Here is a 57,671-nt window from a genome sequence, read left to right on the forward strand (position 1 = left end):
ATCCCAGGAACGGTAGGAGGGCTGGCCCCCCAGTTGAGCGCGCGGGATCCTGCGCGCGGCACACTCTCGGCAGTGACACGGTGAGGAGCAGTGCCGCTAACCCGCGACTACTCGAACCGTCACAGTGCGCCTCTCTTAGGGAGCTGCGGCATAACTCGAATTAGAAACTTCCCCTCAATCACCGAATTACCGCGCCCAGGCTGCTTGGGTGCGTCGACTCGCACGCTAACGCGATCCGGTGAGTCGGTCCAGAGTTGTCGCATCCGCGCCACAGGGCATCACTTAGGGCGTCTGAAGCTCGAACGAGCTTCGCCGAGTTCGGATGCATCGAATGACAGCGTAAGTAGTCGCATCGGCCGAGCGGAGTGGGTAGGGAGAGAGGGCCGAGCGTGAGGTTGGGGGCCGCGGGGCGGATCGGGGGCGGCGATGAAGCTGAGGGCTCAGGCTGAGCCGCGCCCGACTACGCGCCCGACAGTGCATCCAAGGGGCTGCGCACCCCGGGCCCCTTATCCAGCACGTGCAGGTAGATCATCGTGGTCGACACGTCACGGTGCCCCAGCAGCTCCTGCACGGTGCGGATGTCGTAGCCGGCTCGAAGCAGATGCGTGGCGAACGAGTGTCGGAAGGTGTGCGCCGAAACGCGCTTGTTGATGCCGCTCGCGGCAGCGGCCGCGGTGATCGCACGCTGGACGGTCGTGGGATACAGGTGATACCGCATCCGCAGCCGGCTCACGCGGTCGCGATACTCCCTGGTCGCGGGAAAGACCCAACTCCAACGCCAGTCGCGCGCCAGTCCGGGATACTTCCGCTCCAAGGCGTCGGGGAGCGGCACGTAGCCGCCGCCGCGCGCGCAGTCGAGAAGGTGCCGCCGTCGTCCCTTCTCGATCCGCTCGCCCAGGAGGTCCACGAGGCGAGCCGGGAGGACGGTGCGCCGGTCCTTGTTCCCCTTGGCGGCGTGGATGGAAAGGACGCAGCGCTTCAGGTCCACATCCTTCACGCGCAGCGTGAGGGCTTCCATCAGCCGCAGCCCGGCGCCATACAGCAGCATCACGACGAGGCGCGAATCGCCGTTCAGGTGCGACAGCACCTGGCGGACCTCGTCCGGCTCCAGGACGTTGGGAACGCGCGCACCGGCCTTGGCGCGCGCCACGGCTGGAGTCTCCCCGATGGGGAGCTGCAGGACGGCTCGGTACAGAAAGACGATCGCGGCGCGCGCCTGGTTCTGCGTGGACGCAGACACCCTCCGCTCCGACGCCAGATGCTCCAGGAATCGCCGAACGTCGTCCTCCCGTCGCCCCCCGTACCCAATCTTCACGCCTGTCGCGGAGCTTTGAGGCAGGTGTGCAAGTCGGCGCCGGTGGCGACGTCTCCTGATCAGACCCACTTCAGGATGCCGCCATGCCCGCCCTCCATCGCCACCTCAGCAGCGCCCTCCGCCTCCTCTCCGCCGCCACCCTCACCGTGGCCGCCTCGGCGGCGCTCCCGGCAACCGTCGATGCCCAGGGGCGACTCATCACCCGCCCCTGCACCCCGCCTCCCCCGCCACGCTGCCCCCCGGATTCCCGCTGCGCCATCCCTCTCCCGGCCCCCTGCGGCCCGACACTCGTCCGCCTCACCAGCGACGCGAAGATCGCCCTCGCCGACCGCGTCCTTCGCTACGAAGTGACCGAGGTCTTCAAGAACACCGGGCGGACGGTCGCCGAGGCGGATTACATCTTCCCGCTCCCACCGGGCGCCGCCTTCGAGGACCTCAAGCTCTCGATCAACGGCGAGCTCGTCTCCGGCGAGACGCTGCCGGCCGACAAGGCGCGCGGCATCTATGAGGAGATCGTGCGCCGTCAGCGCGACCCGGCGCTCGTGGAATGGATGGGGAGCGGGATGCTCCGCACGCGCATCTTCCCGATCAACCCCGGTGAGGAGAAGAAGATCGTGGTGCGCTACCAGAGCGTCGCCGAGCGCGAGGGCGACGCGCTGCGCATCGACTACCGCCGCGGTACGGACCCGAACGGGACGGGGGGGCAGGGGCTCGCAGGACTGGCGGGCGCTCGCGGCGAACCGTCGCGCGATGCCCGCGACGCGCACGGCACTCGCGGTGCGCGCGACGCTCGCGACGACGAACGGGGCGAATGGTCGCACGTCCGCTTTCTCTACCAGCCAGGCCCAAACTACGGGGAGCCCTACTCGCCGACGCACACGCTCCGCACGCGCGACGATGGGCGCTACCGCCAGGTCGACGCCCGCGGCAGCGCCGCCGACGTCACGATCCTCCTCCCGCTCCGCCGCGCCAACTCGGCGGCGCTGAGCGTCCTCGCCCACGCCCCGACCCGAGACGAGCGCGGCTTCGCCCTCATCACGGTCACGCCGCCTTCCACCTCACGCCGCACGGTCCCGCGCGACCTCACCTTCGTGGTCGACGTCTCGGGCTCCATGGCCGGGCGCAAGCTCGAGCAGGCCAAGGCGGCGGGGCGCGCCCTTCTCGAATCGCTGCGCCCCGACGACCGATTCCGCATCATCGACTTCTCCACCGACGTGCGCAACTTCCGCGATGAATGGACGACCGCGTCGCGCGACAACCTCGACGACGCCCGGCGCTACCTCGACGCCCTGCGCGCCGAGGGGTCGACCAACATCTCGGGGGCGCTCGAAGAGGCGCTCGACGATATGGGCGACGAGGGTCGCCGCTCGGATGGTTGGCGCGGCAGGCCGGCGCGCGCGCTCGACCGCCTCCCGCTCGTCGTCTTCATCACCGACGGTCAGCCGACGGTGGGCGAGCGCAACGCGGACCGCATCGCCGAGATGGCGGCGCGCCTTCGCGGCGAGCGCCGCGTCTTCTCGGTGGGGATCAGCGCCGACGTCAACGCCACCCTCGTCGAGCAGCTGGCGGTCGAAGGTCACGGAACGGCGCACTTCGTCCGGGACAACGAATCGGTCGAACGCACGGTCTCGCTCCTGGCCCGCCGCCTCTCGACGCCGGTCCTCACCAACGTGCGGCTCCGCGCCAGCGGCGTGCGGCTCTCGCAGCTCCTCCCGGCCGGGGCGCTCGACGTCTTCGCCGGACAGGACCTGGTGATCCTGGCCCGCTACGAGGGCGACGGGATGGCGACGCTGAGCCTGGAAGGCGAGTCGCCGGACGGCCCGGTGACCTGGTCGACGCGCGCCAACTTCCCCGAGCGCACGCGCGACAATCCGTTCGTCGCCCGCCTGTGGGCCGCCCAGCGCGTCGGATGGCTGGCCGCCGAGAAGCGCAAGCGCGGCGGCACCACCGAGATGGACGCCGAGATCAAGTCGTTAGGCGAGCGGTACGGGATCCCGACCGAGTTCTCGTCGTACCTGGTCGTGGAACCCGGGATGAACGTCGCCAACCGCCAGCTCGGCGCCGGACAGCCGCTGCGGCTGGAGAGTGTCGTCACCACCGGTGCGGCGATGTCGATTCAGGACTCTGGCTCGCGCCGCACGATGACCCGCGAGAAGGGAGCGGCCGGCGGCAATGCGGCCCCGGCGCCGTCGGCACAACGCCCCCGGAGCGACAACGAGGCGCGTTTCGAGGCGGCCAAGGCGGCCGCGGCCCAGCGCGAGGCCAAGTCGGTCGCCGAACTGGACGCGGTGCTCGTCCCGGACGCCGCCGGCACGCAGAAGCGGATCGCCAACCGGCTCTTTACCCTCGTCAACGGGGTATGGACGGATGCACGTTACACCCCGTCCATGCGCACGGTGACCGTGAAACCCTTCTCTCCCGCCTACTTCGCCCTGCTGCAACGCCTCGACGACCTCGCCGCCCCGTTCGCGCTCGGCGACCGGGTGATCGTGGCCGGGCGCGCGGTGGCGGTGGCGCTGGCGGCCGACGGGGCGGAACGGCTCGACGCCGCGGCGATGGATTCGCTGGCCCGGGACTGGTAGCCACGCACCGCACCGCCATGCGCGACGACGAGCTGGAGCGACTGTTCAAGCTGTACCACGTGCCGCTGGTGCGTTACCTCACCCGGCGCCTGGGCGACCGCGACTGGGCCGAGGAGGTCGCGCAGGAGACGTTCCTGCGCGCCCTCCGCCAGGACGCACTCACCAGCGAACGCTCCTGGCTCTTCGCGGTGGCCACCAACCTGGTGCGCGACGAAGCGCGCAAGGACGAGCGACGGCGCCGCCACCTGCAACTCCTGGCGGCCGAGGAGCGCGAACGCGTGACCGAACCGCTCGAAACGTCGCTGGAACGCGCGCAGGAAGGGGCGATGGCGCGCAAGGCGGTCGATGCGCTGGCCGAGCGCGACCGGCTGGCCCTCCTGATGCGCGAGGAAGGACTCGACTACAACGAGATTGCCGACGCCCTCGGGCTCTCGGTGGGATCGATCGGCACGACGTTGGCGCGCGCACGGCGGCGCCTGGCGGAAACGTACGAGGCGCTGCAGGACGAGGCACGGCGGCGTGCCGGAGGGGATCAATGACGCACATCGACGAAGGGACGATCCACGCCTGGCTCGACAGCGCCCTCCCGCCCGACGAGGCGGCGCGCGTGGAGGCGCACGTGCGCGGCTGCGAGCAGTGCTCGGCGGCGGTGGCCGAGGCGCGGGGCTTCATCGCGGCGTCGTCACGAATCCTGTCGGCGCTGGACGACGTGCCGGGAGGGGTGATCCCGCGGGAGCGTGCCGGCGCCTCGCCTGGCACCGCGAGCGTGCCGGGGCGGAGCGACGCACCGGTGGGCTCCAGCGCCACGAGCGGTGGTGTCGCCCCGGCACCGTTGCGTGGACGCAGGGCGTGGTGGCAGCGCCCGCACTTCGCGGCGGCGGCGGGGATCGCGTTCATCGCGGTGGCGGTCAGCGTGGTCGCACGCCGCGGGGGAGTGAAGAGCGTGGCGGACTACTCGATGGAACGCGCGCCGGCGACGGAGTCGCCCTCGGTGGCGGCGCCGCCCCAGTCCCCTGCCGTTGCGCCCGCGCCGACACAGGCACCCACCGCCGCGTCGGCCGCCCCGGCCGAGCAGAAGGTGGCGGCCGCGCGCGCCAAGGCGCCCGCGTCGCGTGAGGAGTCGGCCGATGCCACCTCGCGCGGGCGAGGTGCCGTCGAGAATCGCGCCGCGCCACCGCCTGCGGCTCGGGAGTCCACCGTTGCCGACGTTGCCGCGCGCGGTGTGGCCCCGACGGCACAGGGCGCCGTGGCCGGGGGGACCGCCCGCCCCGCCGATTCCACTGCCGCCAAGCGCACGCTGGCCGTGAGCCCCGACTCCATCACCCGCACCGAGAAGGCGCGCGTGCTGGGGGAGCGCACACTGCAGCTGGAAGCGGTGGTCACCACCGGCGCCGCCGAGGCGCGGATCGACGCGCGCCCCGGCGTCACGGCGGTGCAGGCGATCGTCGGGTGCTATCGGCTGCAACGCCGGGTCCCGGCACTCGACGCCGGCGTCACCGAGATCATCGCCCTCGAGGGGACGGAGACGGGGACATTCGAGGGTGAGGTGCTGCGATCGGCCCGCCTCATCGGGGCCCGCCCCGAGGCGAACACGCAGTGGCACTGGACGCTTTCCCCCAAGGGCGACGTGGCGCTGGTGCGGGCGCAGGCGGGGGCCTACGCCCGCTTCCCGCTGGCACTGCGCATGGCCGCGCAGACGGGAGAGACGTCGGTCGCCACCCGCATCACCTGTCCGGCGCGTTAGGCGCCGGCGGTCAGTCGGCGCGCAGCATCGTCACCGGGTCCACCCGCGCCGCCCGCCACGCCGGGACCAGCCCGGCGACGAGCGCGGCGATGGCGAAGAGCGTCGCCGCCCCGAGATAGGCCAGCGGGTCGGTGGACGTCACCCCCACCAGCTGGCTGCGCAACAGCTGCGTCCACCCCAGCGCCACCACGCTCCCCAGCGCCACGCCGATCATCGCCAGGCGCACGGCGTGCCACAGGACCCAGCGCGACACCGACGCCGGTGAGGCGCCGAGGGCGAGGCGCAGCCCGATCTCGCGCGAGCGCTGGGCCACCAGGTAGGCCATGACGCCGAAGATCCCGACGGCCGCCAGGAGCAACGCGGCCGCGCTGAACGCGGTGAGCGACCAGGCGCCCACCCGCCGGCTCTCGAGCATCCCGTCCAGGTAGAAGGCGAGGGGGCGAAACTCGACCTGCGGGCTCGTCCCGGCGATCGGGATGGCCGGCTCCACGGACAGGACGGCGCGATCGAGGAGCGGCCTGAGTGCGTCGGCCGGGAGCGACGACCGCACCGCAACGTACGTGTTGGGCCAAGCATTCCACGTGTAGGGGACGTAGACCATGGGCGGTGGCGGCACGGCGGCGCCGAACAAGCGCTCGTCGGCCATCACGCCGACGATGGGGGCGACGATGCGCGTCCCCATGTCGGCCCGTCCCTGCGCCATGCGAAAGACGGTCACCACCGTCCCCAGCGCCTCGCCCCCGGCCGCGAATCGCCGCACGAAGGCCTCGTTCACCACGAGCCCGCTCCCCACCGACGCCAGGTCGGCCTCGGCGATGAAGCGCCCCTTTCGGAGCGTCCCGCCGAACGTCTCCAGGTAGCCGGGCGAGACGGTGCGGTACACCGCCACGTCGCTCCCGTCGGTGGCCGGGGGGGCATCGGTGAGGACGCGCGTGAGCACCATTCCCCCGGTGAAGGGGGCGTGGTTCACGAGGGCGGCGCGCTGTACGCCGGGGACGGCGGCCACCGATTCCTCCAGCCGGCGATACAGCGAGAGCGCCCCCTCGGGGGTGTCGTGCCGGCCGGGGGGCGGGAAGACGCGCAGCAGCGTCACCCCGTCAGGGGCAACGCCGAGCGGGATGTCGCCGAGGCGGACGAGCGAGCGCGTCACCAGCCCCGCGCTCACCGCCACCACCACGGCCACCGCGACCTGTCCCACCACCAGCGCGCCGCGCAGCCGCCCGCTGGCGCGCCCCTCGCCGCTCCCCGCCGTCCCGTCACGCAGGGCGCCCGTCAGCTGCAGGCGGACCGCCGAGCGTGCCGGGAGGAGCCCGATGACCACGGTCACGACCGCCACCACCAGCGCCACGAAGCCAAGCGCCCGGGCGTCGAACGAGACCTCGGCCAGGCGCGGGAAGGTGCGGGGGGCGAGGCGGTTGATGGCCGAGAGGAGGAGCGAGGCCACCGCGACGCCCCCCACGCCGCCGGCGACCGCCAGCACCAGGCTCTCCGAGAGTGCCTGCCTCACGAGCCGCGTCGCGCGCGCGCCCAGCGCGACGCGCACGGCCAGCTCGCGCCGCCGCCCCGCCTGGCGCGCCACCAGGAGCCCGGCGGCGTTGAGGCAGGTCACGAGGAGGACGAGCGCGACGACCAGCGCCAGCACCTGCAGCCGCGTGGCCGCGTCGCCCAGCAACGTGTCGCGCAGCGGGTTGAACGACACCTTCGTCCACTCGGCGGCGTCGTCGGGGAACTGCCGCGCGATCGTCGACGCGAGCGCCGCCATCTGCGCCTCGCCCTGCGCCCGGGTGACCCCGGGGGCCAGGCGCCCGGTCACCTGCGCGTCCACGTGCAGCGAGCGCTGCGTCAGCACGAACCGCGACCGCGGCGGGAGGAGGTCGAGGGGGACCCACACATCGGCCCACGCCGGCTCCGCGAACTCGCGCGGCATCACGCCGACGACGGTGTACGCGCCGTCGGCGCTGGACAGCGTGCTCCCCACCGCCGCCGGGTCGCCGCCGAAGCGCTTCTGCCAGAAATCCCATGAGATGACCATGGGACGCTCGGCGCCCCCCGAGGCCGTGAACGTCCGTCCGAGCTGCGCCCCGACACCGAGTGCCGGGAAGAAGTCCTCGCTGACGAAGGCGCCGAGGATGCGACGTGCCCCTTCCGGCTCCTGCATCGTGATGTCCTCGCCGCGGGCGAAGGCGAGGCGGTCGAACGCGGTAGCCCGCGCCTTCCAGTCGAGAAAGGTGGGGTAGGAGGTCGGGCGCTCACCGCCGTTCTGCGATTGCTCGCGCAGGGTGAAGAGTCGGTCGGCATCGCGATAGACCAGGGGGCGCAAGACGACGCCGTCGACCAGGGCCCAGACCGCGGTCGCGGCGCCGATCCCGAGGGAGAGCGTGGTGACGACGAGGGCGGCGAAGAGGGGGGCGCGCCACATGGAGCGCAGCGCGACGCGGACGTCGCCGCGGAGTTCGTCGAACCAGGCGGGCATGGAGCTGCGGGGAAGGGCGGGAAGGAAGGTTTAGCGGCGCTTGCCGCGCGGGGCCGACTTCGCGGGCGCACCGCCCTTTCGCGCCTTGGCCGGCGGCGCGCTGCGCACCCCCCGCAGCGCCAGCGCCACCCACTCGGCCAGCTCGGGGTCGTCGGCGACGACGTCGGCGCTCACCACCACCCAGGTGCTCATGGGGCGTTCGCCGTCAGGCGCAAAGGCGACGACGCCGGCGCGCTGCAGCGCCTCCTCGTACGCCTCGGGGGGCATCTTGGCGATGATCGAGTCGTCCCAGGCGATGACGAAGGTGCTCTTCCCCTCGAGGAAGCCGCGCCCGCTGAAGACGCCCTTCTCGCGCATCCCGCGCTCGCCAAGGCGGACGAGGGCATCGCGGATGCGCTCCACCAGGCCGGGGTCGAAGGGCATGTCGGGCTCCTGTGGCGCCGGGCGGCGCGGTCAGGCCGCCGGCTGGTCGGGATGGCTGGTGGGGACCTGCTGTGCGCAACGCACGAGGGCGGTCACCGCACGCGCGTGCATCATGAGGGCGACCATGTTCCCGGTCAAGCGCACCTTGCCGTTCATGACCGCCGCCACCGGGTCCAGGGTGCCGTCCATGATCTCCCGCCAGGTGGGGTAGTCGGCACGGAAGACAAACGGCGCCGTGCAGGCGTCGGGCGACATGATGCGGGCGGTGTTGCACAGCCCGCGGTCGAGGTTGAGCTCGAGTGCGACCGGGCCGATGAGCCCGACGGGAGCGCCGTCGTCGAGGACGAAGGCGACCGGCGACTGCCACTGCAGCCCCGCCTGGCGATACGACACGTCGCTATTGACGGCGTCGCGGAAGGCGTCGGCCCAGCCTTGCGTGAATGGAGGGGATGCCACGGGTGGTGCGACCGCTCGACGGTTTCCTGCCTCCCACTCGGCCGCCGCACGATGAACGTTCGTTCATGGTGGAGCGCGGGCCGCTCGTGGTCGGCGGGTCCGACCTTCTAGTGATGCCTCCGTGCGCGCCTCAGGGCCCGCATCACGGTGCGTCCGGCCGCGAAGGCCCCGGTCACCGTGTAGAGATAGAAGGTGTAGACCCGCCACCATATGAGAGATGCTCCCAACAGCCGTGCAGGGAGCGTGCCGCCGAGGGCGACCTTGAACGCGACCTCGACGACCCCACCCCCGCCGGGGGCCGGCGCGACGGCGGCGCCATACAATAGAACGAGGGGCCAGAGGAGGATCGGCCCCAGCGGCACCTGTTCCCCGTACGACCAGACGATGATGGGGAGGACGAGGAGGCGGGCGCAGACGTGCAGGATGGAAAAGAGGAGGGCGAGCGCCATGGTCCCGCGATGGGCGGCCCTGAGCGATGCGACGCTCCCCCGCAGCTGCCGCAGCCCCCGCTGCACGCGCCGCCAGATGAGGGCGTTGACCCCGATGGCGCGCACCCACGCGGGGCGCGGCCCCTTGGCGTTCCGGTGCGACAGCGTGTAGGCAAAGGCCCCCGCCCCCAGTACCCCGGCCGAATAGAGCAGCACGGTTCCCAGCATCCCCTTCACCAGCGGCCCCGACTCGCCGAGCAGGACGGCGAGCCCGAGGGTGACGGCAAAGAGCGAGAGGACTTCGAGGAAGACCTCGAGGAAGAGCACCACGACGACCCCGCCCAGGGGGGTCCCCGACTCGCTCAGGATGAGGAAGCGCGCGGGCTCGGCGCCGGAGCGCGAGGGGGTGATGGCGGCGGCGAAGTCACCGCCGAGGGTGGTGCGGAGGATCGCCCCGAAGGAGACCGGGACGCCGATGGCGTCGGCGCTGAACCGGATCTTGATGACCCGGAAGGCGATGTCGAGCGCGAACGCACCCAGGCACAACAGGTGTCCCCACCATGGGAGTCCAAGCGGCGCTCCCTCGGCGGGCCAGGCGGACGCGATGACATAGACCGAGACCCCGATCGTGACCAGGAACGAGATGGCGGTCAGGAACCAGCGGAACGGGGTCAAGGCGTCGGCGAGGGGGGAGTGAAGGGGAGGGGGTGAAGTAAGCGGCTAATCTATCGGAAGCCGAGGGTCGCGCTAAACACTTGGGGGGTCTGAAGCATCCCATCCTTCGAATGACGGTCCCTCATCGCGAGCCCGAGCACGAGCCCGAGCCCGAGCCCGAGCTCGAGCCGGGCATGTCGCCTCCTTCGCCCCCTCCGTCCGGCGCCGTCGATCTCCCGGCGCTGGCCGAGCGCGCGCGCGCCGGCGACGTGGCTGCCTTCGAGGGGCTGTACCGGGCACTGGCCGGTCGGGTCTACGCCCTCTGCGTGCGGATGTCGGGCGATCGGCAGCGGGCGCGGGAGCTGACCCACGAGGTGTTCGTGCGGGCGTGGGAGAAAGTCGCGACGTTTCGTGGCGAGGCGGCGTTCAGCACGTGGTTGCATCGCCTGGCGGTGAACGTGGTGTTGGAGCGGGAGCGTGGGGAGCGGCGCCGCGAGGCGCACGAGGTGGGAGGGTTGACCGGGGAGGACGAGGATTCGCCGACGATGTTGCGGGTGGTGCGGGGCGACGAGGGCGATCGGCTGGACCTCGAGGCGGCGATCGGGCGCCTCCCGCCTAACGCGCGCGCGGTCTTCGTGCTGCGCGAGGTGGAGGGGTACCGGAACGACGAGATCGCGCAGGCGATGGGGATTGCCGAGGGGACGGTGCGGGCCCACCTGCACCGCGCCCGGCGGCTCTTGATGGAGTACCTGTCATGACGATGCACGAGCGGGACGAGGGGATTTCCGCAGGGATTGGTGCCCACGTGTCGTGGGAGCGCCTGAACGACTTCGCCGACGGGCAGCTGGCTGCGGCAGAGGCGGAGGCAGTGGCGCGGCACGTCGCCGCATGTTCCTCCTGCCTGGCGATTGCGGAGCGGATTCGCGCCCTCGCCGAGCGGGCGCGACACCTCCCCGCGGCGATCGAACCCGACGGCAGGCTCTGGGGCGATGTCGCGGCCGCGCTTGCGGTTGGCGGCTCGGGCACCCGGAGGGAGCGTGCCCCGCGTGGCGAGGCGGAGCCGTCGCGCCGTCCCCGGCGGTGGGTGGCGTCACCGCGCTGGCTGGCGGCCGCGGCGGTCGTGCTGATGGCGGGGTCGTCGGCGGCGACGGCTTACCTGATGCGCGGCGGCTCGCCGTCAGCCGCAATGACCGGCGGAGCCGCTGCCCTGCCGGCGGGCTTCACCGCCACCGAGGCGGCCTTCCAGCGTGACGTCGCCGGGCTCGAGGCGCTCCTGACCGCACAGCGTGCCGCGCTCACGCCGGAGACGATCGCCATCGTCGACCGGTCGCTGGCGACGATCGATGGGGCCATCGCCGAGGCGCGGGAAGCGCTGCTGGCCGACCCCGCCAACCACGCGCTGGCCGAGCTGCTGGCCGCGTCGTACCGACAGAAGGTGGAGCTGATGCGGCGCGCCGCCGAGTTCCCGAACACCCTATGACCCACCGTCGCGTCACCCCGTCCCGGCGCCCGCTGGCGCCCGTCGTTCGTGCCGCGCTGGCGCTCGCCTGCGGCGTTGCGCTGGCCGCTCCCGCAACCGCCCGGGCCCAGCGCCGCATCGACGAGCGTCACGCCGCCGCCCCCGACCTCTACTTCCGCATCAGCGGGAGCGTGGGGACGCTGCGGGTGATCGGGTGGGAGAAGGACTCGCTGGTCATCACCGGCACCCTCCCCGCCGGGGTGCGCGCGGAACTGGGGATCGGCGAGCCGGGAGGGGTACCGGCGCGCGGGGCCAAGATGTACATCGAGTCGCCTAACGATGCGGTGGCGGCTGGCGGGTCGCTGGAAGTCCGGGTGCCGGCGCGGGCGCGCGTGTGGATCAAGAGCGGGACGGCCAACGTCGATGCCCGCGACGTGACGGGGGGGCTCGACCTGAACGTGATCGGGGGGAGCGTGCGGATCGCCGCCTCGCCTCGCGAGCTGCAGGTGGAGGCGATGGACGCCGGTGTCGAGATCACCGGAACCCCCAGGTGGCTGCGCGCCAAGACGGCGTCGGGCGACATCACCGTGCGCGGCGGCGCCGCCGACGTGGCGCTCACCTCGGTCAGCGGGAGCATCCGCATGATCGACGGGTCGGTCGAGCGCGGCCGCGTGGAGACGGTGACGGGCGGCATCTCCTTCAGCGCGACCGCGGCGCGCGGCGCCGACCTGACCTTCGATACCCATAGCGGCCCGATCGACCTCCGTCTCCCGGGCGCCGGGCAGTTCACGCTCACGGCGTCGTCGGTGACCGGGGCTGTGGAGAACCACTTCGACAAGTCACGCCCCACTCCCGGGCGCGAGGGGCGTGGCGCCGAGCTCGCCATTGCGCGCGGCAACGAGTCGGCGCGCATCACCATCCGCTCGTTCAAGGGGACCATCACGCTGCGCCCCTGAACGGGGGCGCGGCGACGAACTAAACGTCCGGAGCATGAGCGGCATCCCATCCGTACACCCCAACGATGAGAGGATGTCATGATGCCCAGACTGCAGGCAGTCGCCCTCCTGTTCCCGCTCGCCATCGCCCCCGAGGCCCTTCCGGCGCCGGCCGCCACGAGCTTCCCCACGAGCGCGGCCAGCGCCGGTCCGCCGTGGATCTCGATCGAGCACCCGGTGAACCCGTACGACGCCGCGACGAGGGGGGCGTTCCTCGTGGTCCACGCCTACCACCATGGGACGCCCACGCAGTTCCCGGTCTCGGGGACGGCGGAGGGGTTGGTGAACGGGGAGCGGAAGTCGGTGCGGCTCTCGTTCACGCGCACGTCACGCCCCGGCGCCTTCGCCCTGGCGAAGCAGTGGCCCGGCGAGGGGACGTGGACGCTCCTCGTCTCGATCACGCAGGGGCCACGCGATTCGGTGACGGCGGTCGTGGAGCTGGGGGCGGGGGGCGAGGTGGCGTCGGTTCGCGTCCCCACCGCGCGACGGGACGGGTGGGTGGTGCCGGCGGCGGTGGCGATGTCGGAGGTCGACGCCTCGTTGCGGCTGCGCGCCGCGCGCCAGTCGGCCGGCCGGTAGCGGACACGACGGCGGGGGCGACCGGCCTCGTGCGGTCGCCCCCGTGGGATGCCGCCTGGCGCCGCCCCGATGCTGCCTAACGCGCCAGCCGCAGCCCCACGGTGGCGGTGCGCCCCTGCGTGATCTGCAGGTTGTCGCGCTCGTTGCGCTGCACGTTGGTGAGGTTGTCGACGCGCAGGTACCACTCGGCGCCCCGGGCGATCGCGTACCCCACGCCCACGAACGGCTTGGTGATCGACGGATAGTCGATCCAGTAGTTGCGCAGCTCGGGGCGCGACGCCTCGGTCCCCATCTCGCCGCCGTAGAAGGCGAGCCAGTCGTAGCCCACCCAGCTCCCGATGTAGTTCGTGCCGACGGTGGTGCGCACGCGGCGCGTCTCCCAGGTGAGCGAGGCCATTCCCGACGACGACGGGACCTCGGGGACGCGGTCGCCCAGGCGCAGGTCGCCGGTGTAGCTGGGCGAGAGCGCGCGCACCCGCGAGTCGGTGAGCGCGAAGGCCACGTCGGCGCGCAGCCCCCCGCGCCGCACGTTCCCCTCCAGCTCGACGCCGCGGTTGTGGATGCGGCCGACGTTCTGGAACTGCACGGTGCGCGCGTTCATCCGCTGGTTGGCCACCACCTGCTGGATGAGCCCGTCGGCGGTCTGGCTGTAGGTGGTGAGCGAGAGGTTGGCGCGGTCGCCGACGTACAGCTCGATCCCCGCCTCGGTCCCCGACTGCACCTCGGGCCTGAGCTCGGGGTTGGCGACCTGGCGGAAGCCGAGCGTCTGGATGGCGCGTCTCGCGTTAGGCTGCGGGGGGCGGATCCCCTTGCCGTAGGCGGCGCGGAGCTTCACGGTGGCCGTCCCCAGGTCGCGGGTGAAGGCGGCTCCCATCATCGGCGCCCAGGCGGTGCCGTAGTTCTCGCCGAAGCTGGAGTTGCGCTCGCCGCGCAACCCGGCGGTGAGGAAGAGGGCGTCGTTCAGCTCCAGCTTCACCTGCGTGAACAGGCCGGTGTTGTCCACCTGGTCGTCGTACAGCGAGGCGAGCCCGGTCCCCGTCCCCGACAGGTCGGAGCGGAAGCCGAGGCGTTCGCGCAGGAGCGCACTCCGCTCGGCGCCTAACGTGGTGCCGAGGCTGAGCCCGGGGCGGTCGACGAGGCGGAGCGCCATCGCGTAGCGCAGCGAGGACTTGCTGACGTTCTCCTTGGTGGCGCCGAGGAGGGCGTCGGCCACGGTGGCGGGCTCGCGCTGCGGGGCGATGGCCCCCGCGTGGCGGTCGAGGCCGAGCACCAGCGTCTGCCGCCACCAGCTGCGCGGCTGGAAGTCGGCGGTGAGGCCGTAGGTCTCGTTCTCGATGCGCTGCGACTCGAGGAGCGGGCGGATGGTGCCGATGGAGGGATTGCTCCCGAGCAGCGGGTTGGACGGGGCGATGAAGCGCACGTCGGCGTAGCGCATGGTCGCGTCCAGGCGGAGGGGGCCGAGCATGGTGCGCGCCCCGCCGAAGGTACCGCGATACCCCGACGAGCCGCCGGGGACGATGGCCCCCACGTCCTCGAACGTCCCCCCCAGGCCTAACGACGTCCGCGCCCCCCCAGCCGAGAGCATGGCCGAGTGGTGCTGCATGGCGCTGGCGTTCTCGGTGAAGCGGCTCTCCATCATCCCGCCGCTCAGGGCCGCGTCGAACTGCGGATGCCACGCCGTGGAGGGGGTCCCCTTGCGGGTGACGACCTGCACGACGCCGCTGATGGCGTCCGAGCCGTAGAGCGCCGACCCCTGCGGGCCGCGGATGACCTCGATGCGCTCCACCGAATAGGGATCGATGGCGAAGAGGAGGTACGGCGAAGCCAGCTCCACGCCGTCGACGTACGTCTTGAGATAGTTGGCGCTGAACGAGCTGGAGCCGCGCACCGACCCGATCTGCGCGAAGGGTCCGGAGATCCCGAGGTCCCACGACACGACGCCGGGGATCCCGCTGCGGAAGAGCTGCTCCATGCTCGTCGCCCCGCTCTGCGCGATCTGGCTCCCCGTAAGGACCGAGACCGCGCTGGCGAGCGAGCGCTCGGGGGCGCCGGTGGCCGGGGTCCCCATCACGAGGATCCGGTCCATCACCTGCGGGCGGTGGTGTGACGACCGCACGCGGAGCGGCGAGCCGAGGCGGGCCGCGGAGTCGGAGAAGAGCGAGGCGACGCTGGGGAGGAGGCGCCCGGGGGTGCGCACGAGGATGACGTAGCCGGACGGGCTCACGACGACGTCGAGGTCGGTCCCCTGCAGGACTTCGGCGATCACGTCGCCGGCTGCAACGTCGGCACGCGAGACGCTCACGCGCCGCGCGGCGGGGATGATGTCGGAGCTGTAGGAGAGGCGAAGCCCGGCGCGTGAGGCGATCTCGCGCAGCGCCTGCTCGATGGGGACGGCGACCAGCGACAGGGAGACACGGCGGGACAGGAGCTCGCTGCGCGCGGCGCCCCGCAGGGCGACCACGCTATCCGAGCGCGCGAGGAGCCGCTCCTGCCCCAGCGCCGGGGTGGCGCAGACGGCGGCGAGCGCGACGGTCGCGAGCGCGCGCGCCGCCCGTGACGCGGCCGCGCCCCGGGGGGGTGTCACGCACCCGCCTCCGCCAGCACGGTCGTCGCGGCGGGCGACGGGAGCGCCGACGTGTCGCCTTGCTTCATGAAGTCGATCCGGTTGCCGTTGCGCACGTACCGCACGTCGAGCGTCATGCCGATCACCCGCAACACCTCGTCCAGCGACTCGCCCTCGAACGCCGAGGTCAGGTGGCGATCGAGGATGGCGCCGTCGATGACGCGGACCTCGACACCGTACCATCGCTCCAGCTCCACGACGACGTCGGTGAACGGCGCGTCGGTGAAGATGAGACGTCCGGACGCGAACGCCGTGAAGGGGGTGAGGTCGACGTTGCGGGCCACGGTGACCGCCCCCGCGTCTCCGAGCGTGGCCACGTCGCGCGGCACGAGGACGACGGCGGTGTCGGCGCTGGTACCCCGGCGCACGGCGACCGATCCGGATGCGACGGCGACTCGCAGCGGGGTCCCCTGGCCGTAGCCACGCACCGCGAACTCGGTCCCCAGGTCCTCGACCACGGTCCCGTTCACGTGGACCCGGAAGGGACGGGCGGCGTCGTGATCGACGGTGAAGAGCGCCTCGCCCGAGAGCTCCACCTCGCGGGCGCCGGCGCCATAGCCGTCGCGAAGTCGCAGGGTGGACGAGACGCCGAGGACCACGGTGCTCCCGTCGGGGAGGTTGACGGTGCGATGCTCGCCCGACCGGGTGGAGAACTCGGAGGCGGAGGCTAGCGCGCGCGGGGCCGAGTCGCTGGTGGAGCGCAGCCGGGGGAGGATCAAGGCACCGCCGACGATGACGACGACGGCTGCCGCCACGCGCATGATACGAGCACTATCGCGCCACCAACGCCGCCGTACGCCGATGTCGACGACATTCGAGTCATTTCTCACATCGGTCGACGAGACTTCGATGCGCCTGGCTAGCGTCTGCCACGCGCGATCGACATCCCATGCCGGCTCGGCGATCGGAGTCCCCCAGGCCAGCCGCAAGGCGGCGAGTGCTTCGCGCCGCTCGGCGATCTCCTGGGCCCAGCGCTCCGTTTCGGCGCGCTCGGCGGCCGTCCCCTCACCCGCGACGAAGCGGGCGAGACGATCGTAGTCGTCGTCGGGGAGGGAGCCGCTGGGCATGAAATCGGGATGAGCGTCGTTCACGACAAGGAGACACGTCAGGGGAGAAGCCCCCCTTACTGGTCGAGAACGGGGCATGTTAACGTCCCCCGAGCCCCCGGCGCGATAGGGAGGGGGCGCTCCCGGCCCCCGGCCTCTCGCCTCGCACGTTCCAGGATGACCGCACCCGCCGACGACGAAGATCGCGACTCGCTGCCGGAGGAAGTGGCGTCATCCCCCGCGCCGCCGGGCGACGCGGAGCTGGTGCGGCGAATCCGCGCGGGCGACGAGCGGGCCCTGGAACAGCTGTTCCGCAGCTACTACAGCGGGATGTGCACCTTCGTCCGGCGCTACGTGCACGCGCCGGACATCGCCGAGGAGCTGGTGCAGGACGTCTTCTTCAAGCTGTGGTCCAAGCGGGAGACGCTCTCGGAGATCGATGCGCTGCGGACGTACCTCTTCCGTGCCGCGCGAAACACGGCGCTCAACCACTTGCGGCGCAAGAAGTTGGAGAACGCATGGGAGGAGCAGGAAGCCGCCCGCGGCGAGCCGATGACCACCTCGGCCACCGACGACGACGCGTCCACCGGTGAGGTGGCGCGGGCGGTGAACGAGGCCGTGGCGCGGCTCCCCATGCGCTGCCGCGAGATCTTCCTCATGAGCCGGCAGGGGGGGCTGACGTACGTCGAGATCGCCACCCGGCTCGGAATCAGCGTCAAGACCGTCGAGACCCAGATGGGGCGGGCGCTCAAGTCGCTCCGCCTGTCGCTGGCGAGCTTCCGTGGGGGGTAGGGGGGAGCCGGGTGTCCATATGATGATGGGGAACGAAGGAGGAAAGCCGCGATGAACCGGATGCGACCGATCCATGTGATGACTGCCGCGATGCTGCTGGCGGCGGCCGCTGCCTGCGTGGACGCGCCGAGCGTGTCGGGGCCGGAGGCGCAGTCCGAGCCGCTGGCCGAGACGTTCGACGCGATGTCGAGGGTTGCGGCGGAGAATGGCGACCTGGCGCGGAGCGAGGGATTTGCCTTCGCGGCGTTGTCGGTGCGCGGCGGCGTTGCCCCCTCGCGCCTGGAAGTGCAGTCGGGGAACGCGACCGAGGTGTACGACGCCTTCGTGAACTCGGTGGAGTGGGACCCGTCGATCGCAGCGACCATGCGCCCGCCGGCGCGTCGTGCGCTGGTGGCGTGGCGGCGCACGGCGTACGGGACCACGAAGGTGCTCTCGATGCACACCCCGAGCGACTCCGCGCCGATCCTGAACCCGCTGTCGTTGGGGATGGGGATGTCGACGGCCGCCGTCTTTGCCGGGGCGTCGGCGATGCAGAACGAGGGGGGGAACACGGCGCAGGGGAAGCCCGACCTGAGCGGCGCCTGGTTCGCGACCGGCGGGTGGGTGAAGCTCAAGGAGGTCGCGGTGATTGGCGCGTGCCCGGAGTCGCAGCTGTCGGGGAAGGGGGTGGCGGTTTCGCGCTGCGAGCAGGCGCGCTACCTGGTGCGTTTCGACCTCGCGATGCAGCACCTGGCGGGGCGTCCGCCGCAGGTGGTGGGTGGGAGCCCGGTGCGCCGCGTGTCGTCCGTCGGCGAGCCGGTGGTGGGCGGGCTCAAGCTCGGCTTCGCCTGCCTTGCGCCGACCAGCATGCACGGGTGCCAGTAGCGATTCGGGCGGAATCGCCGCGCCATGATGCCGGAGCGTGGGAAAGCGAAGCGGCCGCCCGAGGGCGGCCGCTCCTGTTTCAGCTGACGGAAGCGCGGGCCGTAGCTTCGGACTCCCGTCTCCCGTCTCCCGGCTCCCGGCTCCCGTCTCCCGTCAGCCCTTCGGCTCGAGGATCTTCTTGATCTGCGTCCGGGCATCGTCCAGGTGGGCGCGGGTGGTGCGGTCGCTGGTGCGTCCGAGCGCGGCGGCGAGCTGCCCGTCGAGCGCCTTCAACTCGGCGCGGAAGACCGCCTTGATGTCGCTGGTGGCGCGCGCCCCGGCAAACTGGGCGGCGAACTGCGGCGGGAGGCCGGGAGGGAGTTGCACCGGGCGGGGGTTGACCTTCCCGTCGACCGCCGAGAGGTAGCTGCGTTGCAGCTCGCGACGGTAGGCGTCAACGCGCACGTTGCCTGACGAGAGCTCGCTCCAGATCCCGTTGCGCACGTCGGCCGCCATCTCGGCGAGGGCGTACGCCTCGCCCGGCCTGGCCATGGCGTCGAACTCGATGAGCCGCTCCAGCCGCCGGTCGTTGAAGAGCTGGTTGAGGACACGTCCCTGCGCCTGGTTGATGCGCCGGATCGCCCCTTCCACCTCGATCTTCCGCAGGATGTCGTCGACCAGGAAGTAGCTCGGCGTGGCGAAGGCGTTGTCGTTCAGGAACCTGACGGCCTCCTTCTGGCGCTGCCGCGAGTTGGGGACGTAGCGGGGCCCGGGCTGCCCGGCGTACTTCTCCTGGGCCTGCGTCCCGCCCACCACGTCGGCCACGTGCGAGAGCTCGGTGGCCCACTGGCCGATGAGGCGCCCGTACATCTCGGAGAGGTCGTCGTAGTTCTCGCCATCGCGCACGGTGGCGGGGACGAGGAGCGGGACGATCTGCTTGATCGACCTGATCCCCCACCCCGTCGCCTTCACCGCGTCGGCATCACCGACCGCCTCGCTGTGGTCGCCCGGGTCGGCGCCGCGCGAGTCGGACATGTTGAAGCGGTACCACGGGATGGAGTCCTGCTCGCGCGACCACTTGTCGAGGGTGGCCCACTCTTCGTCCGGGGTCCTGGCCGCCGGGATGGGGGTGTAGCCCCAGCGCGCGATGTACTTGTCCCAGGGGCCGATGCGCGGGATGAGGTCCTCGAGGGCGATCCCGTCTTCGGGCTGGGCGGTGTAGTTGAAGCGCGAGTAGTCCATGATGGAGGGGGAGTGCCCCATCTTCGCCACCCACGTCTTCGACCGCACCGAGTCGACCGGATAGGTCGACGAGCCCTTCTGGTCGTGCTGGAAGCCCAACGTGTGCCCGACCTCGTGGGCGACGACGAATTCCACCAGGCGCCCCATGAGCGAGTCGGGGAAGGGCCACTGGCGTGCGCGCGGGTCGAGGTGCCCCACCTGGGTGAAGTACCACGACCGCTGCAGGTTCATGATGTTGTGGTACATGTAGATGTCCGACTCGATGATCTCGCCGGAGCGCGGGTCGTTCACGTTGGGCCCGGTGGCGTTCTCGATCGTCGAGGGGAACCAGCGCACCACCGAGTAGCGCGCGTCCTCCGGCGACCAGTCGGGGTCGTTCTTCGGCGCGTCGGCGGCGACGATCCCCCTGATGAAGCCGGCCTCCTCGAAGGCGGGCTGCCAGGCCTCGATCCCCTTCTTCACGTAGGGCTTGAGCCAGTCGGGGGTGGCTGGGTCGACGTAGTACGTGATGGGCTTCACCGGCTCCGACTTTATAGCGTTAGGGTCCTTCTTCTCCAGGCGCCAGCGCACGATGTACTCGCGCTCCTGCGCACGCTGCTCGGGGCGCGAGTAGTCGAGGTTGCGCACCGAGAAGAAGCCGATGCGCTTGTCGGCGAGGCGCGGCATCATCGGCTTGTCCGGGAGCTTGACCATGCTCCAGTGCAGCACGACCGACGACGTCCCGGTGGCCGCCGGCTGGAACGGGTTGGCGGGGGCCGCGGAGAAGGTCGGCGGAGGGGTGATGGTCAGCACCGCCTCGACCTCGACGTTGGTGGGGAATGAGAGGACCTGCTCCACGAACGAGCGGTTGGGGTCCGGGTTGCCGCGGAACTGGTTCCCGGGGCCTATCTCGGCGGGGGGCGCGGTGTAGAGGCGCGTGACGTCGATGACCGCGGCGCTGTCGGGGCCGTAGGCGTCGACATTGAAGGCGGCGATGATGAGGTCGTAGTTGGAGTTGCGCACCGCCTGGGCGATGGGGCTCGCGGAGTCGGCGACGATCTCGAACGAGACGTTGCGCAGGAGGATGCGGTTGTTGCGACGCTCCCACTTCACCACGCGGCGCGGCCCGATCTGCTGGCCACCGTAGCCCGCGTTGACCGGGACGCGCGCGGCGCGGGTGACGAGAAGGAGGTCCTTGTCGAGGGCGCTCCTGGGGATCTCGAAGAGGACGCGGCTCCCGATGCGGTGCGTCTTGAACAGGCCGTCACGGGTGATGGCGCCGGCCGTCACCACGCGGTTGTACGGACGCGGTGCGGGCTCGGCACCCGGGGCGCCGGGCGCCTGAGGGCGGACCGAATCGCCCTGCTGGCCGGCCATGGCGGAAGGGGGGGCGCCGGGGCGGGGGGCATTGGCGCCGGCGGTGTTCGGAGTCCGCGGCGCCGGAGCGGTCGTGGGAGCGGGGGCGCGGCACGCCGAGAACAGGGTGAGTGCCGCCACAGTGGCGATGGTGGATCGCGAGAACGTCGAACGCGACATCTGGGCGTCCTGTGTGGGAGTGGGACGTGCTTCCGTCGCCCTGCGGCGAGGGGCACGAGGTGCGCTGAAGACTACGCCTCGCCCAGCGCCCGTGCTGGACGAGGAGAACGCGGGGTATTGCGGCTGGCTACCTGGCCGGGATGGCCACGTACGTCACGCGGCCGGCGTTGAAGAGGGGGACGGCGACGCGCGAGCGCCGGGTGTCGACGCCGATGTCGGCCGGGGCCTCGAGCCCGCCGGCGAGGCGCGTCAGCGTCCCGTTGCTCACGATGTTTAGGGACGAGTCGGCCCAGCTGGTCACGAGGATGCGACCGTCGGCGAGTGCCTCGACGCCGTCGTAGGTCCCCGGACCGGTGGCGACGCTGCTGACGGTCTTCTCTCCCACCTTCCAGGCGCTGATGGCGTTGCCGCCGAAGGGGGCGAGGATGAAGCGGGCGCCGGCGGCGTCCCACGCGATCCCGTTGGGGCGGGTGAGGAGGCTGTCGCCCTCGAGGGCGGCCGTCGCCTTGCCGCCGCTGATGGCAAAGATGCGGTCCTTCCCCGGGTGGGTGATCTCTCCCTTGGCGTTGATGCGGATCCCGGTGTCGGTGACGTAGACGACGCCGTCGGGCCCGAGGGCGACGTCGTTGAGGAAGGTGGCGCCGAGGGGGGCCAGGTCGATGGTGGCGAGAGTGGCGCCGGTGTTCTTGTCGAAGGCCCGGACGGCGTCGATGTCGGCGACCCAGAGGGTGTCGCCGGCGATGGCTATTCCCTTGGGGGCGTTGAGGGTGGCGCCATTGGCCCCACCCTGCACGACGATGGTCGAGGTGGCGGGGTTGGCGGCATCGAGGCGCGCGATGTAGCCGTTCCCATCCTTGTCGGAGGGGACGCCGTTGATGTTGCTGACGAAGTACGCGTCGAGGGCGGGGTCGTAGCGCACGCTCTCGGGGGTCTTGAACCCCTCGGTGGGGGCGGGGAGGACGCTGTCGGCGCCGCTGGCGAGCGGGGCGACGGCGAGCGAGTCGGCGGGGGCGGCCTTCTCGCCGCCACAGGCGGCGGCCAGGGCGCCTAACGAGAGAAGCGCGAGCCGGCCGAGGGCGCCGGCGGGGGTGGAGCGCGACATGGACAATCTCCTCAACGGGCGAGGTGCTCCCGGCGGGTGGTCCGGTCGGTCGTGCCGGCCACCGGGACCGGGCTACGAGGAGAAAACTACCGATTCCCGCTCGCCGGTTCCTCCTTTTTCGCGCGAGTGAGCGCGGGCGAGCGCGGGCGAGCGCGGGCGAGTGCGGGGCTGGGACGACTCCCGTACTGGCGATGCCGCCGCTCCCCCGCCACATTCGCGCGCGTGACTCCCCCGCCACATCGCTATCCCGACTCTCCGGTCTTCTACCGGTCGCTCACGCGCGACTACCCGCTGGTGGTGCGTGGCGAGGGGTGCTGGCTGGAAGACGAGACGGGAAAGCGCTACCTGGACGCGGTGGGAGGGGCGTTCGTGGCGAGCATCGGCCACGGGGTGCCCGAGATCGGCGAGGCGATGGCGCGGCAGGCCGGGCGCGTGGCCTACGTCAACGGGACCGCCTTCACCAACGAGGCGGTCGAGGGGCTGGCTGCGCGCCTGGTCGCGCGCACACCGGCGCTGGGGAAGGCGTACTTCCTGGGGAGCGGGTCGGAGGCGGTGGAGGCGGCGCTCAAGCTGGCCAGGCAGCACTGGATCGAGCGCGGGCGCCCCTCCAAGCACCGCGTCATCGCGCTGGTCCCGGGCTATCACGGCAACACGATGCTCGCCCTCTCGGCGTCGGCGCGCGAGCACTACCGCCGGTACTGGCGCGAGTGGCTGGTCGACGTGCGCCGCATCCCGGCCCCGTTCGCCTATCGTTGCAGCTGCGAGGGGAGGGGGGACTGCCCCGCGTGCAGCGGCGAGGCCCTGGAGGGGGCGATCCTCGAGGAGGGGAGCGAGAACGTCGCCGCCTTCATCCTGGAGCCGGTGGGAGGGAGCTCGACCGGGGGCAACGTCCCGCGCGACGGCTACCTGCGTGCCGTGCGCGAGATCTGCGACCGGCACGAGGTCCTCCTGGTGGCCGACGAGGTGCTGTGCGGGGCCGGACGCACCGGGACGTGGACGGCGACCGAGGCATGGGGCGTGGTCCCGGACATCCTCACGTTAGGCAAGGGGATCGGCGGCGGCTACGCGCCGGTGAGCGCGGTGCTGGCCCGCGACGAGGTCGTCGCCCCCCTCGCCGCCGGGAGCGGCTACCTGATGCACGCCCAGACCTTCTCGCACCACGCCGTGACGTGCGCGGCGGCGGTGGCGACCCTCGACCACATGGAGCGGCACCAGCTGGTGGCGCGCTGTGCCCGGATGGGGGCCATCCTGCACCAGCGGCTGCAACGCCTGCTGGAGCTCCCCGGCGTGGGCGACGTGCGCGGACGCGGGCTGCTGGCGGGGGTGGAGTTCGTCGCCGACAAGGCGACCCGCGCCCCCTTTCCCCGCGCCGAACGCCTGGCCGAGCGGTTCACCGCCGCCGCGCAGGAGGCGGGACTCATCGTATGGCCCAACGTGGGGCAGGCGGACGGGGTGAACGGCGACCTCGCGATGCTCGCCCCGCCGTTCATCATCACCGAGGAGGAGATCGACGAGATCGTCGAGCGCTTCTCCCGCGCGCTGCGCCGCGTCACCTGACGGCGCGCCCCATCACATCACCGGATCGATCACCATGACCGAGCGTGACTACCCCAGGATCGTCGTCCCCCCACCGGGCCCCAGGGCACGGGCCGTCGTCGATCGCGACGCGGAGTGGACCTCGCACTGCTACATCAAGGAGTACCCCTTGGCGATAGCCCGTGGCCAGGGGGTGATGGTGGAGGACATCGACGGGAACCGTTACCTCGACTTCATGGCCGGGATCGCCGTGGCCTCGACGGGATACGGGCATCCGAAGGTGGTGCAGGCGATCCAGGATGCGGCCGCGAACTTCCTGCACATCTGCGGGAGCGATTTCTACTACGAGGGGATGGCCGCACTGTGCGAGCGGCTGTCGCGCGTGGCCCCCGGCCCCACGAAGAAGCGCGTCTTCCTGACCAACTCCGGGACCGAGGCCACCGAGGGGGCGATCAAGCTCGCGCGGTACGCCACGCGCCGCACGGCGATGATCGCCTTCAAGGGGGCGTTCCATGGACGCAGTACCGGCGCCGTGTCGCTGACGTCGAGCAAGGCTCGCCAGCACGCCGGCTTCGGCCCGCTCCTCCCCGACGTGCACCACGTGGACTATGCCTATCGCTATCGCTGCCGTCACTGCGCCGACAAGCCGGCGTGCACCAACGCGTGCGTGACGTCGATCGAGCGCGACCTGTTCGCGCGGCACCTGGATCCGCACGACGTGGCGGCGATCTTCGTCGAGCCGGTGCAGGGCGAGGGGGGATACGTCGTCCCCCCTCCGGGCTTCCTGCGCGAGCTGCGCGCGCTGTGCGACAGGTACGGGATCCTCCTCGTCTTCGACGAGATCCAGAGCGGGATCGGGCGCACGGGGAAGATGTTCGCCTGCGAGCACGACGGGGTGGAGCCCGACATCCTGCTCACGGCCAAGGGGCTGGGGTCGGGGATGCCGATCGGGGCGATGATCGTGCGCGAGACGGTGGACAAGTGGCAGAACGGGGCGCACGGGTCGACGTTCGGCGGCAACCCCGTCTGCTGCGCCGCGGCGCTGGCCACGCTCGACGTGGTGGAGGGCGGGGCGATGGCTAACGCCGCCGTGCAGGGGGAGCGCCTGTTGGCCGGGGCGCGGGCGCTGATGGAGAAGCACCGCTGCATCGGCGACGTGCGCGGGCTGGGGCTGATGGTGGGGATCGAGTTCGTGAAGGACCGCGCGACGCGCGAGCCCGACGGCGACCTGGTGCACCGGATCGTGGAGCTGGCCTTCTCGCGCGGGCTCTTGCTGCTGGGGGCGGGGAAGAGCGCGCTGCGGCTGGCGCCTCCGCTGGTGATCGACGCGGTCGACATCGACCGCGGGGTGGCGATGATCGATGCGTGCATCGAGGAGGCCCTGAAGGGGTAGGCGCCGGGGGTTCGGCGCGATGACGCCGGGAGAAGGCGGCGAGGATGTGATGCCGGGAGGGGACCGCGGGCGGTGGCACGGGGCTAGTTTTCGGATCGAACCCTCCCTTGCCACCGCCGGCCATGACTCCCGAAGAATTCCGCGCCGCTGGCCACCGACTCGTCGACTGGATCGCCGACTACCGTGCGCGCGTGCACGACGGCGCGCTCCCCGTCATGGCGCGCACGGCACCGGGCGAGGTGCGGCGGGCACTCCCGGCCGCGCCGCCTGACGAGGGCGAGTCGTTCGATGACCTCATGCGCGACGTCGACCGGGTCGTCGTCCCGGGGCTCACGCTCTGGCAGCATCCCAACTTCCACGGCTACTTCCCGTCCAACGCCTCGCTCGCCTCGGTGCTGGGCGACTTCCTCGGCACCGGGCTCGGCGTGCTGGGGCTCTCGTGGCAGTCGTCGCCCGCGCTCACCGAGGTGGAAGAGGTCACCACCGACTGGCTGCGGCAGATGGTGGGGCTCTCCGACCAGTGGAAGGGCGTCATCCAGGACACGGCGTCGACGACGACGATGCTGGCGCTCGTCTGCGCCCGCGAGCGCGCGAGCGGCTTCTCGTTAGGACACGGCGGGGTGCAGCAGGTGGGGGCGCCGCTGGTGGTGTACACGTCGGCGCAGGCGCACAGCTCGGTGCAGAAGGGGGCGCTGCTGGCGGGGTTCGGGCGCGACAACGTGCGCCACGTGGCGTGCGATGACGCCTTCGCCATGCGCGCCGATGCGCTCGAGACGGCGATCGCCGAGGACGTCGCCGCCGGGCGGACGCCGTGCGCCGTCGTGGCGACCGTCGGGACGACCGCCTCCACCGCGCTCGATCCGGTCGGGGCGATCGCCGAGGTGGCCAGGCGCCATGGCCTGTTCGTCCACGTCGATGCGGCGATGGCAGGTTCGGCGATGATCCTCCCCGAGTGCCGCTGGATGTGGGAGGGGATCGAGGGGGCCGACTCGGTGGTGGTGAACGTGCACAAGTGGCTCGGCGTCGCCTTCGACTGCTCGGTGCACCTGGTGCGCGACCCGGAGCTGCTGGTCCGGGTGATGTCCACCAACCCCAGCTACCTGCGCTCGTCGGTGGACGAGCAGGTACGCAACTATCGAGACTGGGGGCTCCCCCTGGGGCGCCGCTTCCGTGCGCTCAAGCTCTGGTTCCTGCTGCGCGAGCAGGGGGTGAAGGGGCTGCAGGCCAGGCTGCGCCGCGACCTGGACAACGCGCAGTGGCTGGCGGCGCAGGTGCGGGCGACGCCGGAGTGGAGCGTGGCGGCCCCCGTCCCGTTGCAGCTGGTGTGCGTGCGGCACGCCCCGCCGGGGGTGAGCGGCGACGCGCTCGACGCGCACACGCAGCGCTGGTGCGACGCCGTGAACCGGTCGGGGAAGGCCTACCTGACGCCGGCCATCCTCGACGGGCGGTGGATGGTGCGGGTCTCGATCGGCTCCGAGGCGACCGAGCGGCGGCACGTGGAGCAGCTGTGGCACATCATGCAGGAGGCGGCACTCGGCAGCGCCGCCACGATCGAGGGGAGGACGACATGACCAACGGAACGCCGCGCATCATCACCGACGCCTTCATCGACGGTCGCTGGACCGCCACCGGCCGCACCTTCGACGTGCAGAGCCCGGCCAACGGAGGACACCTCGCGACGGTCGCCGATTGCGGCGAGGCGGAAGGGGGCGCCGCGGCCGCGGCCAGCGTGGCGGCCTTCGACGCGTGGCGACGCACGACCGCCTACGAGCGCGCCGCCGTCCTGGCCCGATGGAACGAGCTGATCCTGCGCGACGAGGGGTGGCTCGGCGAACTGATGGCGCGGGAGATGGGGAAACCGGTCACCGAGGCGCGCGGCGAGGCGAGGTACGCCGCGGGGTTCGTGCACTTCTACGCCGGCCAGGCGACGCGCGTGCACGGCGAGACGATTCCGTCGCAGTTCGCGCACAAGCGGCTGCTGGTGAACCAGCGCCCGGTGGGGCCGGTGTACGCCGTCACGCCGTGGAACTTCCCGGCGGCGATGGTCACGCGGAAGGCGGCGCCGGCGCTGGCCGCCGGGTGCACGGTGGTGCTCAAGCCCGCCGAGCAATCGCCGCTGACGGCGTTGCACCTGGCGAAGCTGTGGGAGGAGGCCGGGGGGCCGCCGGGGACGCTGCAGGTGCTCCCGTGCCGCGACCCCGTCCCGGTGTCGCGCGTGCTGATGGACGACCCGCGCATCCGCAAGGTGAGCTTCACCGGGAGCACCGAGGTGGGGATGCTCCTGTACGGCCAGGCGGCGCAGACGATGAAGCGAATCTCGCTGGAGCTGGGCGGGCACGCGCCGTTCCTGGTCTTCGGCGACGCCGATATCGCACGCGCGGTGCGCGAGGTGGTGGCCTCCAAGTTCCGCAATGCGGGGCAGACGTGCGTCTGCGCCAACCGCGTCTACGTGCACGCGTCCATCGCCGCCGACTTCACCGCGCAGCTGGCCCGGGCCACGCAGGCGCTGCATGTCGGCGACCCGCTGGACCCGGCGACGCAGGTGGGGCCGCTGGTGGACCAGGCGGCGCTGGAGAAGGTGGAGGCGCACGTCAACGATGCGCGGGCCCGCGGGGCGACGGTCGTGGCTGGCGGGGTGCGCGGGCACGGGACCTTCTATGCGCCCACCGTGCTGTCGGGCGTGGGCGACGGGATGCGCATCCTGGAGGAGGAGACCTTCGGCCCGGTGGCGCCGGTGATCACCTTCACGCACGACGATGACGCGGTGCGCGCGGCCAACGCGACGTCGGCCGGGCTGGCCGCCTACCTCTGGACGCGCGACCTGTCCCGCGCCATCCGCGTCTCCGAGGCGCTCGAGTACGGGATCGTCGGCGTCAACGACGGTGTCCCGTCCACGCCGCAGGCGCCGTTCGGCGGGGTGAAGTTCTCCGGGGTGGGGCGCGAGGGGGGGAGGTGGGGGATCGAGGAGTACCTCGACGTGCAGTACGTGTCGATGGGGCTCGATGGCTGAGGGCGGGGCGATGTCGAGGGCCGGGGTCGTGATGCGCGACCGCGCGCCGTCGGCGCACGTGCCGCGCCCTGCCTTCGTCGCCGCGTGCGCTGCGCTGATCCTCGGGATGCCGTCAGGGGCAATGGGGCAGGCGGGTGATCTCTCGCGCTGCCTGGCGTCGATCCGCGCCACCCAGGGCGCCCGGCGCATCACCGCCGACACCTGGACGCGCCATGCAGCCTCGCTCGAGGCCGACCCGCGCGTGGTGGCGGCGCTCGATGCGCAGCCGGAGTTCCGCCTCCCGGTGTGGGACTACATGGCCGTGATGGTGGACGACGAGCGCATCGACGACGGGCGCAACCGCCTGGTGCTGCACCGCCCGCTCCTCGAGTCCATCTTCGAGCGATACGGCGTGGAGCCGCAGGTGTTGGTGGCGTTCTGGGGGGTCGAGAGCAACTACGGGCGCGGGATGGGGAGCTACGGCGTGTTGCGCTCGCTGGCCACCCTCAGCTGCAAGGGGCGCCGGCAGAAGTTCTTCCGCGGGCAGTTCCTGGCCGCGCTGCGCATCGTCCAGGACGGACACGTGGCTCCCGCCAGGTTCCGCGGCTCGTGGGCGGGGGCCTTCGGGCAGACGCAGTTCATGCCGGGGACCTTCGAGTGGCTCGCCGTGGACCACGATGGCGATGGACGCCGCGACGTGATCGGGAACGTCGGCGACGCGCTCGCCTCGACGGCCAACTACCTGCGCCGGCACGGGTGGCGCACCGGTGCGCCATGGGGAATCGAGGTGAAGCTCCCCGGCCCCGCCTTCCCGGTGCGGGGCGAGGGGAGGCGGGTCAAGCGCACGCTGGATACCTGGGCCGCGCGCGGCGTGGTGCGCGCGGACGGTTCGCCGCTCGCCGGCGACGGGCTGTCGCCCGCGACGCGGGCGGGGCTCTACCTGCCGGCGGGGGCAACGGGCCCCGCCTTCCTCACCTTCCACAACTTCGACGTGATCTACCGCTACAACGCGTCGGAGACGTACTCGCTGGCGATCGCCCACCTGGCCGACCGGCTGCGCGGCGGGGGACCGTTCGCCACCCCGTGGCCCACCGACGACCCGGGGCTCTCACGCGCCGAGCGTCGCGAGCTGCAACGACTGCTCGCCGCGCGCGGGCACGACATCGGCGCCCCCAGCGGTGTGCTCACCGCCCGCACGCGGGCGGCGGTGCGGCGGGAACAGGAGCGCCTCGGGCACGAGGTGACCGGGCGCCCGGGGCAGAAGCTGCTGAGGGCGCTCAGGAATCCCTGAGCGCCGTCGCGCGCTACCCCTTGGCCTGCACCTTCTCCCAGCTGTCGCGCAGCGTCACCGTCCGGTTGTACACCGGCTTCCCCGCCTGCACCGACGCCTCGGCGTCGTGCACGAAGTAGCCCGTCCGCTCGAACTGGTAGCGCGACCCCGCGTCGTCGTCCGCGGTGCTCGGTTCGATGAAGGCGTCGGGGACGACCACCAGCGAGTTCGGGTTGAGCGCCGAGAGAAAGTCCGCTCCCTCGGCGACGTCGTCGGGGTCGGGGACGGCGAAGAGGCGATCGTACAATCGCACCTCGCACGGGATCGCGTGGCGCGCCGAGACCCAGTGGATCGTCCCCTGCACCTTGCGGCCGTCGGGGGCGTTGCCGCCCTTGGTGGCCGGGTCGTAGCTGCAACGCAGCTCGACGATGTTGCCTGACGAATCCTTGACGACGTCGGTGCAGGTGATGAGGTAGCCATAGCGCAGCCGCACCTCGCGCCCGGGAGCCAGGCGGAAGAACTTCTTCGGCGGCGCCTCCATGAAGTCGTCGCGGTCGATCCACAGCTCCCGGGAGAAGGGGAGCGTCCGCGACCCTTCCTTGGGGACGTCGTGCGGGTAGTACGGCGCGTCGAGCTCCTCGACGAGGTCGTCGGGATAGTTGGTGATGACGACCTTGAGTGGCTTGACGACGCACAGCACGCGCGGGACGCGCATGTTGAGGTCGTCACGGATGGCGTGCTCGAACCTGGCCAGCTCGGTGCGCGCGTCCGAGCGCGCCACTCCGACGCTCTCGGCGAAGGTCTTGATGGCCTCGGGGGTGACGCCGCGGCGGCGGAGCCCGGCGACGGTCGGCATGCGCGGGTCATCCCACCCGGCCACGTATCCCTCGTTCACCAGCCGCAACAGCTTCCGCTTGGAGAGGACGGTGTAGTCGATCTGCAGCCGGGCGAACTCGGTCTGCTCCGGGGGGTTCACGAAGCCCGCCTCGCGCACCAGCCAGTCGTAGATGTCCCTGTTGTCCTTGAACTCCAGCGTGCATAACGAGTGGGTGATCCCCTCGATGGCGTCGCTGAGCCCGTGGGCGAAGTCGTACAGCGGGTACAGGCACCAGGCGGTCCCGCGGCGGTAGTGCGGCGCGTTGCGGATGCGCAGCAGGAGCGGGTCGCGCATGATCATGTTGGGGTGCGCCATGTCGATCCTGGCCCGCAGCACGTGGGCGCCGTCGGCGAACTCCCCGGCCTTCATCCGCCCCAGGAGGTCGAGGTTCTCCTCCACCGAGCGGTCGCGATACGGCGAGTTGGTCCCCGGCGTCGTCACCGTCCCGCGCCCGAGGCGGATCTCCTCCTCGTTCTGCGAGTCGACGTAGGCCTTGCCCGCCCGCACGAGCTTGAGCGCGATATCGTACAGCGGCTCGAAGTAGTCGCTGGCGTAGAACTCGGCGTCCCACTGGAACCCCAGCCACCGGATGTCGTCCTTGATGGCGTTGACGTACTTGATGTCTTCGGTGAAGGGGTTGGTGTCGTCGAAACGCAGGTTGCAGCGTCCGCCGAAGTCGCGTGCCAGCCCGAAGTTGAGCACCAGCGACTTGGAGTGCCCGATGTGCAGGTAGCCGTTGGGCTCGGGGGGGAAGCGCGTGCAGACCTGGCGGCCGAAGCGTCCGGTGGCGACGTCGTCCGCGACCATGTCGCGGATGAAGTTGCTGCGTGGTGGCGGGGCAGGGGCCGGCGAGGGAGCGGCTGACGAGGCGGAGTCGTGGGTCACGAGCGGGTCCCAGGGTCGGGGGAAGCCAACCGGGTGGACCTCCCATGGAGAGGCCACCCGGCACCCTTCAAACTAATGGTTTCTTCGCTCGTCTGGCTGTCGGCGCCGGGGGGCGGCTCGTACGTGCCGCCTCCCCAGGCGCCGAGGGCAGCTACTGCGGGGTGATGCTGTAGTCGATCAGGACCCCGCCCACGAACGAGGCGGTGACCTTCTTGCCGTCGATCCTGTACGTCCGCTTCGTCACCGTCATCGACCCCTCTTGCACCTCGTTGGCGGTGGTGGCGGGGCCGAGGAGCGCCTCGACCTCGGCGATCGAGAGTCCCTTCTCGAGGGCGTTCAGGCCCCCGGCGCCGGGCGTTGCGGAGTTGGCGGCGGCCGCCGGCACCCCCGCGATCTCGAGGTACTGCGCCAGCGCCTCGGCCACCCCTTCGGGGGTGAGCGCGTAGGGCGGGATTCCGTTCCGGAAGCGGATGTTGAAGCGGCTCCCGCTTTCGGCGCGCTTGACGCGCAGGTTGGCCTCGCGGGCCTCGTTGGCCTGCGCCGCCTCGGCCTCGGCGCGGGCGTTCTCGCGCTCACGCTCGCTCCGCACGTTGGCCAGCTCCTTCTCGAGGCGCTTTCGTTCGGTAGGTCCTTGCGCCTGCTTGATGCGCGCCTCGAGGTCGCGCTCTTCCTTGCTCTCGCTCTCCGTCGTGGGGGAGACGGAGGAGCTGGAGTTCAGGTAGTCGCCGAAGGTTCCCCACCCGCCACCGCCCAGCTGGAACTCGATGTGCGAGTCCTTCTTGACCACGACCTTGGTGATCATGGCCTGCTGGCCGGGCTTGAGGGCGGTGCCGAATTCCTTCATGCGGCTGGCGACCTCGCGCCAGTCGACGGGGGTGCCGTCCTGCGGGAAGACGTCGATCCCCTTGCTGGTGGCCGGCATGTCGACCTTGACGGTGACCGACTTCCCTTCGAACGCGGTGCGGAGCGCCGCCTCGTTCTGCGCCATCGCGCTCTGCGAAACCGCCGCCAGCGCCAACAGCGCCACGATGTCCTTGCGCATGATGGGTATCCCCGAGGGTAAGGACGTGCGAATCACGGTGATGGCCGGGGCGGAGTGTCGAGGCGACAGTGCCGCTGGAGAAGGAGGAGATGGGAGTCGGCTGCCCTCCCACCTCCTCTCCCCACCCCAGTCGGACTAGAACTGCACGAGGACCGGCTGCCCGGACTCGCTGGAGAGCCTGGCGGCCTGGTTGACGGCGGCGGCCTGCTCGTCCTGCGTGCTGCCGGCGTTCACCTTGGCGGCGCCGGTCGAGGCGCTCCCGGTGGCGGCGCTCCCGGTGGCGGCGCTCCCGGTGGCGGCGCAGGTGATCGTCACCTGCATCGGCGTGATGAGGCCGAAGGTGAGCGAGGCAACGAGGCCGTTGAGGAACGAGTGCTGGGTCTCCACCTTGGCGACCCCGCCCGGGCACTGCGAGGCGGTGTTGAGGGCCGGGGGCGGGACGAGGCCGTAGACGAAGCCCATCTGCCACGGCTTGTCGATCACCGTCGGCGACGCGGCCTTGCCGGTCTCCACGACCTGGTGGTAGCAGGCAGTGGCGGGGAGGATGGCGAGGACCATCGCGGCACGGGCGATGCGACGGAGGATGGGCTCGTTGCGATTGAACATTGCGGGCGAGGTGCGGAGTGATGGGTGAAGCGCGCCGCGTTGCGGCTGGCGCGCGCCATGAGAGTACGGGGCACGGCTGCCGGCGACATGGGTCGATCGACCCAAGTCATTCGACCCACGCGCCGGCAGCTGCATGCATGGATCGTACGGGCGTCCGGCCACGGTGGCCGGGGTGACCCCGGGGCCCGCCTGCCGGCCCTGCCTCCGTGTCCGAGGGCGCGATGCGTCGCCTCCCTACTGCCGCGGGAAGCCCGCCGCCAGCCGCACCCGTTCCGCCCGCCGCAGGTGCCGGCGCGCCATCGCCGGGACCATCGCCAGCGCCACGTCGAGCGGGCACTGCAGTGCGCAGAGCGACGGGAGGCGTACCTGGGCGGTCCCCAGGTCCTTGCGCTCCCCCGCGCGCGCCAGGCGACGGACCTCGGCGTGGTACCTCAGGATGTCGGCCATGATCGCCCGCACCGGGCGCCTACCGCAGATCTCGCGCACTTCGCCCTCCCCGATGGGGAGGACGGGGACGAGCTCCAGGAGGCGCGGGACCGACTGCCACCACCACGCGCTCCGCGACTTCCCCAGCCGGGCGCGCCATCCGCTGCGGACCGCGCGTACCCCGTCGTCGAGGATGGGGACGGTGCGTGCCAGCCACCCGAGGTGACGCGCCATGCATTCGCCCACCGACGGGAGCCGCTCGCGGGGGCGCCAGCACCCCTGCGCGTCGGTGAGCCCGCGCACGATGGAGAGGGCGCGCTCGTCGGCTGCATCGAGCTCGCCGGCCACATCTCGGATGTCGCCCGACACGGGGCGTAGGGTCACGTGGGTCATGGAATCCGCCGCCAGGCGCGGAGGGCGAATGCGGGGAGCCGCTCCGCAGTGACCGTAATGAAGCGCTCGCCAGGGGATGACGCGTGGGTGCATTCACCCACCCTGCGCGAGTGGGAGGGGGGCGAGGCCGTCGGCGCGCGGTCCGCGAGTGCCAGTGGGACTTCCGCGGGTTGGGTCGGATGACCCACGATAGTCCCCGGCCCCCGGCGCACCTTTCGTAAACCTTCGCCCTGACCGACTTTAGGCCTGCCATGAAGCGAATCCTCATCGTCGAAGACAACGTCGACCTCGCCAGCGGTCTCAAGCGCAACCTCGAGGTCGAAGGGCACAAGGCGGTCGTGGCCGGGACGGCGGCCGACGCCATCGAGACGTGCATGCGCGAGGCCCCCGACCTCCTGGTGCTCGACCTCGGCCTTCCCGACCGCGACGGCTATTACGTGCTGGAGCAGTTGCGCTCCCGCGGGTGCAACGCGCCGGTGCTGATCCTGAGCGCGCGGGGGCTCGAGGCCGACAAGGTGAAGGGGTTCCGCCTGGGGGCCGACGACTACGTCACCAAGCCGTTCGGGGTCGTGGAGCTGATGGCCCGCATCGGCGCCCACCTGCGCCGCGCCGGCGCCGACGACGCCTCGGCGAACGGTGGCGCGTTAGGCGACGACGCGCTGCAGCAGCGCTTTGGGCTCACCGACCGGCAGGTCGAGGTCGCGCGCCTCCTGGCGCAGGGGCTGTCGAACGCCGAGATCGCCGAGACGCTGGGGTTGAGCACGTACACCGCGCGCAACCACACCGAGGCGGTCCTCCTCAAGCTCGGGGCGTCGACGCGGGCACGGGTCGGGGCGATCCTGCGCGGCCAGGCGTGACGGCGTGAGGGCGCGCGAGCGGGTGCAACGCTGGTGGACGCGGGCGATCATCCCCAGCGTCCCCTCGCTCCTGTTCACCGTCCTGCTGGTCGCGATGATGGGGGCCTCCCTCCTCGCGGGGCGGCAGATGGCGCGCAGCCGCGAGAGCCATCGCCGCGCCACCGACGAGGCGCTCACCGAGTACGCGACGTTCGCCGCGCGCCTCTTCGGGGAGCGTGTCTTCGCCGCCAGCAGCTCCGAGCGCACGCGTGCCTCGGCGGCGGTGATGGCGGCGCCGCCGCGCCCGCCCACCACGGTGACGCTCGCGGACTACGCGACCACGGTGCGCGACGTCCTGGCCGGCGACGACTACGACATGGACGGCGACTCGCTGGCCGGCTACTTCCGCCTGGGCAACCAGCGCGGCGCCCGCTTCGAGGCGCTGGGGGCGACGCTCCGCCCCGAGGTGCGGGCGCAGGTGGACAGCGTGCTCGCCGACATCGACCCCTCGTTCCTCGACCGGAACGAGACGACGCAGCGCCACCGCCTCGTGAACGGAGAGCCGATGACGGTCGTGGTCGCGCTCCATCGCGACACCGCCGGCAAGGTCCTCACCTGGTTCGGCTACACCTTCTCGCGCGTCCGGCACTGGAAGGTGAGCGGCGACGCGCTCCTGGCGCGGCAGCCGCTCCTCCCCCCGTCGCTCATCGACCCCAGCTGGCGCTACGACGACCGGTACTCCACCGACTCGCTCATCGCGATCTCGGTCTTCACCCCGCAGGGGCAGGAGCTGTACCGGTCGAAGCGGGCGTTCGCCTCCAACGTCTCGGGAACGTTCGTGTTCCGGACCGTCCCCGGGGGGATCCGGGTGGTGGCGACGTTGCACCCGCGGCTGGTCGAGACGGTGCGCAATCGGTTTCGCGCCAACCAGCGCAACGTGATCGCCTTCACCTACGACCGGGACGGGAACAAGCGCCTCGGCTTCGAGATCCCGATCGAGACCCTCCTCCCCACCCTCACCATCCTGCTCGCCCTCGTGGTGGTGGTGCACCTGTGGCGCGAGCGGTCGCTGGTGCGGGCGCGGCGCGACTTCGTGGCCTCGGTGTCGCACGAGCTGCGCACCCCGCTGGCGCAGATCCGGATGTTCACCGAGACGTTGCAGCTGGGACGCGAGCGCGACGCCGAGGAGCGGCAGCGGTGGCTCAACATCATCTCGCGCGAGGCGCGGCGCCTGGGCGACCTGGTGGAGAACATCCTCCTCTTCTCGCACATCGACGCCGACCGCGCCAAGCTGGAGACGGAGCGCACCGACCTGGGGGAGCTGATCGAGGAGGTGGTGGAGGGGTACGTGCAGATCGCCGAGCAGCGGGGGATGCGCATCCTGGCCGACGCGCCGTCGCGCATCTTTTCCATGGTGGACCCGCGGGCGATGCGGCAGATCATCGTGAACCTCCTCGACAACGCCCTCAAGTACGGCCCGGCGGGGCAGACGGTGAGCCTCGAGCTGGAGCGGATCGGGAGCGTGGCACGCATCACGGTGAGCGACCAGGGGCCGGGGATCCCGGCCGCCGACCGCAAGCGGATGTGGGAGCCGTTCGTGCGCCTGGGGAAGGATGCCGGGACGACGCTGGGGAGCGGGATCGGGCTGGCGGTGGTGCGGGGGCTGGTGGAGCAGCACGGGGCGACGATCGCGCTGCACGACGCGCCCGAGGGCGGGGCGCAGTTCGTCCTCGAGTTCCAGGTGAGCGAGAGCGCGGCGGGGTTGCCGCCGCGGGCGACGGGGGAGTTCCGGGCGCCGCGGCTGTCGGCGAGCGGGACGCTGATTTCGGGGACGCATACGGCGGCGAAGCGGCCGGTGATCCTGTCGCCGGAGAGGTCGGGGGAGTTCGCGGCGGCTGACCCGGGTGACGTGATGAGGCAGGAAGGGGAACGCCCGGCGGAGTAACGCGTCGCGCGCTACTCCGCGACAGGAAAGAAGTCGCGCAGGTCGCTCATGAAGCGCTGGATTGCGTCGAGCGTGGGATGATCACCGTGGGCTCTCGCCTGCTCGACGAGTGAAATCGCGCCCATCGCGTTCACGTCCGCAAAGTGAGTGGAGACGATCCGCGCCGCCTCGCGTACCACGGGATGCTCGCCGTGCTGGCGGGCCAGTGCGTGCACCTCCGCGTGCTCGGCCGGCGACATGCCCGCCCAGATCACATAGAGATCGAACGCGTGGTACTTCTGCTTCGTGTCGTTGGCCTTCTGCAGTCGATCACGCAGGGCGAAGAGCTTCAGGAGCAGGAACGCGAAAGCGTGCGGGATCAGGACATCGACGTCGCCGTCCGAGTCCCCGATGTTGATGCGGTGCGTCGCGTGCGTGAGCGCAAACGCCTCCTCGGTGAGATACGCGTGCAGCCCCGATCCCTTTCTCGGAGAGACGCGCGGCGTGCGGACGTTCACGCGAGGGCGCAGCGATTCCGGAATGGGACCCGACAGGAGGTCGATGCCGATTTCGCGCGGCTGGCCGTGGATCTCGACGGTCCGCATGAACTGGAAGTACTTCGCGTTGGGTCGTGGCGAGTAGCCCAGTGCGTCGATGGCGGTGCGAACGGCCTTCGTCTTGTCGCCGTCCGTGATGACATCGGTGGAGAGAAAGCAGTCGATGTCGCCGGTGCTGCGCGATTGAAGGCGCACCGTCTCCACGGGTTCGGCTCCTCGCCCTGCCATCATGCGTGTGCGCAGCAGGAGTCCGAAGCCTCCGCCGACGGTCAGCGTAATGCCGTCGGCGGCCAGTGCGCGCGCCAACGCCCGCAAATCGTCGAGGAGCGGGTCGGAGGTCATGCGAACTTGAAGGCGAGCAAGTCATCGCGAATCGGTGCCGCCGCTTGCTCGGCGCGCTTGCCCCCCTTCGCCAGTTCCAGGTACACCTGCAGCGGCGACGCCCAGTAGGTGCCATTCGCTAGTACACGACCGAGGTACACCGAGAGATCGTCCGTCTCGACAATCTCCACGTCCGGGAATCGCGCCGATTCGTCCACCGGCACGCCGTCCATCAACGCATTGAGGGACGTGGTATAGATGCGCTGAGCCTGAATGGCCGATGGATAGATCGTGTAGCGCTCCGGTGCGTCGATCGCGTACGCGGGGGCCGAACGCGAGGCCCATTCCTGCAAGCGAGTTCGCAACGCGTCCGGGCTCGACACCTTGCCGCGCAGGACGCGTTGCTCGACCGGCGACCGATAGTTGGCCACGAGGTTGTCGAGCAGACGCGAGGGTTGGATGACCCGAATGGTTCCGCCCTCGCGGACGACAAGCAGCTCCTCCTCCAACGAGGTGAGCACCTTGGAGACGGTCGGGAGGGTCACGCCGGCCGCGTCGCCCAGCTCGTTGGCCATCGCGGTGGCTGACGGGTACTCCCCCTTGAGCATCAACGCTCGGCACACCAGGGCACTCTTGCCGCGATAGATGTTCTTGATCGTCGCGCTCGCGGGAAATCGGTTGGGTGCCCCGCTGCGGATCACGAGCCACCGCCCCGGAACCGTGATCGCCATGTTGCCCGAGAGATCGACGGCGCTGATCCCCTCCTCCGCCAGTCGCTCCAGCAGCTCCGGCTTGAGGTAGGGTGCGACAACCAGCGGGCGTAGGTCTGCCGACGCGCCGAGATAGCGTCGCAACTGCATGATCGCCGCCTCCACCTGCCGAGGCGTCCCGGGGGCCTTGTACTCGACCGCGAAGCGCTCCCCCGATCCACTCCAGCTGAGCGTGACTATGGCGTCGATCTGTGACTGCCCGCCACCGCCCCCCTCCCGGACGGTGCGCACGGTAGGGACGGGCTCCAATCGGACGACGAATGGCGGGATCGGCCACCGAACACCAAGTCCTTCAAGGACTTCGCGCTCATTGGGCACTCGTGATTCTGGCCGTACCGCTGGGGATGACATTGAAGTGCCGCGATCGAGTTTCCTGAAATCGTGCTGTTTCTTGAACAAGAAAATAAGTAATTTCAGGAAATATTGCCAGTTTTGCCAAGTTTCTGGTATAAGAAATGACGCGGAATCAGGAAAGTGCGCGTCCTTACCGAGTAAGGACGCCCGGCCAATTCAGCCGTCCGCGTCCATCCTCACGACGCCCGGGCCAAGGCTCCGTACCGGCCCTCCGCGTCTCGCCCGACCTCGCCCATCAGCTCCAGGGTCTCGAGGTGGCGCTCCACGTTGGGGCGTACTCCCCCGAGAAACGCGCCAACGGCCTCATCGACGGTAAGGGCGCGCTGCGACACGAGGGCGCTCACCGCCGCGAGTTGCTCCACCGCGCTCGCGGGCCATGGCCGGGTGGGCTCGGCAGCGGCAGTGCGGAGGCCACCGGCTTCGAGCTCGTTCGCGCCACTCCGAGCGCCGACCGCCAACTCGGCGGTGGTCGCTAAGCCGGCCGACGCCGCGTCCGGGGCGAATCGCGGGATCTGGTACTCGGGGCGCAGCCACCGGATGATGCCGCGTCTTTCCTCCTCCACGCGTTCGTCGTGGAGGGCGACGAGGCGTTCGAGGATCTCCTCGCGCGGCATGGGCCACGGCCAGCCGTAGGCTTGGGCGACGAGGGCGTCGAGCTCGTCGTGCAGGTCGCGGAGGACGCCGCAGGCGGCGAGCTCGTGGATGGTGCGCTCCTTCGGGGTGAGCGCTTCGCCCGAGCGCAGCTTCTCGACGACGTTGTACATCCCGGTCATGGTGACGCGCTCATCGCGGGCGAGGGCGTCCTTGCGATGGGTGTCGAGGCGCTCGGCGAGGGCGGCGATGCGGGTGCGGAGGTCGTGAGGTGGATCGGGGAAGGGGAAGGGGTCGAAGCAGAGTGACTTGTTGTATCGCGGTCGGTCCTCGAGTTGAGAGCCGGCCGAAAACGACCATTCGAGGTGGATACTCGAGGAGAGAACGCCCAAAAGAAAATCGTCGTCAGCGCCCACTGCGACCAACGTGTCATCGGGCGCCACTCGGGCGTCGATCAAGGTCGCGAGCCGGTGCTTCGACGTGTACGGTACCACGATGAAGCGGCGAAGACCATGCAGTGCGCTTCGTAGCGTCTTCCGAGGTTCTCCGTAGCGCCACCAAAGGTCGCGATATGCCTTTCGTTTATTGTTCCGTCGCTCTGGAAGAACCCGATCGTGGGCAATCTGGTACGCCATCGGAAAAGCTCGAGCTTCTTCGAGAGACATCAGTGCGAAGTCGATCGAAAAAGCTCCTCTGGTCAATTGCGTCACATCACGGGCTGTCAGGAATGGGCGAACGACCAGCTCGTACCCCGGCTCACTGAGCAACCGATAGGCCTCGGCAGGAGTGAGAAGGAACCCACGAGCCTGTGGGCTGAACCCTTGGCTCGCTATACCGGCGTTCGCCAGTAGGGGAGTCGATGCGGCGGACGCGACATTCGCATGTGCTGTCAGGTCGTCATTCAAGCGATCCACCCGAAGGGTTCGGACGACGGCCGCTGCATCGTCAACCTCTACGAGCGTAACTCCGTCATCGCTCACCTTCCCGAGCACCGTAATCGCGACGCGAACCGCGGCCCCTTCCACATCGTCCACCCACGGATGATCTGCGACGGCCCATCGAACGATCGCTCCGGACGCGGCGGCCTTTCGAACGACAGACCGATTCGACGCCTGCGTGATGCTGTTGGTCGTGATGAGACCAGTGCGTTCGACGACTCCTATCGAGACTAGCTGAGCGCACTTGTGCCACCAGTACATCACCAGATCTGCACCTTCAGGAACATCCGCGTACGTCGAACGAAGTGCCTCCACATACCCATCCCCCAGCGCCCCCCGCATCCGTTTGTTCCCGATATACGGCGGATTCCCCACAATGAAATCCGCCTTCGGCCACTCCGCCGGTCTCGCCCCCACATACTCGTAGTACGGGAGCTTGGCCTCCGGATCCGGCACCAGCTCCCCCGTCACCGGATGCCTGACACGCGGCGTCGGGTCGGGACGGTCCTTCTCCGGCCGGTGCACGATCTCGTCCCACGCCAGTACTGCGTCGCGACACTCCAGCGTCCCCGTATCCTCCAGGATCGGCGTCGGCGGCGTGCGGCCACCGTGCGTGTCGCGCCAGAACTGGTGATAGCCGATCCACAACGTCAACTCGGCAATCTCCCGCGCCCACGGCTTGATCTCGATCCCGTGGAACTGACGGGGATGCACCTCGTCGAGTACAAGCCCGCCTTGGCCTTCGGAGAGGCGCTGAATTTCGTTGAGCACCTCCAACTCGATGCGCTTCACGGCCGCCAGCGTCACGTACAGGAAGTTCCCGCTCCCGCACGCCGGATCGAGGAAGTGCAGTGAGCGCAGCCACTCGTGGTACGCGCGCAGCTCGAGTCGGGCTTTCTCGCGGTCCCGCTTCCTCCCCGACGCCTCCAGCTGCAGCACCGCCGCCTGCACGGCAGTCCACCGCTCGCGGAGCGGCTCGAGCACGGTCGGCTCGATCAGGCGCTCGATGTACTCGCGCGGCGTGTACTCTGCCCCGAGTCGATGGCGCTCGGCAGGGTCGAGCGCACGCACCAGCAGCGTCCCGAAGATGCTCGGCTCCACGCGCGACCAGTCGAAGCGTGCCGCCTCGATGAGGAGACTGACCTCCCTCGGCTCCAGCGGGAGCGCCTCGACGAACTGGAAGAAATGCCCATTGAAGCGCGACAGCTGCTCGGCGCCATACATCCCCCCTTCGTCCATCGTCTTCCAGAGAAGAGCCAGGGCGCGCGACACATGGCCGGCCCCCCCGGCGTTGAGCCCGACCTCGAGCGTCCGCTGGAAAATCCCGGTGGGAAGGAGGCCCACGTCTTCGGCGAAGCAGGAGAAGACGCAGCGCATCAGGAAGCGCGCGACGCGTTCCTGGTCGCCGAGGCGATCCTCCAGCGTGGCCGCGAGCTCGGCCAGCTTCCCCGCAATCTCCCTGGTCACGGCCTGCGCGCGTCCGCGCGGATCGCGCACCTCCGGCTGCTCGAAGATGTCGCACAAGAGGGCGATGTCTTCGGGGCGGGTGTGCAGTGTGGCGAGGTTGATGCGCTTGCCGGCCGCGAAGTCACCGTATCGTCCACTCCAGCGATCCCACACCATGAGGTGTCGCGGGAGGTCGAGCACCATCAGATACGGCGGCGGGTTACCAGAAACGTGCGCGACGTAGGTGCGCACCTGGCCGAAGGCGCGCCGCATCCGGTTGTCGTCGGCACTGGCGTGGCCCGTCGCCTTCCCTTCGAGGGCAAAGTGGCCGGCGCGATAGCAGTCGATCCTGTTGTTCGCGAGGTTGCCGTCGCGGTCGATGACGTGGACCGGGTACTCGAAGCGGTAGTCGTCGGTGGGGGGCGTGGGCGCGGTGACGCCGAGCGCCTGGCACAGGTCGAGGATGAACCCCTGCAGCGCCGCCTGCTCGGTCGCCGCCCCTCCCTCCCAACGCCCCATCATCGCTGCAAGCCGACCGGCGATTGCCGCGACGTCCCATTGCCGTGGTGTCATGGCCGGCAAAGTACGGAACGGCCCTGTCGCTGGCGATAGTGGGGCTCTTTCCGGGGGATTTTGCCCGTACCAGGCGGCGGTGGCGGGACCCTCCCGCTTGCGCCTCGTCCCGCGCCTCCGGATCTTGGCGCGTTCGCCTCACCTTCCCGAACCATCCGGAGAACGCTGATGTCCCCCCGCCCTCGCCCGCGCCGTCAGGCGTGGTTTCCGGCCGTGGTCGTCGCCGCCCTGGTGACGCCGCTCGCGGCACTTGGCGCCCAGGTGCGCCCCGCCACTCGCCCCGCAGGGGCGCGTGTCACCGCGACGCAGCCAGCCCCCACCGCGCCCCTCACCTTCGACTCCACGGTCTTCGGCGCGCTCCGCTGGCGCGAGATGGGGCCGGCGCGCGGCGGACGGTCGGTGGCGGTGGCCGGGTCGGTGCAGCGCCCTAACGAGTACTGGATGGGGACCACCGGGGGCGGCGTCTTCAAGACGGTCGACGGGGGGCAGAACTGGAGCGCCGCCAGCGACAAGTACTTCGGCGGGACGATCGGCGCCATCGCCGTCGACCCGCAGGACGCCGACATCGTCTGGGTCGGGGGGGGCGAGACCGACATCCGCGGCAACACCGCCGGCGGCGACGGGCTCTGGAAAACGACCGATGGCGGAAAGAGCTGGACGATGCTCGGCTTCCGCGAGGAGCACATCGCCGCGATCCGCATCCACCCCGCGCACAAGGACGTGGCGTGGCTGGCGGTCTTCGGGAATCCGTTCAAGGCCGGGAGCACGCGCGGCGTCTACAAGACGACCGACGGCGGCAAGAGCTTCACCAAGGTGCTGTTCGTCAACGATTCCACGGGGGCGATCGACATCCAGCTCGATCCGTCGAACCCCGACGTCATCTATGCGGCGACGTGGCAGGCGTACCGCACGTCATGGTCGCTTTCGTCAGGCGGGATGGGGAGCGGGATCTGGAAGTCGACCGACGGCGGCACCACCTGGGTGTCGCTGACGAAGACGGCCCGGGGGCTCCCCACGGGGGTGATCGGGAAGATCGGGCTGGCGGTGTCGCCGGCCAAGCCGAGCCGCGTGTGGGCCGTCATCGAGCACGATTCGGGCGGGGTGTACCGCTCCGACGACGCGGGGGGCTCATGGAGCTACATCAACCGTGACCGCAAGCTGCGGCAGCGCGCCTGGTACTACTCCAACCTGGCCGCCGACCCCAAGGACACCAACGTCGTCTACGCGCTCAACGTGAGCTTCTATCGCTCGCACGACGGCGGGAAGACGTTCCGCGAGTTCATCAACGTGCCGCACGGCGACAACCACGACCTGTGGATCGCCCCCAACGATCCGAAGCGAATGATCGAGGGGAACGACGGCGGCGCCACCGTCAGCACCGACGGCGGGAAGAGCTGGACCGACCAGGAGTTCCCGACGGCGCAGATGTACCACGTCGACACGAGCAACGACTATCCGTACATGATCTGCGGCGCGCAGCAGGACAACTCCACGCTGTGCGGGCCGAGCCGGGGCGAGGGGCGGGTGAACATCTCCGACTGGAAGGACGCCGGCGGCGGCGAGTCGGGGTACGTCACGCCGCACCCCACCAAGCCGGGGATCGTCTTCGCCGGGAGCTACGGCGGGCTCCTCACGCGCAAGGACCTCAAGACCGGCTTCACGCGCGACGTGACGGTGTACCCGATCAACCCGATGGGGTACTCGTCGAAGGACATCAAGGTCCGCTTCCAGTGGACCTTCCCGATCGTCTTCTCGCGCCACAATCCCAACGTGCTGTACGCCGCCGGCTCGCGCCTCTTCCGCTCCACCGATGAAGGGGAGAGCTGGATCGCGGTGTCGCCGGAGCTGGCGCGGCGCGATCCGTCGACGATGGAGGCGTCGGGGGGGCCGATCACCAAGGACCAGACGGGGGTGGAGACCTATGCCCTCATCTTCGCCTTCGACGAGTCCCCGGTGCGGCCGGGGGTGCTGTGGGTGGGGACCGACGACGGCCTGGTCTGGATCTCGCGCAACAACGGCGTGAGCTGGGAGAACGTGACGCCCAGGGACATCGGCGACTTCACCCGCATCAGCATCATCGAGCCCGGGCATTTCGACGCGGGGACGGCGTACGTGGCCGCCAACCGCTACCAGCTGGGCGACAAGTCACCGCTCATCTACAAGACCACCGACTACGGCAAGACGTGGGAGAAGATCGTGAACGGGATCGCCCCCGATCACTTCCTGCGCGTGGTGCGCGAGGACCCGGTGCGGCGCGGGCTCCTGTTCGCGGGGACGGAGCGCGGCGTGTACGTCTCGTTCGACGACGGGCGCAACTGGGCCTCGCTGCGGCGCAACCTCCCGCTGGTCCCGGTGCACGACATCCGCATCAAGGACAACGACGTGATCGCCGCGACGCACGGGCGGTCGTTCTGGGTGATGGACAACATCTCGGCGCTGCGGCAGCTGACGGCGGACGTGCCGGCGAAGGCGGCGCACTTCTTCAGGCCTAACGACACCTATCGCAGCGACTTCGGCGGCGGCTTCTTCGCCCAGCTCATGGAGATGATGGGTGGCGGCGGCGGGGTCGGCGCCAACCCGCCGGGCGGGGCGCTGATGCAGTACTACCTCAAGGAGCCCAACCAGAAGGTGACGTTCGAGTTCCTCGATGCGGCCGGGAAGGCGATCGCCGCCTTCACCAGCGACCAGGACCCGGAGACGGCGGCCGACTCGCTGCGCGTGGAGGCGATGAAGGCGGCGGCCATCGACTCGATGGTGAACAAGGCCGGCTTCACGCGCGACTCGGCCACCAAGGTCGCCACCGCCCGCTTCAGCGATCCGCGGGCGATGATGCAGATGGTCGACCTGGAGGAGCTCTTCTCCCGCCCGCCGCGCCCGGCCCGGGTGCCGAACAAGGCGGGGATGAACAGCTTCGCCTGGAACATGCGCTATCCCGACGCCGTGCGCTTCGACGGGTTGATCATGTGGGCCGCGGGGACGACGGGGCCGGTGGCGCCGCCGGGGACGTACCGCGTGCGGATGACCGTGGGGGGCGAGGCGCAGTCGCACACCTTCCGCCTGCTGAAGGATCCGCGCTCCGACGCCACGGATGCCGATCTCCAGGCGCAATTCAGGATGCTGATCGCCATCCGCGACAAGACCACCGAGGCCAACAACGCGGTGCGCCTGGTGCGCAACATGCGGTGGCAGGTGGGCGATCGCGCCCCGAAGCTGACCGGGGCGGCGGCGCAGGAGTTCAAGCAGCTGTCGGACGAGATGATGGGTGACATGTCGGCCGGCGAGCAGGAGGTGTACCAGGTCAAGAACCAGAGCTCGCAGGACCCGCTCAACTACCCCATCAAGCTGAACAACCAGATCGCGGCGCTGGCCGGCGTGGTGGGGCAGGGGGAGTATCGTCCGACCAAGCAGGCGCTGGAGGCCTTCACCACGCTGAGCAAGGCGCTCGACGAGCAGGTGGCGGCGATCAGCAAGGGGATGAACAGCCGGTTGCCGCGGCTGAACGCGATCCTGAAGGCGGCGGGGCTCCCGGAGCTCAAACCGTCGACGGAGGAGATCAAGCGCGACAGGCCGAATGTCGTCTCGTAGAAGACGAGAAGACGAGAAGACGAGAAGACGAGAAGACGAGAGACGGCGCCGCGAGGCGCCGTTCTCCGTCCCTATCTCACCCGCAGCAGCAGCGGGATCCTGATCTCGTTGGGCCCGCCGATGGGCGGCGTGGTCCCCGAGGCTTCGCCGCCTCGCTCGATCGCGATCACCGCGGCGGCGAGCGCCAGCCCGCCGACCACGATCGACGTGATCGTCGTCCGCTTCCGGTCCAGCGTGCGCAGCTCCACCTGCTGCACCTCGCTGCGGGCCAGGGGGAGCGGCTGGCGGAAGGTGATGGAGCGCGCCCCCGCGTCGGGGACGGTCGCGGTGGGGACGGAGACGACGATGCTGTCGGCGCTGACGCTGGTCACCGTCCCGCTGACCGAGAAGTCCTGCAGGAGTCGCCGCTCGTTGTTGGCGCCGTTGCGCAGGCGATCGACGGCGACCGCCGTCAGCTGCAGCCGCACCTCCTGCTCGGGGGCGACGCGGGCCGGCGTGACCGGCCGGTAGCTGTAGCAGCCGACGGAGGCCAGCGACAGGACGGCCAGCGCCAGCGCCGGCGGGACGAACGCGCGTGCGGCGGACGAGCGGGAGCGCGAGAGGGACGTCGACATCGATCGGGGGGAGGGGAATGACGGCCGGCGGCGGCCGCGTGTGCCGAGGGTACTCGTCGAAGATGGAGGGCGGGATGGCCCCCTGCCATCCCTGCTACCCCGAGGCGCGCTCGGCGATCTGGCGCGCATGGTGCCGCGTGTGCACGGTCGCGAATCGCATCGTCGTCGCGGCATCGAGCCCGCCGAAGATGTGGTGTGTCAGGTGTATGGGTCGGTCGTCCCAGTGCCGAACGATCGACGCTTCGGCGTTCCTGGCCGACGTGGCGAGCGCCGACAACAGCTGCTCGCGGTCGAAGGGGCCATCGCCAGGGCGGATCTCGCGCGTCGCCCTGGCCCCCTCGGGAAGCTTCCCCGTCTTCAGGATGCGCGGGAGGATGCGCCAGCGCAGGAAGGTGCGTAGCAGCCACGACGTCCGGACCTTCACCCCCGACCCGCCGGCCAACTCGTTCTGCGCGACTGCATACGTCAGGCGCAGGTGCTCGGCGATCTGCGCCGGCGACCACTTCCCGCGGGCGACGGGGCGCTCCCACTCGCGCTCGGGGACGGCGCGTGCCGTGGCGAGGAATTCCTGCACGGCTGCCTGATGCTCGGCGGCGGCGTGGGTGGCGTCGCGCTTCGGCGTGTGGGACATCGGGCGAAACTATCCGGGGAAGGGGGTGGCGGCTACCGCGCCTCGCCAACCCCGCCCCCGCGCGTAGATTGGCTCCCGACCTTCACCGGAGCGTACGCCGGGTGTTCCTGCAGAATCCGAAGTCGCAGACCGCCTACGACGTCATCGTCGTCGGTTCGGGGGCCGGGGGCGGGATGGCGGCCTACCAGCTGGGCGTGGCGGGGCTCAAGGTCCTGGTCCTGGAGGCCGGGCGCCGCTACGACCCGCAGGCCGAGACGCCGATGTTCAACCTCCCGCGGCAGGCGCCGCTGCGCGGGGCGGGGTCGAGGGAGAAGCCCTTCGGTTTCTACGACGCCACGGTGGACGGGGGGTGGGAGGTCCCGGGCGAGCCGTACACGACGGCGCCGGGCTCGGACTTCATGTGGTGGCGCGCCCGCATGCTGGGCGGGCGCACGAACCACTGGGGGCGCATCTCGCTCCGCATGGGGGAGTACGATTTCAAGCCGAGGACGCGCGACGGGCTCGGCGCCGACTGGCCCATCTCCTACGCCGACCTGGCACCGTACTACGACAAGACGGAGATGCTGATCGGCGTCTACGGGGGCGACGACGACCTGGAGAACACGCCGCGGTCATCGCCCGGCGTGCTGATGCCGCCGCCCAAGCCGCGCGCCACCGAGCTGCTGGCCAGGAAGGCCTGCGACCCGTTAGGCATCCCGGTGATCCCGGCGCACCTGGCCATCATGACGCAGCGCCAGGATGCCGACACGCTCCCGAAGAAGATCCACCCTGACAACGCGCTGGCGCAGCGCGTCCTGGCCGAGTCGATGCGGCAGCGCCAGGCCTGCCTGTGGGCGACGCCGTGCGGGCGCGGGTGCTCGGTGCGCGCCAACTTCCAGTCGACGACGGTGCTCCTCCCGCCGGCGCTGGCCACGGGGAACGTGGACATCATCGCCGACGCGATGGTGCGCGAGGTGACGGTGGACGCATCAGGCAAGGCGACGGGAGTCTCGTACATCGACAAGCGGACGCGCACCGATCACCGGGTGCAGGCGCGGGTGGTGGTGCTCGCCGCCAGCGCCGCCGAGACGGCGCGCATCCTCCTCAACTCGCGCTCGAGCCAGTTCCCCAACGGGCTCGCCAACTCGAGCGGGTTGGTGGGGAAGTACCTGATGGACACCGTGGGCGCGGGAATCGGCGGCCAGATCCCGGCGCTGGAGAACCTGCCGCCGCACAACCAGGACGGCGCGAACGGGATGCACATGTACATGCCGTGGTGGCTGTACAAGGAGCAGAAGCGCGGGAAGCTGGGTTTCGCGCGCGGCTACCACATCGAGTTCGGCGGCGGACGCAGCATGCCGGAGTCGGGCGCATTCGGCGGTTTGGGGAACCTTACCGAGGGGGCCTACGGCAAGCGGTTCAAGGAGGCGGCACGCCGCTACTATGGTTCGTGGATGTGGTTCGACGGCCGTGGCGAGATGATCCCCAACGAGGACTGCTACTGCGAGCTGGACCCGGACGTGGTGGACCAGTGGGGGATCCCGGTGCTGCGCTTCCACTGGAAGTTCAGCGAACACGAGACGCGCCAGGCGGCGCACATGGTGAAGACCTTCGCCGGGATCATCGAGGGGATGGGGGGGAAGGTGAACGGGAAGGTGGAGACGGATGGGGCGAAGGTGATCGCGAAGGGGGGACAGATCATCCACGAGGTCGGGACGTGCCGCATGGGGACGAGGGCGCGCGACTCGGTGCTGAACGAGTGGTGCCAGTCGTGGGACGTGCAGAACCTCTTCGTCACGGACGGGGCGCCCTTCGTGTCCAACGCGGACAAGAACCCGACGCTTTCGATTCTCGCGTTGGCGTGGCGGACGTGCGATCACATCGTCGAGCAACTGAAGACGCGGAGCATCGGATGAGCGACACGAGGCGGGAGACGGTGCCGGAAGTTCTCGACACGGAGGGGACGGAGGTTCACGGGGGGCACGGGGGGGAGTCGCGGCGGGGGGGGATGGGGCGGCGGGCGGCGCTCAAGGTGCTGGCGACGACGGCGGTGGCGCTGCCAGTGGTTGGAGGTGTCGCGGCGTGCGCGCCGGGGGAGAAGGGGGCGTCGGGCGCCGGCGGAGGTGGAGCGGCGCGTTCGGGTGGGGCGCCGACAGTTGGCCCTCGGGGGACGCCGAGCGATCCGGACCTGCTCAACCCGAAGGTCACGTGGGAGATGAAGCTCACGGCGGCGGAGCTGACGACGCTGACGGCGCTGTGCGACATGATCATCCCCGCCGACGAGAAGTCGCCCTCGGCGTCGGCGGTGGGGGTGCCGTCGTACATCAACGAGTACGTCAGCGCGCCGTCGGAGTGGTACCAGAAGGCGCTGGTGCAGGTGCGCGGAGGGCTGCTCTGGCTCGATGTCGAGAGCGCGAAGCGCTTCGGGAAGGCGTTCCACGAGGCCACCGACGCCCAGCGCACCGCCATCTGCGACGACATCTGCTATGCCGAGAAGGCGAAGCCGGGGTACCGGCAGGCGGCGAGGTTCTTCGACCGGGTGCGCAGCCTCACGGCCGAGGGGTTCTACACCACCGACGAGGGGATGAAGGACATCGGTTACGTGGGGAACGTGGCGCTGCCGACGTTCGACGGACCGCCGCCGGAAGTACTGAAGCACCTGGGGCTGGCGTGAGCCGCCGGCGCCGACCACGCACGACACCATGACGATGGAGCCTTGCATGATGGATGCTTGCAGCTGGGCGATGGGTGCGCGCACCGACGCCGGTGTGCGCAACGCGTTGACCGTGGCCGCGGTCGCCCTCGCGGCCACCGCGTTGGCGGCACTCCCGCGCGCGGCGCACGCGCAGATACCGGTGGCCGAGTACGCCGCACGCCGCGCCGCGCTCGCGGCCCGCATCGACAGCGGCGTGGTCCTCGCCTTCGGGCGGCGCGAGCCGGTCAATCACTGGCCGCCGTTCTACCAGGCGCCGCACTTTCGCTATCTCACCGGCTTTCTCGAGTCCAACGCCGCGTTCGTCATGGTCAAGCGCGGCGGCACGGTGACGTCCACGCTCTTCGTCGAGAAGCCCAATGCGCGCACGGCGCTCTACCTGGGCGATCGCAAGACCCCCGCCGAGGTCGCGAACGACCTGGGGCTCCAGGCGCGCTACACCGACGAGCTGCAACACGTGGCCGACTCGCTGGCCAGGACCGGGCTTCCCGTGTACGCCATCTCCGACGCGCAGTCGGCGGAGTTCGAGGGGCGCGACACGCTCTCGTTCGGGCGCAACTTCGTCGCCGAGCTCGCGCTGCGGAATCGTGGGGTCAAGGTCGCCGACCTCACGCGCGCGGTCGAGCAGCTGCGGGCGAGGAAGAGCGGCGCCGAGCTCGCGATCATCAAGAAGGCCGCCGAGATCTCGGCCCGGGCGCACGAAGAGGTGATGCGCACCATCCGCCCGGGGATGAAGGAGAGCGAGATCCAGGCGGTGATGGAGGCGACGTATCGCAAGCTGGGCGCCGACGGCCCCGGATACACGTCGATCGTTGGGGCTGGCGGCAACTCCACCGTCCTCCACTGGCCGGCGTCGTTCCGCGAGGCCAAGGCGGGCGAGGTGGTCCTCATGGACGTCGCCGCCTACTACGACGGCTACTCGGCCGACGTGACGCGCACCCTCCCGGTGGACGGGAGCTACACGCCGGAAGCACGTACCGTGTACCAGATCGTCCTCGACGCGCAGAAGGCCGCCGAGCGGCAGATCAAGCCGGGGGTGGCGCGCAACGTCCCCACCGACTCGGCGTACGTCGTCCTCAAGGCGGGGCTGGCGAGGCTCGACCTCATCGAGTCGCCGACCGCGTCGTTCGATCCGCCCCCGGGGCTCTGCCCGGGGACGTGGGCGAATGCCGACGGGACCTGCCCGCAGTGGTACCTGTACGTCTACCACGGCTTCATTCACGGCATCGGGCTCGACGTGCACGACCCGGGGCAGTTCAGCAACGTCCCGCCGTTCCGGTTCCAGGACGGCGACGCCTTCACGATCGAGCCGGGGATCTACGTGCGCGACAACGTCTTCAAGGACCTCCCGGACACGCCGCGCAACCGGGCGATGATCGCCCACGCGAAGGCGGCGGCGGTGAAGTACCGCAACACCGGCGTGCGCATCGAGGACGACTACGTGCTGGAGAACGGGAAGCTGGTGCGCATTTCGCTCGTGCCCCGGGAGATCGACGAGATCGAGGCGCTTCGGCGAAAGGCGGTGGTGCAGTAGGGGCCGGCCGCGCGGGCCGTTGCTGTCGCCGGGGGACGACGTGGGTCCGGGCATGCGCCGGGGCGGTTAGGTTTCCCGCATGGCACAGCTCCTCAATGCGTGGGCGTGGGTCGAGACGGTCGCGCTCGTGATCATCGGCACCCCGGTCGCCTTCCTCGTCTTCATCGCCACCGCCCCGTTCGACAAGGGGCGCTATGCCGCCGGGCGCTTCCTGCGCGTGCTCGGCGTGCTCTCGGTCAAGCTCAACCCGCTCTGGAAGTTCGAGGTCGCGGGGGAGGTGATCCGCGATCCGCGCCGGCCGTACGTCGCCGTCTCCAACCACGAATCGTACGCCGACATCTTCCTGATCTCCCACCTGCCGTGGGAGATGAAGTGGATGTCGAAGGAGACGATGTTCAGGATTCCCTGCTTCGGCTGGATGATGCGCATGGCCGGCGACATCGAGGTGCGGCGTGGCGAGCGTTCCAGCGTGGTGCAGGCGATGCAGCTGGCACGCGATCGCCTGGCCAAGCGCGTGAGCGTGATGATCTTTCCCGAGGGGACGCGTTCGCGCGATGGCGAGCTCCTCCCGTTCAAGGATGGCGCCTTCCGCCTGGCGATCGAGACCCAGGCGCCGATCCTCCCGATCGTCGTGGCCGGGACGCGCGACTGCATGGCGAAGGGGACGTTTCGTTTCCAGTCCGCGCGCGCCCGGGTCAAGGTGCTGACGCCGATCGAGACGGCGGGGATGACGATGGACGACGTGCCGTCGCTGCGCGAGCGGACGCGCACGCTGATCGCCGATGCCCGGCGTACCCTCGTGCAGGAGATGCAGGGCGCACGCTGATCCACGAACGACGACGCGCGGGAAGAGGGGTGCCCCCTCCCGCGCGCCTCACCTGCGCGACGTCGCCTTACTGCACCATCCCGCTGGCCGCCATCGCCGCCTTCACCGCCGTGTAGGCGTTGACCACGCCGCCGGTGCGCGAGAGGTCGCCGAAGCGCACCTTCTCTCCCGACTGCGACCCGGGCCGCACGACCATGGTGCCGGAGTAGTCGGTCGCCGACTCGAGGATGATCCGCTTGACGTCGGCTGCCGTGAGCTTGGGGAAGTAGCTCATGAGGAGGGCGGCCAGGCCGGAGACCACCGGTGCCGCCATGCTGGTCCCGCTCTCGCGCGCGTAGCGGCCGCCGGGGATGGTCGAGAGGATGTCGACCCCGGGAGCGAAGACGTCCACCTGCGCCTTTCCGTAGTTGGTGAAGCCGGCCGCGAGCTTCTCGCCCCCTTGCCAGGCCGCTGCCCCGACCTCGATCCAGTTGGCGGCACGCCCGCCGCCGGCGTATTCCGGCGTCGGGTAGCTGGCCTCCGTCGCCAGGTCCTTGCTGTCATTGCCGGCGGCGTGCACGAGGAGGACGCCGCGCGAGTCGGCGTACTTCACCGCCTCGTCCACCGCCCCCTTGTCGGGGGAGAAGTCCTTCCCGAAGCTCATGTTGATGACCTGGGCCCCGTTGTCCACGGCATAGCGGATGGCGTTGGCCACGTCCTTGTCGTGCTCGTCGCCGTTAGGCACGGCGCGCACGACCATCAGCTTCACGGCGCTGGCGATCCCGTCGATGCTCCCCGCGTCGTTCCCCCGCACGGCGCCGATGATCCCGGCGACGTGCGTCCCGTGCTTGGCGTCCGGCCCGGTGACGTCACGGTTGCCGTAGTGGCGCTCGGCCACGTTCCTCGGGTCGTCGCCCACGATGGTCCGCGGGTTGAAGTCGGTGTTGAGCCCGTAGTCGAGGCGCCCCTCGAGGTCCGTCTTGGCGTCGGAGATGGCTTCGCCCGTGATCCCGCTCGCCGCCATGCGGAGATACAGGTCGCGCGCCGCCCGCACACTGTCGGCCGCGGGCTGGAGCGCGGTCACACGGGCCGCGTTGAGCGAATCGGGGGGGATCTCGTGCCCGAGGATGCGCGTCACGCGGGCGTACATCCCGTCCATCATTTGCACCTGCTGCGACAGCTGCTGGTACTCGGTGCGCTTGGCGGCGAACTCCTTGGCGATCGCCTCGCAGCGTGCGCGCCCCTCGGGATCGGCCGGCATCGGCGGCTGCTGCGTGCAGCGCACCTGCTCACGCGTGAGCTCGAGCGTGTCCCAGTTGACGTTCTCCCCGTTGGCCCCGCCCAGGAAGTTCCAGCCGTACGTATCGTCGACGTAGCCGTTGCCGTCGTCGTCCTTGCGGTTGCCTGCCACCTCACGCGGGTTGTGCCAGAGGTTGGCGCGCAGGTCGACATGCGCCGTGTCGACGCCGCCGTCGATGACGGCGACCACCACGGTGCGCGCGGGCTTGCGCCCCGCCAGGAGCTCCTGCTCCGCGCGTCGCGCACTGATCCCGGGCACTCGGTCGGCCGAGGCGTCGAGGAGCTGCCAGTCGGCGGGCGCCTCGGTGAGCGCGGGCGCCGGGGGCGGTGTCGGCACGGAGGCCGCGGCGGGCGAGGGCGCGGTCGCCGGTGCGCTCGCTGGTGCGCTCGCGGCAGGGGCAGGCGCCGTGGCGACGGGAGCGGTACGGGGCGAGGCGCACGCCCCCATGGCGACGAGTGCGAGTGAGGCCAGGCGGATCTGCATGACGTTCGGGACGGATGGATGGCGGGGAGCGCGGCGAGCGCGGGCGTACCCCGAATGCTACCACTGTCGGGGGCGAAACGTTGCCCCTCGAGGCGCCCCCGGTCCGAACGGGCCAGCAGCTACCCGGCGGCTCCGAAGAGCCGCCCGGCGACGGCCGTCGCCGCCATGGCCAGGACGCCCCAGAAGGTGACGCGCAGCACCGAACGCATCACGGGCGCTCCCCCTGCCCTTGCCGCCGTCGCCCCCAGGGCGACGAGCCCCACGAAGGTCCCGGCCGCCACGACCATCGTCACCTTGCCCTCGGGCGCCAGGATGGCGAAGACGATCGGGAGGATGGCCCCGGCGGCGAAGGTGGCGGCCGAGGCGAGCGCGGCCTGCAGGGGGCGCGCGGCGGAGGTCTCGGTGAAGCCCAGCTCGTCGCGCGCGTGGGCGGCCAGCGCGTCCTTGGCGGTGAGGTCGATGGCCACCTGCCGCGCCAGCTCGGGCGAGACGCCGCGCTGCACGTAGATGTCCGTCAGCTCGTCGAGCTCGAACTCGGGGTCGGTCGCGAGCTCGTTTCGCTCGCGCGCGAGGTCTGCCTCCTCGGTATCGGCCTGGGAACTCACCGAGACGTACTCGCCTGCCGCCATCGACATCGCCCCCGCAACCAACCCGGCGACCCCGGCCACCAGGACCGCGCGCGCCGAGGCCTCGGCCGATGCCACACCGACCACCAGCGACGCCGTGGAGACGAGGCCGTCGTTGGCGCCAAGGACCGCGGCCCGGAGCCATCCGATGCGTGAGGCGCGATGCAGCTCGGAATGGCGTGTCGTGACGGTCGGCATGCAGCCCCCGGGTCGAAGGTCGTCCGCGGAACGGTGGTGCCCGAATGTGCCGAGAGGTGCCGCCAGCAGCAAGGGCGAAGCACCCCACCTTGCCGTCGGCGACACCCCTAAGCCGAGATCGCGGATCGCTAGGCCGTCGAGACGGAGATCCGTTTCCCGGCGCCGACCTCCACCTTGGGCGCGATCACGTGGAGGATTCCGTCGTCCAGGTGCGCGGAAACCTTGTCCGCATTCACCGACGTCGGCAGGGCGAAGCGGCGATAGACGTCGTTGGAGCCGTATTCGCTCCAGATGACCTTCGTGTCCTCGCCCTTCCTCTCGTGATGACTGGCGGCGTGGACGATGATCTCCTTCGGCGACGCGGTGACCTCGACCTCCGTGGCGGCGAAGCCCGGGAGCGTCACCTCGACCTCGAAGGCGTCCGGCTTCTCGGTGACCTCGGCGGCCGGCCATCCCATGACCGCGTGCTCGGCGGCGACCCAGTCTTCCAGCTCGTGGCCGAGTTCACCGCCGCGCCCCTGGAAGAGCTCGAAGGCCTTCTTGCGGACCGCCTCCAGCCGATCGGAGATCTCGCGGAACACCGGAAGGGTACGCTCGCCCTCGACGTCGCGCGTGATGTGAACGTTCGGCATGCTCGAACTCCTGTGTCGTGCCCCGGCGTTGGAATGGGGGAGGCGCCGCTGGGCATGCGACACGGACTGACGGGGCCCCCCACGCGCCGACGATGCGATTTCGCGGCGATACTTGCTGTCCGGGATTCACCCCAAATTCCGCCGTGCATTTCCTGTGACGATGGCGGCTTCCCGGGGCTTACGGATGAGCGCGCGGGGGCTATCATCGCCGAAGGATCGCCCGAGGCGCGTGCTCTTTCCCACCAGGTCCCTCATGAACCCCACCATAACGATTCCGTTCGCCCAGCTCGACCGTTCGCGTATTGCCGACGCTGGTGGCAAGGGTGCGAATCTCGGCGAGCTGGTTCGTGCCGGCATCCCCGTCCCTGATGGCTTCGTGGTGGCGAGCGCCGTGTACGACGCGTTCCTGGCGCGCACGGCGGTCAAGGCGAAGCTCGACGCGATCGCCGCTACGCTCGACGTCGACGATGGCGTCGCTCTCCAGAAGGCGGCCGAGGCGATGCGAGCGCTGGTCTTTGGCGCCGAGATCCCCTCGGACATTGCGACGCCGATCCTCGAGGCGTACCGCGCCCTGGGGACGGCGGCGACGCCGGCGCTGGTGGCGGTGCGGAGCTCCGCGACCGCCGAGGACTCGGCGGCCACATCGTTCGCCGGGATGTTCGAGTCGTTCCTGAACGTGCAGGGTGACGACCGCCTCCTGCGCGCCGTGCGCGGGTGCGGGGCGTCGGGTTTCAGCCCGCGCATCCTCTTTTACCGGGCGAAGCACGGGTTGCAGGTGGCGCCGTCGATCGCGGTCGTCGTGCAGCGCATGGTGCAGTCCGACAAGTCGGGGGTCATCTTCTCGGTCGACCCGGCGACCCGCAACCGCGATCACCTGGTGATCGAGGCGGCGTGGGGGCTGGGCGAGGTGGTGGTGCTGGGGCAGGTGACGCCCGACCGCTACGTGGTGGAGAAATCGACCGGGCGCGTGCTGCAGCGCGTGGCGGGGAACAAGTCGTTCCTGCTCGCGCGCGACCCGGCGTCGGGAGAGAACGTCCGCGTGGAGCTGGCTGGCGATCCCCGCCAGATGCAAATGGTCCTATCGGACGACGAGCTGCGGCAGGTGGTCGCGATGGCCACGCGGACCGAGGCGCACTACGGCGCGCCGCAGGACATGGAGTTCGCGGTGGAGGGCGGGCGGGCCTTCCTGGTGCAGTCGCGCCCGATCACCACACTGGGGGAGCCGGCGGAGCCAGCGCGGGCGGCGGGAGCAGCCGGCACATCGCGAGGGGGCGGGCGCGACGTCACGTCACCTCGGATGGCACCGGGCGCCGCGACGCACGCGCACGCCTTCGAGGGGGCGATCCTGGTGCGCGGACTGGGCTCGAGCCCGGGAATCGGGAGCGGGGTGGCGCGCGTCATCGCCCGCGCCTCCGATGGGGCGACGCTGCAGGCGGGCGAGGTGCTCGTGGCCCCCATGACGTCGCCCGACTGGGTTCCCGTGATGCGGCGCGCGGCGGCCATCGTCACCGATGCCGGCGGGATGACGTCGCACGCGGCCATCGTCTCTCGCGAGTTGGGGATCCCGTGCGTGGTGGGGACGGGGAACGGGACGGCGGTGATCCGGAGCGGCGACCCCATCACGGTGGATGGGGGGGCGGGGACGATCACCGCCGGGCTGACCACTCCCCGGCCGATGCCCGCTGCAACTGCCGCCGGCGCGGCCGTCCCCACCACACCCGCCGCGGCAGGCTACGGCGAGCGTCCGGTGACGGCCACCAGGGTGTACGTGAACCTCGCCGACCCGGCGCATGCCGCCGAGGTGGCGGCCCGCGACGTGGACGGGGTGGGGCTGTTGCGCGCCGAATTCATGCTCCTGTCCGCGTTAGGCAATACGCACCCGCGGGTGCTCATCGAGGAAGGGCGCACGGCGGAGTTCGTGGCGCGGATGGCGGCCGACCTGCGCACCATTGCCGGGGCTTTCGCCCCGCGCCCGGTGGTGTACCGGGCGACCGACTTCCGCACCAATGAGTTCCGGGCGCTCATCGGGGGCGAGGCATTCGAGCCCCACGAGGAGAACCCGATGATCGGGTACCGGGGGTGTTTCCGCTACACGCGCGAGCCCGACCTCTTCGCCCTCGAGCTGGAGGCGCTGGCGCAGGTGTGGCGCGACTTCCCGAACCTCCACCTGATGATCCCCTTCGTGCGCACGCTCTCGGAATTGCGGGCGTGCCGCGCCATCATCGACCGGTCTCCGCTGGGCGCCCAGCCGGGGCTCCAGCTCTGGGTGATGGCCGAGGTGCCGAGCGTGGTCTACTGGCTCCCCGAGTACGCGAAGCTCGGCGTGACCGGCGTCTCGATCGGCTCCAACGACCTCACGCAGCTCATGCTGGGGGTGGACCGCGACAGCGCCGTGCTGGCCCCGCTCTTCGATGAGCGCGACCCGGCCGTGCTCGATGCGGTGCGGCACATCATCGAGACGAGCCGCGCCCTGGGGATGACCTCGTCCATCTGTGGACAGGCCCCCTCGGTGCACCCCGAGTACGTGGAGCGCCTGGTGGAGTGGGGGATCGACTCGATCTCGGTGAACCCGG

At 70.7% G+C, this 57,671-nt stretch carries 43 protein-coding genes (1 of these 43 running past the window's edge); 22 read left to right on the top strand and 21 right to left on the bottom strand.

The genetic code is table 11. The features are described 5' to 3' along the window. Positions 1–460 precede the first annotated feature (460 nt). Complete coding sequence (locus tag ABS52_09775; GenBank protein ID ODT03288.1) at positions 461–1,315, bottom strand: hypothetical protein; 855 nt, start codon at positions 1,313–1,315, stop codon at positions 461–463. An 83-nt stretch (positions 1,316–1,398) separates the two neighbouring features. Between ABS52_09775 and ABS52_09780 the strand changes: the two genes are divergently transcribed. From ABS52_09780 to ABS52_09790, 3 genes are read left to right on the top strand one after another with little or no spacing between them, the layout of a single operon-like run. Next, positions 1,399–3,897 (top strand): hypothetical protein, encoded by a 2,499-nt coding sequence (locus tag ABS52_09780; GenBank protein ID ODT03289.1) that lies wholly within the window; start codon positions 1,399–1,401, stop codon positions 3,895–3,897. 17 nt (positions 3,898–3,914) lie between these two features. Continuing rightward, positions 3,915–4,436 carry a hypothetical protein gene (locus tag ABS52_09785; protein ODT03290.1) on the top strand — a complete coding sequence of 174 codons (522 nt, stop codon included), beginning with the start codon at positions 3,915–3,917 and terminating at the stop codon, positions 4,434–4,436. Beyond that, a complete protein-coding gene (locus tag ABS52_09790; protein ODT03291.1) occupies positions 4,433–5,641 on the top strand; it encodes a hypothetical protein in 1,209 nt (402 codons plus the stop codon). Before ABS52_09785 ends, ABS52_09790 begins: the two co-directional genes overlap by 4 nt. A gap of 10 nt (positions 5,642–5,651) precedes the next feature. Here the strand turns inward: ABS52_09790 and ABS52_09795 are convergent, their stop codons facing one another. From ABS52_09795 to ABS52_09810, 4 genes are all read right to left on the bottom strand, one after another. Further along, a complete protein-coding gene (locus ABS52_09795; protein ODT03292.1) occupies positions 5,652–8,114 on the bottom strand; it encodes a hypothetical protein in 2,463 nt (820 codons plus the stop codon). A gap of 30 nt (positions 8,115–8,144) precedes the next feature. Further along, positions 8,145–8,516, bottom strand: a complete 372-nt coding sequence (locus ABS52_09800) for a hypothetical protein (protein ID ODT03293.1) — start codon at positions 8,514–8,516, stop codon at positions 8,145–8,147. Between the two features lie 51 nt (positions 8,517–8,567). Beyond that, positions 8,568–8,993 (bottom strand): hypothetical protein, encoded by a 426-nt coding sequence (locus ABS52_09805; protein ODT03294.1) that lies wholly within the window; start codon positions 8,991–8,993, stop codon positions 8,568–8,570. A gap of 107 nt (positions 8,994–9,100) precedes the next feature. Next, positions 9,101–10,096, bottom strand: a complete 996-nt coding sequence (locus ABS52_09810; GenBank protein ODT03295.1) for a hypothetical protein — start codon at positions 10,094–10,096, stop codon at positions 9,101–9,103. 173 nt (positions 10,097–10,269) lie between these two features. Here ABS52_09810 and ABS52_09815 point away from each other — a divergent pair, with 173 nt between their 5' ends. The 4 genes from ABS52_09815 to ABS52_09830 all read left to right on the top strand — a co-directional run bounded on the left by ABS52_09815 (position 10,270) and on the right by ABS52_09830 (position 13,108). Beyond that, the gene (locus ABS52_09815; protein ID ODT03329.1) at positions 10,270–10,833 is read left to right on the top strand and encodes a hypothetical protein; all 564 of its coding nucleotides are present in this window, start codon (positions 10,270–10,272) and stop codon (positions 10,831–10,833) included. A gap of 2 nt (positions 10,834–10,835) precedes the next feature. Further along, positions 10,836–11,555, top strand: coding sequence for a hypothetical protein (locus ABS52_09820; GenBank protein ID ODT03296.1), 720 nt, complete (start codon positions 10,836–10,838; stop codon positions 11,553–11,555). Beyond that, entirely contained in the window at positions 11,552–12,490 is a 939-nt protein-coding gene (locus tag ABS52_09825) for a hypothetical protein (GenBank protein ODT03297.1), read from the top strand. The genes ABS52_09820 and ABS52_09825 overlap by 4 nt, the downstream gene beginning before the upstream one ends. Positions 12,491–12,568: 78 nt before the next feature. Then, positions 12,569–13,108, top strand: coding sequence for a hypothetical protein (locus tag ABS52_09830; GenBank protein ID ODT03298.1), 540 nt, complete (start codon positions 12,569–12,571; stop codon positions 13,106–13,108). A 76-nt stretch (positions 13,109–13,184) separates the two neighbouring features. Here ABS52_09830 and ABS52_09835 read toward each other — a convergent pair whose 3' ends face one another. Both ABS52_09835 and ABS52_09840 read right to left on the bottom strand, forming a co-directional pair. Next, on the bottom strand, positions 13,185–15,692 hold the full coding sequence (locus ABS52_09835) for a hypothetical protein (protein ID ODT03299.1): 2,508 nt from the start codon (positions 15,690–15,692) through the stop codon (positions 13,185–13,187). Continuing rightward, complete coding sequence (locus ABS52_09840) at positions 15,689–16,798, bottom strand: hypothetical protein (protein ODT03300.1); 1,110 nt, start codon at positions 16,796–16,798, stop codon at positions 15,689–15,691. Before ABS52_09840 ends, ABS52_09835 begins: the two co-directional genes overlap by 4 nt. A gap of 309 nt (positions 16,799–17,107) precedes the next feature. Here ABS52_09840 and ABS52_09845 point away from each other — a divergent pair, with 309 nt between their 5' ends. Then, positions 17,108–17,569 carry a hypothetical protein gene (locus ABS52_09845; GenBank protein ID ODT03330.1) on the top strand — a complete coding sequence of 154 codons (462 nt, stop codon included), beginning with the start codon at positions 17,108–17,110 and terminating at the stop codon, positions 17,567–17,569. A gap of 51 nt (positions 17,570–17,620) precedes the next feature. After that, entirely contained in the window at positions 17,621–18,433 is an 813-nt protein-coding gene (locus ABS52_09850; protein ODT03301.1) for a hypothetical protein, read from the top strand. Between the two features lie 153 nt (positions 18,434–18,586). On the opposite strand, the gene ABS52_09855 is transcribed toward ABS52_09850, so the two are convergent. Both ABS52_09855 and ABS52_09860 read right to left on the bottom strand, forming a co-directional pair. Then, positions 18,587–21,169 (bottom strand): hypothetical protein, encoded by a 2,583-nt coding sequence (locus ABS52_09855; GenBank protein ID ODT03302.1) that lies wholly within the window; start codon positions 21,167–21,169, stop codon positions 18,587–18,589. Between the two features lie 127 nt (positions 21,170–21,296). Then, on the bottom strand, positions 21,297–22,271 hold the full coding sequence (locus ABS52_09860) for a hypothetical protein (GenBank protein ID ODT03303.1): 975 nt from the start codon (positions 22,269–22,271) through the stop codon (positions 21,297–21,299). 222 nt (positions 22,272–22,493) lie between these two features. On the opposite strand from ABS52_09860, the gene ABS52_09865 reads away from it, so the two are divergent. The 5 genes from ABS52_09865 to ABS52_09885 all read left to right on the top strand — a co-directional run bounded on the left by ABS52_09865 (position 22,494) and on the right by ABS52_09885 (position 29,480). Then, the gene (locus ABS52_09865; GenBank protein ID ODT03304.1) at positions 22,494–23,828 is read left to right on the top strand and encodes a hypothetical protein; all 1,335 of its coding nucleotides are present in this window, start codon (positions 22,494–22,496) and stop codon (positions 23,826–23,828) included. Positions 23,829–23,862: 34 nt separating this feature from the next. Beyond that, on the top strand, positions 23,863–25,200 hold the full coding sequence (locus tag ABS52_09870) for a 4-aminobutyrate aminotransferase (protein ID ODT03305.1): 1,338 nt from the start codon (positions 23,863–23,865) through the stop codon (positions 25,198–25,200). A 122-nt stretch (positions 25,201–25,322) separates the two neighbouring features. Then, entirely contained in the window at positions 25,323–26,771 is a 1,449-nt protein-coding gene (locus ABS52_09875) for an amino acid decarboxylase (GenBank protein ID ODT03306.1), read from the top strand. Further along, positions 26,768–28,210 (top strand): succinate-semialdehyde dehydrogenase (NADP(+)), encoded by a 1,443-nt coding sequence (gene gabD / locus ABS52_09880; GenBank protein ID ODT03307.1) that lies wholly within the window; start codon positions 26,768–26,770, stop codon positions 28,208–28,210. Before ABS52_09875 ends, gabD begins: the two co-directional genes overlap by 4 nt. 31 nt (positions 28,211–28,241) lie before the next feature. Beyond that, positions 28,242–29,480 (top strand): lytic transglycosylase, encoded by a 1,239-nt coding sequence (locus tag ABS52_09885; GenBank protein ODT03331.1) that lies wholly within the window; start codon positions 28,242–28,244, stop codon positions 29,478–29,480. A 13-nt stretch (positions 29,481–29,493) separates the two neighbouring features. Here the strand turns inward: ABS52_09885 and ABS52_09890 are convergent, their stop codons facing one another. The 4 genes from ABS52_09890 to ABS52_09905 all read right to left on the bottom strand — a co-directional run bounded on the left by ABS52_09890 (position 29,494) and on the right by ABS52_09905 (position 33,688). Next, positions 29,494–31,152 (bottom strand): glutamine--tRNA ligase, encoded by a 1,659-nt coding sequence (locus ABS52_09890; GenBank protein ODT03332.1) that lies wholly within the window; start codon positions 31,150–31,152, stop codon positions 29,494–29,496. A 220-nt stretch (positions 31,153–31,372) separates the two neighbouring features. After that, positions 31,373–32,263 (bottom strand): hypothetical protein, encoded by an 891-nt coding sequence (locus tag ABS52_09895; GenBank protein ODT03308.1) that lies wholly within the window; start codon positions 32,261–32,263, stop codon positions 31,373–31,375. 135 nt (positions 32,264–32,398) lie between these two features. Beyond that, the gene (locus tag ABS52_09900; protein ODT03309.1) at positions 32,399–32,869 is read right to left on the bottom strand and encodes a hypothetical protein; all 471 of its coding nucleotides are present in this window, start codon (positions 32,867–32,869) and stop codon (positions 32,399–32,401) included. Between the two features lie 234 nt (positions 32,870–33,103). After that, positions 33,104–33,688: a hypothetical protein gene (locus tag ABS52_09905; protein ODT03310.1), complete on the bottom strand. Its 585-nt coding sequence runs from the start codon at positions 33,686–33,688 to the stop codon at positions 33,104–33,106. Positions 33,689–33,939: 251 nt separating this feature from the next. Here ABS52_09905 and ABS52_09910 point away from each other — a divergent pair, with 251 nt between their 5' ends. Further along, positions 33,940–34,545, top strand: coding sequence for a hypothetical protein (locus ABS52_09910; GenBank protein ODT03311.1), 606 nt, complete (start codon positions 33,940–33,942; stop codon positions 34,543–34,545). A 4-nt stretch (positions 34,546–34,549) separates the two neighbouring features. Further along, complete coding sequence (locus ABS52_09915; protein ODT03312.1) at positions 34,550–36,469, top strand: hypothetical protein; 1,920 nt, start codon at positions 34,550–34,552, stop codon at positions 36,467–36,469. Between the two features lie 11 nt (positions 36,470–36,480). On the opposite strand, the gene ABS52_09920 is transcribed toward ABS52_09915, so the two are convergent. From ABS52_09920 to ABS52_09930, 3 genes are all read right to left on the bottom strand, one after another. Next, positions 36,481–37,347 carry a hypothetical protein gene (locus ABS52_09920; GenBank protein ODT03313.1) on the bottom strand — a complete coding sequence of 289 codons (867 nt, stop codon included), beginning with the start codon at positions 37,345–37,347 and terminating at the stop codon, positions 36,481–36,483. Beyond that, positions 37,344–38,327 (bottom strand): hypothetical protein, encoded by a 984-nt coding sequence (locus ABS52_09925; protein ODT03314.1) that lies wholly within the window; start codon positions 38,325–38,327, stop codon positions 37,344–37,346. The genes ABS52_09920 and ABS52_09925 overlap by 4 nt, the downstream gene beginning before the upstream one ends. A 299-nt stretch (positions 38,328–38,626) precedes the next feature. Continuing rightward, positions 38,627–41,947 carry a hypothetical protein gene (locus ABS52_09930; protein ODT03315.1) on the bottom strand — a complete coding sequence of 1,107 codons (3,321 nt, stop codon included), beginning with the start codon at positions 41,945–41,947 and terminating at the stop codon, positions 38,627–38,629. 312 nt (positions 41,948–42,259) lie between these two features. On the opposite strand from ABS52_09930, the gene ABS52_09935 reads away from it, so the two are divergent. Beyond that, positions 42,260–45,583 carry a glycosyl hydrolase gene (locus tag ABS52_09935; protein ID ODT03333.1) on the top strand — a complete coding sequence of 1,108 codons (3,324 nt, stop codon included), beginning with the start codon at positions 42,260–42,262 and terminating at the stop codon, positions 45,581–45,583. A 71-nt stretch (positions 45,584–45,654) separates the two neighbouring features. Here ABS52_09935 and ABS52_09940 read toward each other — a convergent pair whose 3' ends face one another. Together ABS52_09940 and ABS52_09945 are read right to left on the bottom strand one after the other, a co-directional pair. Beyond that, positions 45,655–46,197: a hypothetical protein gene (locus ABS52_09940; GenBank protein ODT03316.1), complete on the bottom strand. Its 543-nt coding sequence runs from the start codon at positions 46,195–46,197 to the stop codon at positions 45,655–45,657. Between the two features lie 94 nt (positions 46,198–46,291). Then, entirely contained in the window at positions 46,292–46,828 is a 537-nt protein-coding gene (locus ABS52_09945) for a hypothetical protein (GenBank protein ID ODT03317.1), read from the bottom strand. Positions 46,829–46,935: 107 nt separating this feature from the next. On the opposite strand from ABS52_09945, the gene ABS52_09950 reads away from it, so the two are divergent. From ABS52_09950 to ABS52_09965, 4 genes are all read left to right on the top strand, one after another. After that, on the top strand, positions 46,936–48,723 hold the full coding sequence (locus ABS52_09950) for a GMC family oxidoreductase (protein ODT03334.1): 1,788 nt from the start codon (positions 46,936–46,938) through the stop codon (positions 48,721–48,723). After that, positions 48,720–49,481 carry a hypothetical protein gene (locus ABS52_09955; GenBank protein ID ODT03318.1) on the top strand — a complete coding sequence of 254 codons (762 nt, stop codon included), beginning with the start codon at positions 48,720–48,722 and terminating at the stop codon, positions 49,479–49,481. The genes ABS52_09950 and ABS52_09955 overlap by 4 nt, the downstream gene beginning before the upstream one ends. A 70-nt stretch (positions 49,482–49,551) precedes the next feature. Then, the gene (locus tag ABS52_09960) at positions 49,552–51,054 is read left to right on the top strand and encodes a hypothetical protein (protein ODT03319.1); all 1,503 of its coding nucleotides are present in this window, start codon (positions 49,552–49,554) and stop codon (positions 51,052–51,054) included. Between the two features lie 79 nt (positions 51,055–51,133). Further along, entirely contained in the window at positions 51,134–51,880 is a 747-nt protein-coding gene (locus ABS52_09965) for an acyl-phosphate glycerol 3-phosphate acyltransferase (protein ODT03320.1), read from the top strand. Between the two features lie 67 nt (positions 51,881–51,947). On the opposite strand, the gene ABS52_09970 is transcribed toward ABS52_09965, so the two are convergent. The 3 genes from ABS52_09970 to ABS52_09980 form a co-directional block, all read right to left on the bottom strand. Beyond that, positions 51,948–53,642: a hypothetical protein gene (locus tag ABS52_09970; GenBank protein ODT03321.1), complete on the bottom strand. Its 1,695-nt coding sequence runs from the start codon at positions 53,640–53,642 to the stop codon at positions 51,948–51,950. Positions 53,643–53,761: 119 nt separating this feature from the next. Further along, a complete protein-coding gene (locus tag ABS52_09975; GenBank protein ODT03322.1) occupies positions 53,762–54,466 on the bottom strand; it encodes a hypothetical protein in 705 nt (234 codons plus the stop codon). 128 nt (positions 54,467–54,594) lie between these two features. Continuing rightward, positions 54,595–55,098 carry a hypothetical protein gene (locus ABS52_09980; GenBank protein ID ODT03323.1) on the bottom strand — a complete coding sequence of 168 codons (504 nt, stop codon included), beginning with the start codon at positions 55,096–55,098 and terminating at the stop codon, positions 54,595–54,597. 253 nt (positions 55,099–55,351) lie between these two features. On the opposite strand from ABS52_09980, the gene ABS52_09985 reads away from it, so the two are divergent. Beyond that, positions 55,352–57,671: the 5' portion of a pyruvate, water dikinase gene (locus tag ABS52_09985; protein ODT03324.1), read on the top strand. 89 nt of this gene lie beyond the right edge of the window; 2,320 of the gene's 2,409 nt are visible here — the first part of the coding sequence; its start codon is at positions 55,352–55,354; the stop codon falls past the right edge of the window.

This window comes from Gemmatimonadetes bacterium SCN 70-22 (genome assembly GCA_001724275.1).
In the GTDB taxonomy this organism is placed as follows: domain Bacteria; phylum Gemmatimonadota; class Gemmatimonadetes; order Gemmatimonadales; family Gemmatimonadaceae; genus SCN-70-22.

What these genes read in the sequence shown, in the direction of transcription:
- ABS52_09780 (ODT03289.1), top strand. Translation starts at nt 1,399, where the DNA reads ATGCCCGCCCTCCATCGCCACCTCAGCAGCGCCCTCCGCCTCCTCTCC.
- ABS52_09785 (ODT03290.1), top strand. Translation starts at nt 3,915, where the DNA reads ATGCGCGACGACGAGCTGGAGCGACTGTTCAAGCTGTACCACGTGCCG.
- ABS52_09790 (ODT03291.1), top strand. Translation starts at nt 4,433, where the DNA reads ATGACGCACATCGACGAAGGGACGATCCACGCCTGGCTCGACAGCGCC.
- ABS52_09795 (ODT03292.1), bottom strand. Translation starts at nt 8,114, where the DNA reads ATGCCCGCCTGGTTCGACGAACTCCGCGGCGACGTCCGCGTCGCGCTG.
- ABS52_09815 (ODT03329.1), top strand. Translation starts at nt 10,270, where the DNA reads ATGTCGCCTCCTTCGCCCCCTCCGTCCGGCGCCGTCGATCTCCCGGCG.
- ABS52_09820 (ODT03296.1), top strand. Translation starts at nt 10,836, where the DNA reads ATGCACGAGCGGGACGAGGGGATTTCCGCAGGGATTGGTGCCCACGTG.
- ABS52_09825 (ODT03297.1), top strand. Translation starts at nt 11,552, where the DNA reads ATGACCCACCGTCGCGTCACCCCGTCCCGGCGCCCGCTGGCGCCCGTC.
- ABS52_09830 (ODT03298.1), top strand. Translation starts at nt 12,569, where the DNA reads ATGATGCCCAGACTGCAGGCAGTCGCCCTCCTGTTCCCGCTCGCCATC.
- ABS52_09840 (ODT03300.1), bottom strand. Translation starts at nt 16,798, where the DNA reads ATGCCCAGCGGCTCCCTCCCCGACGACGACTACGATCGTCTCGCCCGC.
- ABS52_09845 (ODT03330.1), top strand. Translation starts at nt 17,108, where the DNA reads ATGTGCACCTTCGTCCGGCGCTACGTGCACGCGCCGGACATCGCCGAG.
- ABS52_09850 (ODT03301.1), top strand. Translation starts at nt 17,621, where the DNA reads ATGAACCGGATGCGACCGATCCATGTGATGACTGCCGCGATGCTGCTG.
- ABS52_09855 (ODT03302.1), bottom strand. Translation starts at nt 21,169, where the DNA reads ATGTCGCGTTCGACGTTCTCGCGATCCACCATCGCCACTGTGGCGGCA.
- ABS52_09860 (ODT03303.1), bottom strand. Translation starts at nt 22,271, where the DNA reads ATGTCGCGCTCCACCCCCGCCGGCGCCCTCGGCCGGCTCGCGCTTCTC.
- ABS52_09870 (ODT03305.1), top strand. Translation starts at nt 23,863, where the DNA reads ATGACCGAGCGTGACTACCCCAGGATCGTCGTCCCCCCACCGGGCCCC.
- ABS52_09875 (ODT03306.1), top strand. Translation starts at nt 25,323, where the DNA reads ATGACTCCCGAAGAATTCCGCGCCGCTGGCCACCGACTCGTCGACTGG.
- gabD (ODT03307.1), top strand. Translation starts at nt 26,768, where the DNA reads ATGACCAACGGAACGCCGCGCATCATCACCGACGCCTTCATCGACGGT.
- ABS52_09885 (ODT03331.1), top strand. Translation starts at nt 28,242, where the DNA reads ATGCGCGACCGCGCGCCGTCGGCGCACGTGCCGCGCCCTGCCTTCGTC.
- ABS52_09895 (ODT03308.1), bottom strand. Translation starts at nt 32,263, where the DNA reads ATGCGCAAGGACATCGTGGCGCTGTTGGCGCTGGCGGCGGTTTCGCAG.
- ABS52_09900 (ODT03309.1), bottom strand. Translation starts at nt 32,869, where the DNA reads ATGTTCAATCGCAACGAGCCCATCCTCCGTCGCATCGCCCGTGCCGCG.
- ABS52_09905 (ODT03310.1), bottom strand. Translation starts at nt 33,688, where the DNA reads ATGACCCACGTGACCCTACGCCCCGTGTCGGGCGACATCCGAGATGTG.
- ABS52_09910 (ODT03311.1), top strand. Translation starts at nt 33,940, where the DNA reads ATGAAGCGAATCCTCATCGTCGAAGACAACGTCGACCTCGCCAGCGGT.
- ABS52_09920 (ODT03313.1), bottom strand. Translation starts at nt 37,347, where the DNA reads ATGACCTCCGACCCGCTCCTCGACGATTTGCGGGCGTTGGCGCGCGCA.
- ABS52_09930 (ODT03315.1), bottom strand. Translation starts at nt 41,947, where the DNA reads ATGATGGGGCGTTGGGAGGGAGGGGCGGCGACCGAGCAGGCGGCGCTG.
- ABS52_09940 (ODT03316.1), bottom strand. Translation starts at nt 46,197, where the DNA reads ATGTCGACGTCCCTCTCGCGCTCCCGCTCGTCCGCCGCACGCGCGTTC.
- ABS52_09945 (ODT03317.1), bottom strand. Translation starts at nt 46,828, where the DNA reads ATGTCCCACACGCCGAAGCGCGACGCCACCCACGCCGCCGCCGAGCAT.
- ABS52_09955 (ODT03318.1), top strand. Translation starts at nt 48,720, where the DNA reads ATGAGCGACACGAGGCGGGAGACGGTGCCGGAAGTTCTCGACACGGAG.
- ABS52_09960 (ODT03319.1), top strand. Translation starts at nt 49,552, where the DNA reads ATGGGTGCGCGCACCGACGCCGGTGTGCGCAACGCGTTGACCGTGGCC.
- ABS52_09965 (ODT03320.1), top strand. Translation starts at nt 51,134, where the DNA reads ATGGCACAGCTCCTCAATGCGTGGGCGTGGGTCGAGACGGTCGCGCTC.
- ABS52_09970 (ODT03321.1), bottom strand. Translation starts at nt 53,642, where the DNA reads ATGCAGATCCGCCTGGCCTCACTCGCACTCGTCGCCATGGGGGCGTGC.
- ABS52_09975 (ODT03322.1), bottom strand. Translation starts at nt 54,466, where the DNA reads ATGCCGACCGTCACGACACGCCATTCCGAGCTGCATCGCGCCTCACGC.
- ABS52_09980 (ODT03323.1), bottom strand. Translation starts at nt 55,098, where the DNA reads ATGCCGAACGTTCACATCACGCGCGACGTCGAGGGCGAGCGTACCCTT.